Origin of the sequence: Rhizobium sp. Root274 (assembly GCF_001429245.1) — a bacterium.
Lineage (GTDB): Bacteria > Pseudomonadota > Alphaproteobacteria > Rhizobiales > Rhizobiaceae > Allorhizobium.
Genome location: NZ_LMJE01000013.1, coordinates 1 through 57,671, shown reverse-complemented (window position 1 = coordinate 57,671; position 57,671 = coordinate 1). Strand labels below are relative to the sequence as shown.

39 protein-coding genes and 2 pseudogenes (1 of these 41 running past the window's edge) are annotated in these 57,671 nt (G+C 60.0%); 18 read left to right on the top strand and 23 right to left on the bottom strand.

The features are described from left to right. The 6 genes from hisD to ASE36_RS21875 all read right to left on the bottom strand — a co-directional run. A protein-coding gene (hisD, locus tag ASE36_RS21900) for a histidinol dehydrogenase (protein ID WP_062285230.1) crosses the window boundary here: on the bottom strand, positions 1-297 show its 5' end (the start). Its footprint begins 1,032 nt before the window's first position; only the first 297 of its 1,329 coding nucleotides appear in the window; its start codon is at positions 295-297; its stop codon lies off the left edge, out of view. A 35-nt stretch (positions 298-332) separates the two neighbouring features. Beyond that, positions 333-1,133, bottom strand: coding sequence for an ABC transporter permease (locus ASE36_RS21895; protein ID WP_062285210.1), 801 nt, complete (start codon positions 1,131-1,133; stop codon positions 333-335). Further along, positions 1,130-2,074, bottom strand: coding sequence for an ABC transporter permease (locus tag ASE36_RS21890; RefSeq protein WP_062285208.1), 945 nt, complete (start codon positions 2,072-2,074; stop codon positions 1,130-1,132). Before ASE36_RS21890 ends, ASE36_RS21895 begins: the two co-directional genes overlap by 4 nt. Before the next feature lie 124 nt (positions 2,075-2,198). Next, on the bottom strand, positions 2,199-3,314 hold the full coding sequence (locus ASE36_RS21885; RefSeq protein WP_062285206.1) for an ABC transporter substrate-binding protein: 1,116 nt from the start codon (positions 3,312-3,314) through the stop codon (positions 2,199-2,201). Positions 3,315-3,347: 33 nt separating this feature from the next. Beyond that, positions 3,348-4,484, bottom strand: a complete 1,137-nt coding sequence (locus tag ASE36_RS21880) for an ABC transporter ATP-binding protein (RefSeq protein ID WP_062285203.1) — start codon at positions 4,482-4,484, stop codon at positions 3,348-3,350. 293 nt (positions 4,485-4,777) lie between these two features. Next, a complete protein-coding gene (locus tag ASE36_RS21875; RefSeq protein ID WP_062285201.1) occupies positions 4,778-5,545 on the bottom strand; it encodes an SDR family NAD(P)-dependent oxidoreductase in 768 nt (255 codons plus the stop codon). 128 nt (positions 5,546-5,673) lie between these two features. On the opposite strand from ASE36_RS21875, the gene ASE36_RS21870 reads away from it, so the two are divergent. Next, positions 5,674-6,783: a histidinol-phosphate transaminase gene (locus ASE36_RS21870; protein ID WP_062285198.1), complete on the top strand. Its 1,110-nt coding sequence runs from the start codon at positions 5,674-5,676 to the stop codon at positions 6,781-6,783. Positions 6,784-6,792: 9 nt separating this feature from the next. Here ASE36_RS21870 and hutC read toward each other — a convergent pair whose 3' ends face one another. Together hutC and ASE36_RS21860 are read right to left on the bottom strand one after the other, a co-directional pair. After that, a complete protein-coding gene (hutC, locus tag ASE36_RS21865) occupies positions 6,793-7,518 on the bottom strand; it encodes a histidine utilization repressor (RefSeq protein ID WP_062285196.1) in 726 nt (241 codons plus the stop codon). Positions 7,519-7,592: 74 nt separating this feature from the next. Then, a complete protein-coding gene (locus ASE36_RS21860; protein WP_062285229.1) occupies positions 7,593-8,939 on the bottom strand; it encodes a formimidoylglutamate deiminase in 1,347 nt (448 codons plus the stop codon). A gap of 121 nt (positions 8,940-9,060) precedes the next feature. Between ASE36_RS21860 and hutI the strand changes: the two genes are divergently transcribed. From hutI to ASE36_RS21825, 7 genes are all read left to right on the top strand, one after another. After that, positions 9,061-10,299, top strand: a complete 1,239-nt coding sequence (hutI, locus tag ASE36_RS21855; protein WP_062285194.1) for an imidazolonepropionase — start codon at positions 9,061-9,063, stop codon at positions 10,297-10,299. After that, positions 10,296-11,831 carry a histidine ammonia-lyase gene (gene hutH / locus ASE36_RS21850; RefSeq protein WP_062285192.1) on the top strand — a complete coding sequence of 512 codons (1,536 nt, stop codon included), beginning with the start codon at positions 10,296-10,298 and terminating at the stop codon, positions 11,829-11,831. The genes hutI and hutH overlap by 4 nt, the downstream gene beginning before the upstream one ends. A 1-nt stretch (position 11,832) precedes the next feature. Beyond that, positions 11,833-12,633: an N-formylglutamate deformylase gene (hutG, locus tag ASE36_RS21845; RefSeq protein WP_062285190.1), complete on the top strand. Its 801-nt coding sequence runs from the start codon at positions 11,833-11,835 to the stop codon at positions 12,631-12,633. Between the two features lie 12 nt (positions 12,634-12,645). Continuing rightward, the gene (gene hutU / locus ASE36_RS21840; RefSeq protein WP_062285188.1) at positions 12,646-14,319 is read left to right on the top strand and encodes a urocanate hydratase; all 1,674 of its coding nucleotides are present in this window, start codon (positions 12,646-12,648) and stop codon (positions 14,317-14,319) included. Positions 14,320-14,371: 52 nt separating this feature from the next. Continuing rightward, the gene (locus tag ASE36_RS21835) at positions 14,372-14,956 is read left to right on the top strand and encodes a HutD family protein (protein ID WP_162244237.1); all 585 of its coding nucleotides are present in this window, start codon (positions 14,372-14,374) and stop codon (positions 14,954-14,956) included. Between the two features lie 618 nt (positions 14,957-15,574). After that, on the top strand, positions 15,575-16,555 hold the full coding sequence (locus ASE36_RS21830) for a sugar-binding transcriptional regulator (RefSeq protein WP_062285184.1): 981 nt from the start codon (positions 15,575-15,577) through the stop codon (positions 16,553-16,555). 60 nt (positions 16,556-16,615) lie between these two features. Next, on the top strand, positions 16,616-18,670 hold the full coding sequence (locus ASE36_RS21825; RefSeq protein ID WP_062285183.1) for a bifunctional aldolase/short-chain dehydrogenase: 2,055 nt from the start codon (positions 16,616-16,618) through the stop codon (positions 18,668-18,670). Between the two features lie 99 nt (positions 18,671-18,769). On the opposite strand, the gene ASE36_RS21820 is transcribed toward ASE36_RS21825, so the two are convergent. Genes ASE36_RS21820 through ASE36_RS21810 form a run of 3 tightly spaced genes read right to left on the bottom strand, consistent with a single transcriptional unit; the run spans position 18,770 to position 22,426 of the window. Beyond that, positions 18,770-19,813: a substrate-binding domain-containing protein gene (locus tag ASE36_RS21820; protein ID WP_062285180.1), complete on the bottom strand. Its 1,044-nt coding sequence runs from the start codon at positions 19,811-19,813 to the stop codon at positions 18,770-18,772. 49 nt (positions 19,814-19,862) lie between these two features. Continuing rightward, the gene (locus tag ASE36_RS21815) at positions 19,863-20,912 is read right to left on the bottom strand and encodes an ABC transporter permease (protein WP_062285178.1); all 1,050 of its coding nucleotides are present in this window, start codon (positions 20,910-20,912) and stop codon (positions 19,863-19,865) included. After that, the gene (locus tag ASE36_RS21810) at positions 20,909-22,426 is read right to left on the bottom strand and encodes a sugar ABC transporter ATP-binding protein (protein WP_062285176.1); all 1,518 of its coding nucleotides are present in this window, start codon (positions 22,424-22,426) and stop codon (positions 20,909-20,911) included. The genes ASE36_RS21815 and ASE36_RS21810 overlap by 4 nt, the downstream gene beginning before the upstream one ends. A gap of 146 nt (positions 22,427-22,572) precedes the next feature. Between ASE36_RS21810 and mtnK the strand changes: the two genes are divergently transcribed. From mtnK to ASE36_RS21770, 8 genes are all read left to right on the top strand, one after another. After that, the gene (mtnK, locus tag ASE36_RS21805; RefSeq protein WP_062285173.1) at positions 22,573-23,844 is read left to right on the top strand and encodes an S-methyl-5-thioribose kinase; all 1,272 of its coding nucleotides are present in this window, start codon (positions 22,573-22,575) and stop codon (positions 23,842-23,844) included. Then, positions 23,841-24,935: an S-methyl-5-thioribose-1-phosphate isomerase gene (gene mtnA / locus ASE36_RS21800; RefSeq protein WP_062285171.1), complete on the top strand. Its 1,095-nt coding sequence runs from the start codon at positions 23,841-23,843 to the stop codon at positions 24,933-24,935. Before mtnK ends, mtnA begins: the two co-directional genes overlap by 4 nt. A gap of 4 nt (positions 24,936-24,939) precedes the next feature. Then, the gene (locus tag ASE36_RS21795; protein ID WP_062285169.1) at positions 24,940-25,875 is read left to right on the top strand and encodes a transketolase; all 936 of its coding nucleotides are present in this window, start codon (positions 24,940-24,942) and stop codon (positions 25,873-25,875) included. Between the two features lie 2 nt (positions 25,876-25,877). Then, complete coding sequence (locus tag ASE36_RS21790; RefSeq protein ID WP_062285166.1) at positions 25,878-26,879, top strand: transketolase family protein; 1,002 nt, start codon at positions 25,878-25,880, stop codon at positions 26,877-26,879. Further along, positions 26,879-27,997: a RuBisCO large subunit C-terminal-like domain-containing protein gene (locus tag ASE36_RS21785; protein WP_062285164.1), complete on the top strand. Its 1,119-nt coding sequence runs from the start codon at positions 26,879-26,881 to the stop codon at positions 27,995-27,997. The genes ASE36_RS21790 and ASE36_RS21785 overlap by 1 nt, the downstream gene beginning before the upstream one ends. 552 nt (positions 27,998-28,549) lie before the next feature. Continuing rightward, entirely contained in the window at positions 28,550-29,539 is a 990-nt protein-coding gene (locus ASE36_RS21780; RefSeq protein WP_156378751.1) for a helix-turn-helix domain-containing protein, read from the top strand. A gap of 138 nt (positions 29,540-29,677) precedes the next feature. After that, the gene (locus ASE36_RS21775; RefSeq protein ID WP_062611416.1) at positions 29,678-29,884 is read left to right on the top strand and encodes a hypothetical protein; all 207 of its coding nucleotides are present in this window, start codon (positions 29,678-29,680) and stop codon (positions 29,882-29,884) included. Between the two features lie 755 nt (positions 29,885-30,639). Continuing rightward, positions 30,640-31,635 (top strand): helix-turn-helix domain-containing protein, encoded by a 996-nt coding sequence (locus ASE36_RS21770; RefSeq protein WP_062611414.1) that lies wholly within the window; start codon positions 30,640-30,642, stop codon positions 31,633-31,635. 21 nt (positions 31,636-31,656) lie between these two features. On the opposite strand, the gene ASE36_RS23215 is transcribed toward ASE36_RS21770, so the two are convergent. From ASE36_RS23215 to ASE36_RS21750, 4 genes are read right to left on the bottom strand one after another with little or no spacing between them, the layout of a single operon-like run. Then, positions 31,657-32,274 (bottom strand): L,D-transpeptidase, encoded by a 618-nt coding sequence (locus ASE36_RS23215; protein WP_062285156.1) that lies wholly within the window; start codon positions 32,272-32,274, stop codon positions 31,657-31,659. A 56-nt stretch (positions 32,275-32,330) separates the two neighbouring features. Continuing rightward, entirely contained in the window at positions 32,331-33,959 is a 1,629-nt protein-coding gene (locus ASE36_RS21760; protein WP_062611412.1) for a PAS domain-containing protein, read from the bottom strand. Between the two features lie 18 nt (positions 33,960-33,977). After that, the gene (locus ASE36_RS21755; protein WP_062285151.1) at positions 33,978-37,700 is read right to left on the bottom strand and encodes a hypothetical protein; all 3,723 of its coding nucleotides are present in this window, start codon (positions 37,698-37,700) and stop codon (positions 33,978-33,980) included. After that, positions 37,697-47,230 (bottom strand): DUF6923 family protein, encoded by a 9,534-nt coding sequence (locus ASE36_RS21750; RefSeq protein WP_413813678.1) that lies wholly within the window; start codon positions 47,228-47,230, stop codon positions 37,697-37,699. The genes ASE36_RS21755 and ASE36_RS21750 overlap by 4 nt, the downstream gene beginning before the upstream one ends. Here ASE36_RS21750 and ASE36_RS22810 point away from each other — a divergent pair. Then, a complete protein-coding gene (locus ASE36_RS22810) occupies positions 47,136-47,525 on the top strand; it encodes a hypothetical protein (RefSeq protein ID WP_062285148.1) in 390 nt (129 codons plus the stop codon). The genes ASE36_RS21750 and ASE36_RS22810 overlap by 95 nt on opposite strands. A gap of 161 nt (positions 47,526-47,686) precedes the next feature. Here the strand turns inward: ASE36_RS22810 and ASE36_RS21740 are convergent, their stop codons facing one another. The 3 genes from ASE36_RS21740 to ASE36_RS21730 form a co-directional block, all read right to left on the bottom strand. Continuing rightward, positions 47,687-48,796, bottom strand: a complete 1,110-nt coding sequence (locus ASE36_RS21740) for a helix-turn-helix domain-containing protein (RefSeq protein ID WP_156378749.1) — start codon at positions 48,794-48,796, stop codon at positions 47,687-47,689. Between the two features lie 226 nt (positions 48,797-49,022). Further along, positions 49,023-50,753, bottom strand: coding sequence for an amidase (locus ASE36_RS21735; RefSeq protein ID WP_062285144.1), 1,731 nt, complete (start codon positions 50,751-50,753; stop codon positions 49,023-49,025). A 2-nt stretch (positions 50,754-50,755) separates the two neighbouring features. Beyond that, the gene (locus ASE36_RS21730) at positions 50,756-51,796 is read right to left on the bottom strand and encodes an agmatine/peptidylarginine deiminase (protein ID WP_062285141.1); all 1,041 of its coding nucleotides are present in this window, start codon (positions 51,794-51,796) and stop codon (positions 50,756-50,758) included. 309 nt (positions 51,797-52,105) lie between these two features. Between ASE36_RS21730 and ASE36_RS21725 the strand changes: the two genes are divergently transcribed. Beyond that, positions 52,106-52,831: a ParA family protein gene (locus ASE36_RS21725; protein ID WP_062285139.1), complete on the top strand. Its 726-nt coding sequence runs from the start codon at positions 52,106-52,108 to the stop codon at positions 52,829-52,831. 29 nt (positions 52,832-52,860) lie between these two features. On the opposite strand, the gene ASE36_RS21720 is transcribed toward ASE36_RS21725, so the two are convergent. From ASE36_RS21720 to ASE36_RS21700, 5 genes and pseudogenes are all read right to left on the bottom strand, one after another. Next, the gene (locus tag ASE36_RS21720; protein ID WP_062285136.1) at positions 52,861-54,615 is read right to left on the bottom strand and encodes a hypothetical protein; all 1,755 of its coding nucleotides are present in this window, start codon (positions 54,613-54,615) and stop codon (positions 52,861-52,863) included. A 61-nt stretch (positions 54,616-54,676) separates the two neighbouring features. After that, positions 54,677-55,765 (bottom strand): annotated as a pseudogene (locus ASE36_RS21715) (protein-glutamate methylesterase/protein-glutamine glutaminase). Positions 55,766-55,772: 7 nt separating this feature from the next. Further along, a complete protein-coding gene (locus tag ASE36_RS21710) occupies positions 55,773-56,663 on the bottom strand; it encodes a CheR family methyltransferase (RefSeq protein ID WP_062285134.1) in 891 nt (296 codons plus the stop codon). Further along, positions 56,660-57,157: a chemotaxis protein CheW gene (locus tag ASE36_RS21705; protein WP_062285132.1), complete on the bottom strand. Its 498-nt coding sequence runs from the start codon at positions 57,155-57,157 to the stop codon at positions 56,660-56,662. Before ASE36_RS21705 ends, ASE36_RS21710 begins: the two co-directional genes overlap by 4 nt. A 135-nt stretch (positions 57,158-57,292) precedes the next feature. Beyond that, a pseudogene (locus ASE36_RS21700) lies at positions 57,293-57,671 on the bottom strand (methyl-accepting chemotaxis protein); the annotation flags it as partial.

Below are 57,671 nucleotides of genomic sequence, written 5' to 3'. Positions count from 1 at the left end.
GAAGTGGCGAATATTGTCGATGCCGAACTGGATGGATTCGATCACGCTTGCATCGACCAGCTTAAAAGCCGTGTCGAATTCGGCCTCGGTCACCTTCAGGTTCGCTTCCGTCACATCTGCCTTGTCGAGTTCGCGGCCAAAGCGGGCGAGCGCCCTGTCGCCCTCGGTGCGCACAGCCTCCAGGATCGGCGCGACCTTCTCCATGAAGCTGGAGATGTCGCTTTCCGAGCGGCGTAGCAGGGCGGCCTTCTCTTCGTCGCTGAGCTTGGAGTATTCGTAGAAAGACACTGATGTCATCGTCTTGTCCTTGATGCCCGGCCAAAAGCCATGGGTCATTTCGATTTGAGGAAGATGTCCAGACCGACGAGGCGGTCGAGCAGCGCGATTGCGATGCCGGCGCAGGCGATGAAAACCACGGAAATGGCAGCCAGATCCGGCGTAATGATCGAGCGGATGGAGTTGTAGATCTGCACAGGCAGCGTGACGCTTCGCGCATCGACAAGCAGCAGGCTGACCAGGAACTCGTTGAGCGCGAGAATGAACATCAGAAGCGAACCGGTGATCACACCCGGCAGCACGGCCGGCAACGTGATGTAGAGAAAGCGCTGCAGCGGCGGAGCACCGCAATTGGCAGCTGCCAGTTCCAGGTCGGGCGAAAGATTGCTGGCGCTCGCTGTCACTGCCCAGATCATGAAGGGCAGGTTGATGACTGAGCAGGCGATGCCAACCGGCCAGAGATTGCCGATTACGCCCATCTGGCCGAACACGAGCATCATGCCGATGCCAGAACCGATGAGAGGGATCGTGAAAGGCAGCAGCAGGTAGATCTGGATGGAACGGGCAAAGCGAACACGGTACTTGGCGAGCGCGATGCCGGCCAGCGTGCCGACGGGAATAGACACCAGCGTGCAGATCGTGGCCACGATCAGCGAGCGTACGAAGGCCTGCCTAAGGTCGGTGGCCTGGGCGATCTTGCTGTACCATTGCAGCGAGAAACCATCCGGTGGGAAGGTAATGATGTTACCCGAGGTGAACGAGGCGCCAAGAACCACGATCGTCGGTGCCGAGAGCATCAGAAGGGCGGTCGCGACGAAGGTCCAAATAACGATTGATTTGCTGCGGCTACCGGTCATTTGCGATCACCTCCGATGGCAAGCGTGCCGGCCCCGAACAGCATGAACACCACGCCGACGAGGATGGAGCCGACAGCGACGAGCAGCAGCGATAGTGTCGCACCTAGACCCTGGTCGGAGGTGCGGAAGAACTGGTCGTAAATGGCGTTCGCTATGAAGTCTTGCGTGCCGCCACCCAGAATGGCAGGGATGGCGAAATCGGTCATGGAAAGAGTGATAACGACGAGCCCAGCGCCGACCAGGCCTGGGCGCGAGAGCGGCAGGACGACATGTCGGAATGTGCGAACCCAGCCTGCGCCGAGCGAAGCGGCGGCGGCCTCAAGCTCGCTTGGAATGGCAGTCAGCGCAGGCGCAAGCATGAGTACGGCAAAGGGCAGCATGTATTGCACTAGCCCGAACAGAACAGCCGGGTAGTTATAGAGCAGCCGCATCGGCGGGACGCCAACTAAGCCAAGCGCTTCGTTCACCATTCCCTGGTTGCCGAGGATGATGAGCCAGCCATAGGCGCGCACCACCTGGCCGATGAAGAATGGCAGGAACAGCGCCACCAGCAGGAACTTGCGCAGTGCGGAAGAGGGCGTGCGCACCATCAGATAAGCATAGGGGAAGGCGAAGATGAGGGTAATCACCGTCACGATCACCGAGCCCATGAGGCTTCGCCCGGCGACCGTCGCGAAGAAATTCTCGGTCAGGGCTCGCTGATAATTAGCCAGCGTGTAGTTCTCAGACATCAGGAAGGTATTGGTATCCAGTGTCCTCAGGCTCACATCGCCGATCTGGATGAGGCCAAGAACCAGAAGGCCGACGAGAACGATTGCCGGCAGCAGCATCAGATATGGCAGGCCCTTCTGGAAGCTGGATGGCCACAAAGTGGCCGCGAGGCGTTCGAGCATATCCATGACGCGCCACGTCAGGGGATATGCGACACGGGAAGCGCGCATGATACTGATCCTCGGGCGGTTCCCGCAAAGTCACGAAGCTCGTTTGCCAAGGGGACCGCGTAAATTCTGAGTCACGAACAGTGCTGCCCGCCGCGAGAGGGGGTGCGGCGGGCGAGACAGGGCCTTAGCCCTGCATGATTTCCTTGAACTTGGCGAACCACTGGCTCTCGTTCTCGACCTGGATTTTGGAAGAGATGCGGATCAGGTGTTTGAATTCTTCCTCCGTGGTCGGGTAGGACGGATCGCCCACGAGGTCTGCCGGCGGAGTTACGCCCGGGATGACGCCGGGAAGGCCGAGACCGTCGAGCCAAATCTGCTGGGCATCCTTGGTCAGTGCATGGTTGATGTACTGCTTTGCCCAGTAGAGTTCGTTTTCCGGCAGACCCTTCGGAATCCAGAGCCCGTCAGTATCGAACTTGGCGCCTTCTTCCGGAACCACCCAGGCGATATCGATGCCGTTCTTCTTGGCTTCGCGGGCGTTGGTTGAAATGGTGCAAGCGGCGTCGATTTCGCCCTTCTGGAACCAGGTTGTGAAGTCCGGATCTTCACCGAGCAGCGGTTGCTGTTCCTTGATCTTCGAGATGAAGTCCCAAGCCGGCTGCATGTTGCCGGGGATGTCCTCCAGCTTGCCGCCACCTGCAACCTGTGCCGGGAAGTGGAAGCCAATGCCGTCATTGTAGAGCGCAATGCGACCCTTCAGCTTCGGGTCGAGAAGGTCTTTCCAGGACTTCGGTGCGCCGTTCGGGAATGCCGTCGGGCGATAGGCCAAAACATAGACATAGCCGTAGGTGTTGACGATCGGATAGCCGTCGAGGCCGACCGGCTTTGCGAGGTCGGTGGCATTCTTGAGGTTCGGTAGGTCCGAGAGGTCTTCGGTCACACCGCGCAGTGCCGACTTCGTGGCGTTGGTGGTGGTGTCCCAGTTGATGTGGATCGGCGGAACGCGCTTCTGCGCGACGGCGGCCCAGACCTTGGGCTGGATTTCGTTGTCTTCTGTCAGATCATGGCGAACCGCGATACCAGTTGCCTTGGTGAAACTGTCGGAAACGCCGGCCTTCAGCGCGTCGACCCAGCTACCGCCCCAGGCGCGGACAATGATTTCTGCCGGCTTTTCCGGTTCCTGAGCAAAAGCGCGTCTCACGCCAAGCGTCGACAGCCCGGCGGAGGCGCCGACTGCGGCAAACGATGCCAACAGCGTACGGCGGCGAAGCTCGGATGTCAGGAATTTATCATGCGACATTACACATTCTCCTCTGGCTCGACCTTCTGAGGGTCATTTTTTAAAGACATGCATATCCCGTGCATTCCAGCCGAGACGAACGTCATCGCCCGGGCCGAACTGCAAGTGTGCTTCAGGATCATGGTCGAACACACGCATCATCGCGCCGCCCAAGGTCTGAAGCCGGATTTCGTAAACCACCCGTTCGCCTTCGAAGATGCAGTCTTCAACCTTGCCTTCGACCACGGTCGAAAGACCCGTGAGACTGCCGTCCTTCGGCGCGATGCGGATTTGTTCCGCGCGTATGGCGCCGGCGCAGGCCGAGCCGAGGGCGAGCATGTCGTCGGACACGATCCCGACGAGCCGCTCGCCTTCGGCCTCGATCGTGACATTCGGCGAGGCAATGTCGACAACCTTGCCTTCGATAAAATTCGTGACGCCAATAAAGTTGGCGACGAAAGCATTTGACGGTGTGCGATAAGCGTCCACCGGTCGTGCCTTCTGCTGAATCTCGCCGCCGTTCATCACGATCACCTCGTCAGACACGACGAGAGCTTCTCGTTGATCATGAGTAACATTGATGGTGGTGACGCCGAGTTCCTTCTGGATGCGACGGAACTCAAGCTGCATCTCTTCGCGCAGCTTGCGGTCAAGCGCAGCGAGCGGCTCGTCAAGGAGCAGAAGATCGGGTTCGAATACGAGGGCGCGGGCAATTGCGACGCGCTGCTGCTGGCCGCCTGAAAGCTCGTTGATGCGACGATTTCCGTAGCCGCCGAGGCGGACAAGATCGAGGTAACGCTCGACTTTTTCCGGAATGCTGCGCGCGTCATGGCGGCGCATCTTCAGCGGAAAGGCTACGTTCTCGGCGGCCGTCATGTGGGGGAAGAGCGCGAGTTTCTGGAACACCATGCCGATGGCGCGCTGGTGCGGCGGCACGGCACTGACCGGCCGGCTGCTGATGAAGATCTCACCGCTGGTCGGGCGATCGAAACCGGCGATCATGCGCAGCAGTGTCGTCTTGCCCGAGCCGGAGGGGCCGAGAATAGTAAGGAAGCGGCCTTTCGGAAGGTCGAAGGAGGCATTCTTTACGGCATGCACATTGCCGAATGACATGCCGACCTCTCTAACGGATACGGCAATCTGGCTGGTGGAAGGATCCGCCTGTCGGAGTTCGGCTGCAGCAGCGCCCATGGCATTTCCCTTGTCTTGCCCATCAGCGGCAGGCCGCTGCAGGCTTCCTCCAATGATCCCGACGGCAGGCGACCGCTCGAGCTTGCGTTGACTTGTCTATACATATTCCTACAGGTACCGTCAACCTGTATGCGTAAATTTTGCGCCGCAACGCAGATTGAGCAATATTTGTGCAAATGCAAAAAGGCAGCCTTTCCGCGGTGCTAGTTTTGTCCGCCAAGGATGGTAAAGGCAAGCGCTTAGGTCGGGTGTACGGTACTGTTCTGCACACGTGTGTCGGAGGGCTGGCGGCCTCAGATCGAGGCCAGATAGCCGCCATCAACGGGGATGCAGTGGCCAGTGATGTAAGCCGCTGCGTCGCTGCACAGAAACACGGCAACGCCGCCGATATCGCTTTCCCTGCCGAACCGGCGCTGCGGGATCTTGTCCAGCATGCGCGACTGCCATTCATCGTTTTCGTAGAAGACCTCGGTCATGGCTGTTCGGAAATAGCCGGGAGCGATTGCGTTAACCCGAATTCCATGCGGTGCCCATTCAGTGGCTAGTGCGTGGGTCACGCCAAGCAGGCCGGATTTCGATGCCCCGTAAGGTACGGCTGTGGGAATGCCGACATAGGAGGTCAGCGAGCAAAGGTTGACGATCGCGCCGCCACCCGTCTCGGCCATGATGCGTCCGGCAGCCTGGGCGCAGAAGAATGCGCCCTTAAGATTTGTCGAGATGATCGATTCCCATAAAGCTTCGTCGACATCGAAAGAGGCCCGCACGTTTTCAAAGCCGGCATTATTGATGAGGATATCGAGACCGCCAAGTTCTTCCGCTGCCGCCTTCGTGACGCTGCCACAAGCATCTACATCGCGCACATCTTGCGCCAGTGCCACGCAGCGGCGTCCGGCTTTCTCAATAAGGGGCCGCGTTTCTGTAAGCGCCTCAACAGTTCGTGCGGTTATGGCCACATCGGCGCCGGCTTCTGCAAGTGCAGCGGCGATAGCCTGCCCGATACCGCGGCTCGCGCCAGTTACAAGGGCCCGACGGCCTGAAAGATCGAAATTCGGGCGGGTCATGATGGCTCCCTGTACCTAGTCCCATGCGATGACAGCATCTTCATGGAAAAATGTCTATACATATTTACGAGACTGATTTCTGGTCGTATGACGGTGTGATCGTAGCTGCGCCTCATGGAGACTGCAAAATGGCCGACCCGACAAGCCCCATCCGTGACGAAATCCGCGCCATCGCGCCTTACAATGCAGGGCTGACACTCGACGAGGTGCGTACAAAATACACCGTGGACACGATTGCCAAGCTCGGCTCGAATGAAAATCCGCTCGGGCCCTCTCCTACATTGCGCAATCTCTTTCCTGATATCGGTGAGCTTGCTCGCCTCTATCCTGACCCGCAGGGGCGGGCGCTCCGTCGCCGGCTGGCGACGGGCTTCGCTGTCGACGATCGGCAGGTCATCTTGGGTAACGGATCCGAAGATCTGATCGCAGTAATATGCCGTTCGGTTGTCCGCCAAGGTGATGTGGTGACGACGCTTTACCCGTCCTTCCCGCTGCACGAGGACTACACCACGCTGATGGGCGGCAAGGTTGAGCGTGTCACGGTGAAGCCGGATCTGACAATCGATATGGATGCGCTTCTGGCGGCAATCGAGCGCAAGCCGCGAATGCTGATGTTCTCCAATCCGATGAACCCGGTCGGTTCCTGGCTGACACCGACTGAGTTCGCCAAGGTCGTAAATGCGCTGGATAAGGATACGCTGGTGGTCGTAGACGAGGCCTATGCCGAATATGCGGCGGGTGAGGATTATCCGTCCGCCGTCACCATGCTGCGCGAGAGCGTGATAAACTGGGTGGTGTTGCGCACTTTCTCCAAGGCTTTTGGCCTTGCCGGACTGCGTATCGGCTACGGCATCGCGAGCAGCTGCGAGCTTTGCGATTTTCTCCATCGCGCCCGTACGCCCTTCAACACGAATGCCATCGCGCAGGCTTCCGCAATCGCGGCGCTGGATGACGAAGAGCATCTGAAGGCTTCGATCGCACTTGCGCTTTCGGAGCGTGCGCGCATGGCCGTGGAATTGGACGCGCTCGGGTATCGCACGGCCCCGTCGAAGTGCAACTTCCTGTTTGTCGATGTGCGGACTGCTGCGACATCGGTCGCGGAGGGGTTACTGAAGCTTGGTGTCATCGTGAAGCCGTGGCAGCAGCCCGGTTTCGATACCTTTATTCGCGTCAGCATCGGTTCTCACGAGGAAAACGACCAATTTCTTGGCGCATTCAAGGCGATTACATCGGCCTGATCGCTCTTGCTACGAGGCAGGGGTAAATCGGGCGACAAGTTCGTGAGTGTCGCCTGGATAGGTGAAGCGCACCTGAGTAATCGGTCCGGTGCCGCTCCAGGTGCGGCGTGCGATCATCAGGCAGGCCGCGCTCTTGGCAATTCCAAGCATCGCGGCCATGCCGGCCGACGCGGCAACCGCGCGTATCCTGTGTTCAGCGGTGCTCCAAGGCACCTGTCCGAGCAGCCATTGGCCAGGGGGAGTCACGGTGAAGTCGGCTTTCTCGGCCTCGGGTACGTTCCCGAGATTGATCAACCGCTCCTCCACGCAGAACTGCCGCTTACCCGCGTAGTGAATGCAGGTGAGGTCCATCACCTTCGAACCGGGTTCCACCTCGAGTGCCTGTGCATCCGATGTGCTCGCCTTACGCACATCGCGGCGCTTCAAAACGAAGGAATAGTCAAGGTTGAGCGAGCGAACCTCGGCCTCGATGTCATTGATTTCGAGAACCGCTGACTGGGCCTGAGGCTGGGTCACGAAGCTGCCGGATCTCTTGCGCCGCTCGATGAGCCCGGCCTTTGCGAGCTGGGTCATCACCTTGTTGACGGTCATGCGGGAGCAGTCGTATTGGGTGGCAATGTCGACCTCGAATGGCAGCCTATGCCCCGGCGGCCATTCGCCGGAGACGATCTTGCCCTCGATGTCGCCCAGAATACGCTGGTGAAGGGTCTGGTCCCTGCCGGTGGATTCCGTCACGCTTTTGTGTTTCCTGTTCAGGCCTTTACGCTGATGTAGCCCAGCAATCGCCTCGGCCCAAGGAAATAATGCGACTATTGCTGCTGCAGGTCGGCCATGGCTTTGCGGAAGCGCGCCGCAATCGCCGCCCGCTTGATGTGGCGTCCGCCGTCGACCTGCTTCTTGCCACCCGCCCAGACCGCATCGACGGTGATACCGCCGGCAAAAATCCAGTGATCGAGTACCTTGTTATCGGCAAGATGCGGCAAGGCCGACCGATTGAGCGCGACGATATCGGCGTCGCCGCCGATGCGAAGCCCGCTGTTGGATTGCAGCGCAGCGTTGCCACCAATCCGGGCCTGTTCGAACAGCTTCTGCCCGGTTGAGCCGCCGGGATCAGCGATGACGTTGCGGGCGCGCAGCGTCAGGCGCTGGGAGTATTCAAGCACGCGCAGCTCTTCCGGCACGGAGATCAGGATGTTGGAGTCCGACCCGACGCCGTAACGCCCGCCCTCGGACAGGAACAGCGGCGCGTTGAAGACGCCGTCGCCGAGATTGGCCTCGGTGATAGGGCAGAGACCGGCAATCGCACCGCTGCGGGCCATATTACGCGTCTCGTCCTTTGTCATGTGTGTCGCGTGGATCAGGCACCAGCGGCCGTCGACGGGCATGTTGGCGAGCAGCCACTCCACAGGGCGTGCGCCGGAAAAGGAGACGCTATCCACTACTTCCTTCACCTGTTCGGCGACGTGGATGTGCACAGGGCCGGATTTCGCCAGCGGCATGATTTCGCGCAGTTCTTTGGCAGTTGCCGCGCGCAGGCTGTGAGGCGCGATGCCGATCACGGCGCGAGGAATGGAGGCGACGATTGTGGTGCAGGCATCTATCAGGCGCGCATAGCTGTCCAGGGAATGGATGAAGCGGCGCTGGTCATCGTTCGGAGCCTGGCCGCCGAATCCTGAATGGGCGTAAAACACCGGAAGCAGGGTGAGGTTGATCCCGGTTTCGACGGATGCCGCGCCGATGCGGCCGGCCATTTCGGCGATGTCGCCGTAGTGCGCGCCGTCCTTGTCGTTGTGCAGGTAATGGAACTCACCAACACGGGAATATCCTGCTTCGAGCATCTCCATATAGAGCTGGGCCGCCGCCGCCTCGACGTGGTCAGGCGTCATTGAGAGCGCGAATTGATACATCGTCGTGCGCCAACTCCAGAAGCTGTCGTCGGCAGGGCCGCGCGTCTCGGCAAGGCCGGCCATTGCGCGCTGGAATGCATGGCTATGAAGGTTTGATAAGGCTGGCACCGCGATGTCGCGAACATCGTCGCCCGGCTGTGCGTCAGCGCCTACGGTGACGTCTGAGATCTTTCCATCTGCCAGCGTGAGCCTGACGTTACGGGCCCAGCCATCTGCCAAAAGCGCGGATTTCGCGTGGATTGTCGTCACAGCCATTCTCTCCATTCATAAGGGTCCAATATGTCGAGTTTATCCGGCAGGGCAAATTGGGTCTTGCCAATCAATCTATTATGTATATACATGTTTCCAGCAAATGAAAGGGTCACGAGAAATGGCCGGGAACGAAAGATCAAGCCGCAAGACGCTCTGGACGAATGCGCGCATCGCCACGCTCGACGCTGCTAAAGGTGGTCTCGGCGTGGTAGAAAACGGCGCGATCCTGGTTGTTGATGATCGGATCGTCTGGGTCGGAGAAGCGAATGCCATGCCCTCTGATGCCGAGAGCGACATAGTCGAGGATTTGGGTGGACGCTGGGTCACGCCCGGCCTGATCGATTGCCACACACATCTCGTTTACGGCGGAAACCGCGCTCGTGAATTCGAGATGCGGCTCGAAGGCGCGACTTATGAAGAGGTCGCGCGCGCCGGTGGTGGTATAGTTTCCTCTGTCCGCGCGACCAATGCGCTGGACGTTGAGGGGATGGTGGAAACTGCCCTGCCGCGGCTCGATACGCTGCTGGCGGAGGGCGTGACGACGGTCGAGATCAAATCCGGCTACGGTCTGAATATAGAGGCCGAATTGCGAATGCTGCGCGCCGCTCGCGCGTTGGAGAAGAAGCGCCCCGTCCGCGTTGTGACCAGCTATCTGGCAGCCCATGCAACGCCGGTGGAGTATAGGAGGCGCAATGGCGACTACATAGACGACGTCGTGCTTCCGGGTCTGGAGCAGGCCTATGCGGAAGGGCTCGTCGATGCAGTCGATGGCTTCTGCGAAAGCATTGCCTTTTCCGTGGAGGAAATGCGCCGGGTGTTCGACCGGGCGAAGGCCCTGGGGCTTCCAGTGAAACTTCACGCCGAGCAGTTATCTGATCTCGGCGGTGCCAAACTCGCCGCATCGTTTGGCGCTCTCTCTGCGGATCACCTCGAATACCTCGACGAGGAGGGTGCCGAGGCCATGGCCGCTGCCGGTACAGTGGCCGTGCTGCTGCCGGGTGCGTTCTATGCGATCCGCGAAACGAAGAAGCCGCCGGTGGCCGCACTCCGCAAGGCCGGTGCTAGGATTGCGGTCGCCACCGACAGCAATCCCGGGACCTCGCCGCTCACGTCGCTGCTGCTCGCCATGAATATGTCTGCGACCTTATTCAATCTCACGGTGGAAGAGTGCCTTGCCGGTGCGACGCGCGAGGCGGCGCATGCGCTGGGCCTGGGCAATGCGGTTGGCACTATCGAGGTCGGCAAATCAGCCGACTTCGCCATTTGGAGTATCGATAGCCCTGCGGAGCTCGTCTACCGCATTGGCTTCAATCCGCTGCACGCACATGTTTTCAAGGGAAAGAGAATAGAGCGATGACCGAGATGCTGCGCCCTGGCGAAGTTTTGCTGAAGCAACTCGAAACCATCTACTGGGACGGCGCCAATGCGCGCCTTGATCCCGCCTTCGACGCCGGGATCGAGAAAGCGGCCGCACGAATTGCGGAAATCGCCGCCGGCAACGAGCCGGTCTATGGCATCAATACCGGCTTCGGCAAACTCGCCTCGATTAAGATTGATGCGGCCGACACGGAAACTCTGCAGCGCAATCTGATCCTGTCGCACTGCTGCGGCGTGGGTCAGCCGCTGGCAGAAAGTATCGTGCGCCTGATCATGGCACTGAAGCTGATCTCGCTCGGCCGCGGCGCCTCTGGTGTGCGCCTGGACCTGGTGCGGTTGATCGAGGGCATGCTGGACAAGGGCGTCACCCCGCTCATTCCGGAAAAGGGCTCCGTCGGCGCGTCTGGGGACCTCGCACCGCTTGCGCATATGGCGGCCGTCATGATGGGCGAGGCGGAGGCTTTTTATCAGGGCGAACGGCTTTCCGGTGCCGAGGCGTTGAAGCGCGCGGGGCTCACGCCCGTCGTGCTTGCGGCCAAGGAAGGTCTGGCGTTGATCAACGGCACGCAGGCCTCAACGGCGCTGGCGCTGGCCGGCCTCTTCCGCGCCCATCGGGCAGCACAGGCGGCACTGATTACCGGTGCGCTCTCGACCGATGCTGCGATGGGTTCGTCGGCCCCGTTCACCGCTGACATCCACACGCTGCGTGGCCACAAGGGGCAGATCGATACGGCAGCCGCCTTGCGAGGTCTGCTCGCCGGTTCTGTTATCCGGGAAAGCCATCTGGAAGGTGACGAGCGGGTGCAGGATCCCTATTGCATCCGCTGCCAGCCGCAGGTCGATGGCGCTTGCCTCGACCTGTTGCGCATGGCAGGCCGCACGCTGGAAATCGAAGCAAATGCTGTCACCGACAATCCGCTCGTGCTTTCCGATATGAGCGTCGTCTCGGGTGGCAACTTCCATGCCGAGCCCGTTGCTTTTGCCGCCGACCAGATCGCGATCGCCGTCTGCGAAATTGGCGCCATCGCACAACGTCGGATCGCGCTGCTGGTCGATCCGGCGCTTTCCTACGGGCTGCCAGCTTTTCTCGCAAAGAAACCCGGTCTGAACTCCGGCCTAATGATCGCGGAAGTCACCTCCGCCGCGCTGATGAGCGAAAACAAACAGATGGCGCATCCGGCCTCGGTCGATTCCACACCGACCTCGGCCAATCAGGAAGACCATGTCTCGATGGCCTGCCATGGGGCGCGGCGTCTCCTGCAGATGAACGACAATCTCTTCTCGATCATTGGCATCGAGGCATTGACGGCCGCACAAGGCGTGGAATTCCGCAGCCCCCTGACGACAAGCCCGGAACTACAGAAGGTTATTTCCACCTTGCGTGCCCATGTCGCCACCCTGGAGGAGGATCGCTACATGGCGCCCGATCTTGAGGCTGCTGGCCGTCTGGTCGCAGACGGGACGCTGATTTCGGCCGTGTCCGCCGGGTTGTTGCCGGGTCTGGAGGGCTGACATGGCCGTCTTCGAAATCACGCAAGGCACCTCCCCCGTTATTCTCGCCTTCCCGCATACTGGCACGGATGTCCCGCCCGCGGTCTGGGATCGTCTCAATGCCAACGGGAAGCTGCTTGCTGACACAGACTGGCATATCCATGAGCTCTATGCCGGCCTGCTGCCACATGCGACGACAGTCAGAGCCACCTTCCATCGGTATGTGATTGATGCGAACCGCAATCCTGAAGGCGTGAGCCTCTATCCAGGGCAGAATACCACAGGTCTCGTACCAGAGACGGATTTTGACGGGGTTGCCATCTGGAAAAGCGGCGAAGAACCAACAAGCGACGACATTGCCGAGCGGCTGGCAGACTTTCACGCACCCTATCATGCGGCGCTTAGCGCCGAAATTGAGCGCGTGAAGGCTATCCATGGGGTGGCGGTTCTCTACGACTGCCATTCGATCCGCTCGCTCATCCCCTTCCTGTTCGACGGGGCTCTGCCGGACTTCAACATCGGCACGGACATGGGCCGCACCTGCGATCCCAGCATCGAGAACGCTGCGGCCGAGATCGCCGGTCGGGCCAAGGGATTCACCTCCGTGGTCAACGGCCGCTTCAAGGGCGGCTGGACAACACGGCATTACGGGCAACCGGAGACCGGCGTGCACGCCATCCAGATGGAACTGGCGCAGATCACGCATCTGGCCACCGAAGCACCACCCTTCACCTATGACGCCGGGAAGGCCGAGGCGCTGCGACGCCATCTCCAGGATATTTTGACATCAATCGAAGCCATTGCGCTCGAACTGAGACGCTGAGGAGCGAGGATCATGAGCAATCCAAGACACAATATCCGCGACGTCCGCGCCGCAACCGGAACCGAACTCTCCGCCAAGACCTGGATGACGGAAGCGCCGTTGCGCATGCTGATGAACAATCTCGACCCCGATGTTGCTGAGCGGCCGCATGAACTGGTCGTCTATGGCGGCATAGGCCGCGCCGCACGCACTTGGGAGGATTTTGACCGGATCGTCGAGACGCTGAAGACGCTCACCGAGGAAGAGACGCTCATCGTGCAGTCAGGAAAGCCGGTCGGCGTGTTCCGTACTCACAAGGACGCGCCGCGCGTGCTGATCGCCAATTCCAATCTTGTGCCGCATTGGGCGACCTGGGACCATTTCAACGAGCTGGATAAAAAGGGCCTGGCCATGTATGGCCAGATGACCGCCGGCTCGTGGATCTATATCGGTACGCAGGGCATCGTGCAGGGTACCTATGAGACCTTCGCGGAGGCCGGGCGTCAGCACTACAACGGCAATCTCAAGGGTAAGTGGATACTGACCGGTGGTCTCGGCGGCATGGGTGGCGCCCAGCCGCTCGCTGCCGTCATGGCCGGCGCCTGCTGCCTTGCCGTCGAATGCGACGAAACCCGCATCGATTTCCGCCTGCGCACCCGTTATGTCGATGCCAAAGCGCATACGCTGGACGAGGCACTTGCGTTGATCGACCAGTGGACCAAGGCGGGCGAAGCGAAATCCGTTGGTCTAATCGGCAATGCCGCCGAGATCTTCCCGGAACTCGTTCGCCGCGGCGTCCGCCCCGACATCGTGACCGACCAGACCTCGGCTCATGACCCGATCCACGGCTATTTGCCACTCGGCTGGACGGTTGCCGAATGGCGGGCAAAACAAGAAACCGATCCGAAGGCGGTGGAAGTTGCCGCCCGTGCCTCGATGAAGACCCATGTGCAGGCCATGGTCGACTTCTGGAACATGGGCGTTCCCACGCTCGACTACGGCAACAACATTCGCCAGGTCGCCAAGGAGGAAGGCTTCGAGAATGCCTTTGCCTTCCCCGGCTTCGTGCCGGCCTATATCCGTCCGCTGTTTTGCCGCGGCATCGGCCCCTTCCGCTGGGCCGCACTCTCGGGCGATCCGGAGGATATCTACAAGACCGATGCCAAGGTGAAGGAGCTACTGCCCGACAACGAACATCTGCACAACTGGCTGGACATGGCCCGCGAGCGCATCGCTTTCCAGGGCCTGCCAGCGCGCATCTGCTGGGTGGGCCTCGGCGACCGTCACAAGCTCGGCCTTGCCTTCAACGAGATGGTACGGAGCGGGGAGTTGAAGGCGCCCGTCGTCATCGGCCGCGACCATCTCGATTCCGGCTCGGTCGCCTCGCCGAACCGCGAGACGGAAGCGATGAAGGATGGCTCCGACGCGGTCTCCGACTGGCCGCTTCTGAACGCGCTGCTCAACTGCGCCTCGGGTGCGACCTGGGTTTCGCTGCATCACGGCGGCGGTGTCGGCATGGGCTTTTCGCAGCATTCCGGCATGGTCATCTGCGCCGATGGTACTGACGATGCTGCACGCCGGCTGGAGCGCGTGCTTTGGAACGACCCGGCGACCGGGGTCATGCGCCATGCCGATGCGGGCTATGACATCGCGCTTGATTGCGCCAAGGAAAAGGGCCTGCGCCTGCCCGGTATCCTCGGCAATTGAACCGTCAATGGGGCGCCGCTCGATGGTGCGCCGACAATCTTCGGAGGGCGTCTTGAATTTTCTGCGAGCCGAGGACCAGCGCCTCGTTCCCTGGAAGAATGGCTGCGGCGTTACCAGAGAAGTCGCAGTGTATTCCGATAAAGGGATGGGTCCCGAATTCCTGTGGCGCGTCAGTATCGCCATCGTCAACAAGGATGGCCCTTTTTCGATATTCGAAGGGGTCGACAGAACGATCGCGGTGATGCATGGCGACGGAATCATCCTGCACAGCGGCGGTAATAGTGTTTCATTGACCCCCACTAGCGAACCGCACGCCTTCAAGGGCGAGCTTCCGGTTGAGGCTTCCGTCATGGAAAGCCAGACGACGGACCTCAATGTCATGTCGCGTCGAGAATGCTTCGATCATTCAATGGAACGGCTGGTTCTCAAGAACACCGTCGCTATTGACGGGGAAGCCGACGAGACACTTATCGTCTTCAACGGACCGATGAGCGCGAAGCTTCCGGCGGGTTTATTCTCAGCACGTCAATTCGACGCGATCACGGGCATTGGTAGGGGAAGCCGTGTTTACCTTTTCCCCGAAGGCGAGAGCGAAGTTTTCGTGATCCGCGTGTCAGCCAAGCCGTTAAGTCGCTAGTGGACGAAAAAATGCCGATCGGGCGAGGGGCCGGAGGTGATGCAACTCTGCATTCTCGTGCATCTCGCCATCACCCGAAATCGCCGCTGGCGCCTTGCTGAGGCAAAAAGGGTAACTGGAGCGATTGGATCGGGAGACCGCATCTCGCCGGCCCTTCCTGCCCTTAAGGTTTAGGGGCGCGTTGTCGCGAGCCTCGAGCAAGTCTTCATGTCATGAGGCTCCCGCAACCAGTTCAAACACAATTGTTGACCGTTTCCATCTGAGGGGAGCGGTTTTTTGCGTTTCGGGGACACAGCTTCCACGTGTGAAGCTGTCTAAGGGTCTCCCTGCAATCCCCGTTCTCAACGGGGTAACACAATGCCTTTACAGCGCCGGATAGGCCGAACCCGCTTCTAGTCGAAGGGCGTCATGGCTTTTGCCAAGGGAAATCTGTGGGCGAATTCATTTCAATGATCCGATCCCCGTTTGTCGCGTCGAGGCTTTCGGGCATCCCAGGTGCTGGAAGGGACGTGGTCCGCCGAAGGCGCGGATGCCTTGTCCATGATGACGAGCAAGTGCGCCATTGACTTTTGTCAGCAGTGATGAATTATGTCAGAAGCCGATCAACTAGGGACAATCATGCCAATTCGTACCGCGGACCAGATCATTCATAAAGCTGCCTGGCTCTACTATACACACGGCTTGCGTCAGGACGAAGTGGCTCAGCGGCTTGAGATCTCACGCGCCTCTGTGGCGATGTATCTGCGCCGGGCGCGGGAGATGGGGATCGTCACGATCACCACGTCGACGGAGCTTTTTTCGGACGATGTGCTTGCCCGGGAACTGGAGGATGCAACGGGGTTGACGACAGTCTGGATCGTGCCGGAGGACCGTCAGGCGATGGATCCGGCTGCCGAAATGCCCGTCGTCGCCGCCTCCGTCTTTCTTGAACTGATCAACAAGGGTGACCGGGTGGGCGTGGCCTGGGGCCGTACCGTCTATCACATCGCGGACGTCATGCCTTTCGCGGACCTCCGCGGCGTGACCGTGGTGCAGCTTTGCGGCAATCTCGGTGCGCCTTACTCCTATCGCCCTGATCAATGCACGACGGAAATCGCCCGCCGCCTCAATGCGGAAGGCATCAACTTCTATGCCCCGCTCGTTCTGTCCTCCGAGCGCCTCGCCGAGGAATTACGCGGGGAGCCAGTGATCCGGGAGCAGCTCGCGGCCATCTCCGACTGCCAGTTGGCGCTCTATTCTGTCGGCGGCATCGAAGAGGACAGCCATCTCGTCAAATGCGGAGCTCTCTCGGCTCAAGACATGCATGAGATGGGGGAGCAAGGTGCCGTCGGCGTCATTGCCGGGCAGCTCATCGATCATAACGGTCAGTGGATGGATTGCGCGCATAATCGGCGCTGCATTTCCGCGGATCTGGATTCCATCCGAGCGATCAAGAAGCGCATGCTGGTCGTGCAGGAAGACAACAAGTTCGCGCCCCTGATCGCGGCCCTCAAGGGTGGCTTCGCGTCGCATCTGGTGATTACCAGTTCGATGGCGCGACGGGTGCTGCAACACTGGAGCCGCGAGGGGCTCGGCAGGGTCGGTTCGGGCGAGGCCTGAACCCCTACAGCTTTGGTCCACCGATGCCGGTCGGACCGGTATATCGGGAGGCTGAATACTATGAAAAATCTCTGGCGCGACGACGAGGCGGAACGGTTCGTCGAAAGCTATGCCGAAAAGGGCATCAACCGCGATCTGGCGCTGCGTACCTATACGACACGTCTTCTGGGCGGAGAGCCGCGGCTGGTGCTGCATGGCGGCGGCAACACGTCCGTCAAGACCGAAATCACCGACCTTGTCGGTGATACGCATGCTGTCCTCTGCGTTAAAGGCAGTGGCTGGGACATGGGCACCATCGAACCTGCGGGCCTGCCTGCCGTGAAGCTTGCGTCGCTGTTGAAGAGCCGCAAGCTCGCGACACTGTCCGATGAAGACATGGTGACATTGTTGCGCGCCAATCTGATCGATCCGGGCGCCCCCAATCCATCGGTAGAGGCGCTCCTGCACGCCTTCCTCCCCCACAAATTCATCGACCATACCCACTCGACAGCCATCCTCGCGATCGCCGACCAGGCGGAGAGCCGCGAGATGAGCCGCGAATTGTTCGGCAAAAAGATGGGTTTTGTGCCCTATATCATGCCCGGTTTCGCGCTGGCGAAGGCGGCAGTTGAGGTGTTCGAGCAGGATCCGACGGTCGAGGGGCTGATCCTCGACAAACACGGAATCTTCACGTTCGGCGATACGGCCAGAGAAGCCTATGACCGGATGATACGCTACGTCACGGTTGCGGAGGATCACGTCAAGAATAATGGCCGCAATCCGTTCACGCCTGCGAAGCTGCCGAGTGATCTCGCAAGCGTCAACGAGGTCGCTCCGCTGCTGCGGGGCGCAGTCTCCGTCGCCAAGGGTGAAGGCCGCTATGACCGCATGGTCAGCGTGTTCCGCACCTCGCCGGACATCTTGGACTTCGTCAATGCTGCGGAAGTCGGCGATATGGCGGCGCGAGGCGTTTCGACGCCTGATCTCTCCATCCGCATCAAGACCGGCCCGATGGTGCTACCGGCACCGGCTAAGGACGAGCTCGCCGGCTATCGCGCGGTGATCGATGAACGGGTCGCCGCTTTCGCCGCAGACTACACCGAGTATTTCCGCAGCAACGACGCCCGAGACGAGGTCACGCGCGTCATGCTCGACCCCATGCCCCGCCTAACGCTGGTGCCGGGCCTTGGCATGTTCGGCCATGGCCGCACCTTCAAGGATGCAACGATTGCCGTTGATGTTGGCGAAATGTGGATTGAGGCGGCACGGGATGCGGAGTCCGTCGGCCGCTTCGAGCCGGTGAGCCGTCCCGATCTCTTCGATCTCGAATATTGGTCGCTGGAACAGGCCAAACTCGCAAGTGCCAAGCCGAAGCCATTTACGGGCCAGATCGTAATTGTGACCGGTGGCGCCGGCGCCATCGGCGCTGCGATTGTCAAGGCGTTCGCTGCCGAGGGCGCGCATGTCGTGGCGCTCGATCTCGACGGTGACAAGGCGGCGGCCATCGCAAAGTCTGCCGGTAACAACTCGATTGGCATCGCCTGCGACATCACAGATCCGGTCTCGGTGCGCGCTGCCTTTGACAAGGCGATTGCCACTTTCGGCGGCGTCGATATCGTCGTGTCAAACGCGGGTGCGGCCTGGGAAAGCCCGATCGCCACCATGGACGATGTGCTGCTACGCAAGAGCTTCGAACTGAACTTCTTCGCCCACCAGACCGTGGCGCAGAATGCGGTCCGGATCATGAAGGCGCAGGGGACGGGAGGCGTGCTGTTGTTCAATGCCTCCAAGCAGGCGGTTAATCCGGGGGCGAAATTCGGCGCCTATGGTTTGCCGAAGGCGGCAACGCTCTTCCTGTCGCGCCAGTACGCGCTAGAGCATGGCGCAGACAACATCCGGGTGAATGCGGTGAATGCGGATCGTATCCGCTCCGGTCTGCTCAACGACGAGATGATTGCCAACCGCGCGGCTGCCCGGGGCCTTTCCGTCAGGGAGTATATGGGCGGCAACTTGCTCGGCTTCGAAGTGACGGCCGAGGATGTGGCGCGCGCTTTCGTGCACCATGCGCTCGCCGAACGCACCACCGCTGATGTCACCACGGTCGACGGTGGCAATATCGCCGCCGCGATGCGCTGATCTTCGCAAACGGGGCAACCAATTGCCCCGTTTGTTTCACCAGCAAGAAAAAGGGGCGGCCCGCTGGACCGCTCCTTTTTCATGAAAGTCGATGGGAAATCAGGGCTTGGGCATCCATGCCGGCATGGCGACATCGGCATGGGCGAATTGCGGCAGTTTCGCGCCGAGTTCTTCCATGTTCTTGATGTCCTGATCGTTGAGGTCCTTCTGCGTGATCAGCGTCGGGGGCACGATGACCTGCTTGCCCGGGTCTTCGCCGGCGAGCAACATGGCAAGTGTGCGCACGGAGACCTGACCGACAACGGCGGGGTTCGTCGCGGCAGTCGCGACCCAGGCGGAATCGGGTTCGCGCATGGCGGCGATGTCGGAGGTCGAGATGTCGGCCGAATAAATCTTCACGCTGGTGGACAGACCCGCTTCATCGACGGCGATCTTAACACCCTTGGCGAACTCGTCATAAGGCGCGAACATCACGGTGATGTCGGAATTGGCGGAGATCACGGACCGTGCCTGATTGGCGACCGAATTGGCGATCGGATTGTCCATCGTGCCGAACTGGGCGGCTTCGTTGATGCCGGAATACTTTGTCTTGAACTCTTTCCAGGTTTCGTCGCGGCGGTCGAGGGGCGCAATCCCGGCGACGTAAACATAACCGGCCTTGAAGCTCTCGCCATTGTCCTTGACAGCCTGCTCGAGCGCCAGGCGAGCCAGGTCTCGGTCGGACTGTTCAACCTGCGGGATCTTGTCGTTTTCGACGTTGACGTCGAAGGCGACGACCTTGATGCCGGCGTCGACCGCACGCTGGGCCGCTTCCTTCATCGATTCCGTCAGGCCGTGCTGGATGATGATGCCCTGCACACCAAGCGCGATCGCCTGGTCGACCATGTCGGCCTGAAGCGCTGCATCCTGACGGCTGTCGAAGACCTGAAGCTGAACGCCGAGCGCCTTGGCCTGCGCCTCAACGCCGGCGAGATAAGACTGGAAGAAGTCGCCCGTCGACAGGTAACGCACGAGCGCGATCTTGACGTCGCCGGGTTTATCGAACGGCTTGGGCATATCGGCCGCGAAGGCCGGCGCGACGAAGGTTGTTGCCGCCATCAGCCCCAGCGTCATCCTGCCGAGGGTTCTCCGTGTAAATTGCATGTCAGTCTCCTCCACTTTTGAACATTGTTATTCGCCGAGACCTCCCGTCTCAGCGTTTGCCTCTTTTCGAGAGCGCAAAGGTGAAAATCAGGGCGATGACGAGCACGGCGCCCTTGACGAAATCCTGTGTGTAGTAGGGCGCGTTCATCATCGTCAGGCCCTGCAACAGGATGCCGACGAAGAGGGCGCCGATGGCCGTGCCGAATGCATTCGGCTTGGCGGCGCCGAGCACGGCAAAGCCGATGAGGGCGGCCGCTACCGCGTCCAGAAGAAGATTGTTGCCCGAGGCGATGTCCCCGCGCCCGAGACGGGCGGCAAGCAGGATGCCACCGATCGAGGCGAACACACCTGAAATGATATAGGCCGCGATCTTGTAGGCATTGACCGGTGCCCCTGCCAGACTGGCGGCGCGCTCGTTGGAGCCGACCGCATACATCATGCGACCGAAACGGGTGTATTCGAGGAAGAACCAGATAACGATCGCCAGCACGATCAACACGACCACCGATACCGGAACCAGATTCGGCAGGATCAGATCGAACCGATGGCGGCCGAGCGCCAGAAAGGCCGGGCTGAAGGTGCCGGTTGCGGTCGAGCCATCGGGGAGCGTCATGCCGGCTGCAATCGACCGGCCTTCGGTCGGAATGCGCTGGAGTCCGAGAAGCAGGAACATCATCCCGAGCGTTGCCAACAGATCCGGTACGCGCATGTAGACGATGATCAGGCCATTGATCAGACCGACCAGAACACCGACGGCAAGGCAGACGAGCGTTGCTGTCAATGCGTCGCCGCCCATCACCACCATCACATAAGACGAGGCCATCATGGCCGTCGTGGCGACTGAGCCGATCGACAGGTCAAAACCGCCGACGACCAGCGTGGCTGTCACGCCGAGCGCTAGGATCCCGGTGATCGAGACGGATTGCAGGATGAAGACGGCGCTCTGCGGCGAGGCGAAGCCTCCTGTCACCAGCGAAAAGTAGAGGACCATGCCTGCGAGCAGGACAAGGAATCCATATTTAATCGCGGTTTCGCGCATGTTCAGCGTGGCCGGTGGAACGACGCCCGTGGCGGCGAATTTGCTCTGTTCATTCATCATCTTACGCTGACCTGTTGGTAGGGTTTCCCGGCGATCTCGGAGAGCAGCCGCTCAACATCGATCTCTGCATTGCGATGCTCGCCGACGATGGTCTGTTCCGACATGACGAGGATGCGATCGGCGACCTCGAAGGCTTCGTCGAGTTCCGTCAAGAAAAGAATGGTGGATCGACCTGCGGCGGACGCGCGAAGCTTGCCGCCGATGTCCCGGCGGGCGGCAATGTCGACCCCTTGGAATGGCTCGTCGAGGATCAGCAGGCGCGACGGCTCGGACAGCCAACGGCCGACCATGACCTTCTGCTGATTGCCGCCAGACAGTGTCTGCATCTCGTCGCGTTCGCTTCGGCAGACTACACCGAGGTCGGATATCTGCTGTCGCGCCTTCGCCCTCTCTGCACGCCGGCTGGCAATGCCGACGGATGACAGGCGTTTGAGGAAGGGCAGACTGATGTTCTCGTAGATGTTGAAATCCGGGACGATGCCGCTGATTGCGCGGTCCTTGGCGACGAGAAAGACGCCGCGGGCGATCGCCTGCCTTGTCGACTTCGGTGCATAAGGCGAACCGTCGAGGGTCATCTCGCCGGCTGCCGGCGCGCGGGCCCCGAACAAGGTCTCCGCAAGTGCACTTTTTCCGACGCCGACCAGACCCGTAACGGCGACAATCTCGCCGTCGCCGAGATCAAAGTCGAAGGGTCGTGTCTGCTGCGACAGCTTCAGGCCACGGACACTGAAGACAGGTCGCCCGGCCGCACGCACCGCAACCTCGCCAGCGGCGACCTTTCGTCCGAGCATCGCATTGACTGCGCCCTCATAGTCCAGGTCGGGGCCTTCGAAACGCCCGGTAACACGGCCATCGCGCAGGGCCAGAATGCTGTCGGCAAGGCGCCGGATGTCCGACATGCGATGGGAAATGTAGAGAATGGCGACGCCTCGCGCCTTCAGCCGGTCGACCAACTCGAAGAGGCGATCAGCCTCGGCGCTCGACAGCGAGGAGGTCGGTTCGTCGAGGATCAGGACCCGGGGTTCATGCGCCATCGCCCGCGCGATGGCGACCATCTGCCGGTCGGCGAGGGTGAGGTCGTTGATGCTGGCTGAGAGGTCGATTGCAAGGCCCATGCGCGCGGCAACCGCAGCCGCTTCGCGACGCACCCGGCGCGGGTTGAAGAGGAGCCTGGCGCCCCGTCCATTCAGCCGGTCGAGGGTGAGATTGGTCGCGACATCAAGATCGGCAACAACGCCGTCATTGATGTTCTGGTGGACGGTGACAACGCCCGCTCGGATCGCCTCGGCCGGCGTTGCCGGTTCAAAGGCATCTCCTGCCAGCGTGATCGTGCCCGCATCCCGCGTGTAGACGCCGGAAAGAATGCGCACGAGCGTGGATTTGCCGGCGCCGTTCGCACCCATCAAAACCGTTACTGCGCCAGCCTTGAGCTCAAGATCCAATCCCTGCAGCACCGGAACGATGCCAAAGGATTTGCGCACGCCCTCAACGCGAAACACCGCCATTTCACTCATGCCGTCCTCCCAATGACTTCAAGTTAGGATGGCAATTCATCAAATGTCAAGGCCGTTGACATTTGACAGAATCTCGCCTTAGCTTCGGGAAAAGACAGCATGGGGACGTGCGGTGGAGGCCGCCCCATGCACAGGAGGAGATTGCTATGGACAGCCAGGTCTTCGAGGCGCTGAGCGCAGAGACATTGCCGGTTCGACTGGGCCAAAACGCCGCCGTGACGGAACGGATCGGAGATGATTCGTCCCGCTGGACGATCAAGGAAGTCGGCGACGGCAACCTCAATCTCGTGTTCATCGTGACAGGCGAGAAGGGTGCGGTCATCGTCAAACAGGCGCTGCCCTATGTGCGTCTGGTGGGTGAGAGCTGGCCGTTGCCGCTCAAGCGTTCGTTCTTCGAATATCATGCGCTGAAGCGCCAGGCGGTGCGCGATCCGGGCATGGTGCCGGAGGTATTTTTCTTCGACGAGGCGCAGGCGATCATCGTCATGGAGTTTCTGACGCCGCATGTCATCCTGCGGCGCGCGTTGATCGACGGAAAGATGCTGCCGAAGGCCGGTCGTGATCTCGGGCAGTTTGTTGCCCGCACGCTGTTTCGCGGCTCGGACCTGTCGATGATCACGCGTGAGAAGAAGGCGGATGTCGCGCTGTTCAGCGACAATGTCGAGCTTTGCGACATTACGGAAAACCTCGTCTTCTCCGATCCCTATTTCGAAGCGACGCTGAACCGCCACACGACGCCGCAGCTGGATCCGCTGGTGGCTGAGCTGCGCTCTGACCGCGAGCTCAAGGTCGAGGCCCAGCGTTTGAAGCACATCTTTTCCGCCAAGGCAGAAACACTCTGCCATGGCGACCTGCACACGGGCTCCGTCATGGTCACGCAAGACGAGACGCGGGTGATCGACCCAGAATTCGCCTTCTACGGGCCAATCAGCTTCGACGTCGGCATGCTGATCGCCAATTTCTGGATGAGTTATTTCTCGCAGGCCGGTCATGAAACCACACCCGGTGGCCGCGACGAGATGCGTGTCTACCTGCTCGATACGATCGAGACGCTGTGGGAGACCTTCCGCAGCGAATTTGCCCAACTCTGGCGCACCGAGCGCCGGGGCATTCTCTATCAGGCAAGTGTTTTCGAGGATCGCCAGGATCCACTCGCTGCCGAGCAGGCTCTGAACATCGTCCTCGACGAGATCTGGTCCGAGATGCTGGGCTTTGCCGGCATCGAGATCCACCGCCGTATCCTCGGCCTTGCCCACAATGCCGATTTCGAAACCATCGCCGACCCCGACCGCCGCGCATCGTGCGAAAGCAAGGCGCTGAAGCTCGGGCGTCACCTCGCCGTCAATCGGCAGCGCATCCATAGTCTCCGGGACATCCGAGCGACCGTGGAGCGACTTGAAAAGGAGATTCTCGCGTGAAAGTCGGAGAACGCCACTACCATACCATCTGGGTGAACGAAGACGGCCGCTCGGTCGACATCATCGACCAGCGCTGGCTGCCGCATGAATTCCGTATCGTCACCTTGAAGACCGTCAGTGACGTTGCTGTCGCGATCCGCGACATGTGGGTGCGCGGGGCGCCGCTGATCGGTGTGACGGCCGCTTATGGCGTTGCGATCGCCATGGCAAAGGATCCGTCTGGTGCGCATCTTGATGCCGTATGGGAAGAACTGAACGAGACCCGTCCGACAGCGATTAATCTGCGCTGGGCACTGAACGCCATGCGTGCGCATCTTGCCGATCTGCCGGAGCAAGATCGTGCAGAAGCGGCCTACAAGCGCGCCGCCGAGATCGCGGAGGAGGATGTTGAACTCAACCGCTCCATTGGCGCGAATGGTCTTGAGGTCATCAGGGAAATTGCCGCGAAGAAAAAGCCGGGCGAACCCGTCCGCATTCTCACGCACTGCAATGCCGGCTGGCTCGCAACCGTCGATTACGGCACCGCCACCGCGCCCATTTATATGGCCGTCGAGGCCGGCATTCCTGTCCATGTCTATGTCGATGAAACGCGGCCGCGCAACCAGGGCGCCTATCTCACGGCCTGGGAGATGAACGGTCACGGCGTGCCCCATACGCTGATCGTCGACAATGCCGGCGGGCACTTGATGCAGCACGGCGACATCGACATGGTGATCGTCGGAACCGACCGGACCACTGCGAACGGCGACGTCTGCAACAAGATCGGCACCTATCTCAAGGCGCTCGCCGCTCGCGACAACGACATCCCGTTCTACGTCGCGCTTCCTTCGCCGACCATCGACTGGACGGTGCATGACGGGGTAAAGGAAATCCCGATCGAGGAACGTGCCGCCGATGAGGTGAGCTTCGTGCAGGGACGCGCTGCCGACGGCTCGATTGCAACCGTGCGGATTTCGCCGGAAGGCAGTCCCGCCGCCAACCCCGCTTTCGACGTTACGCCTGCGCGCCTGATCACTGGTCTCATTACCGAGCGCGGTATTGCCGCACCCTCGCCTGAGGGCCTGAAGGCGCTTTTCCCGGAACGGAGCTGAGACGATGAGCCTGCCCAACGAAAAGTCTACCGAAGAGATCGCGCTCGGTATCCGGCGCCGCGTCTTCTTTCACACCATGAAGCACAATGGCGGCTATCTCAGTCAGGCCTGCTCGGCTGCGGAAAGCCTCGCGCTCCTCTACAACGAATTGCTGGCGCTTGGTGAACCGACGCTGCCAAAGGTGCCATTGCCGTTTCGTGGTGTTCCGTCGGCCAACAATCCAGATGCGTTTACAGGCGCCGGCTATCACGGGCCTGTTGGTGCCGGATACGACCGTTTCTTCATCTCGCCCGCCCATTACGCACTCGTCATCTACTCGGCGCTGATCGAGACGGGCCGTATGGATGAACATGCGCTCGACCACTTCAACAAAGACGGCGGCTCGGTCGAAATGATTGGCGCCGAGCACAGCCCCGGCATGGAAGTGACGACCGGATCTCTCGCCCAGGGATTGTCGATGGCTTCGGGCGTCGCCTGGGCGCGGCTGCGGAAAAAAGAGCCCGGCAAAGTCTGGGTCTACATGTCCGACGGTGAGTTCCAGGAGGGGCAGACTTGGGAATGCCTCGCGGCCATGAGCTACCATCAGATCGACAACATCCGGGTGGTCGTCGACGTAAACCGTCAGCAATGCGACGGCGCCATGTCGTCGGTTCTTGATCTCGGCGATCTCGCGCAGCGGGTCACGTCCTTCGGCGTGACATGCCGCTCGGTCGACGGCCATGACCTTGATGCGCTGCGCAACGCGGCCGGTAGTTCAGAGCCTGGGAAGCCGCTCGTTATCCTTGCAAATACCTCGCCGTATAGGGGCATGGATTTTCTTAAAAAACGTTTCCCGCGCCTGCACTATGTCCGCTTCAAGAGCGCCGAGGAACGACAGGAAATGCAGGTCGCACTGGCCGCTGAACTCGGCATCGATCTCACCGCGATGGAAAGGGCCTGATCATGGTCGAAATCGTCAACCGACCCTATGCCAAGGCTTTTGAGGCATTCGCCGCAGCGCGCCCCGAAGTGCTCTGCCTTTCTGCCGATCTGACCTCGTCCTGCGAGGTCGATGGCTTCCGGGATCGCCACCCCGAGCAGTTCCTGTCCCTGGGGATGGCCGAGCAGAACATGCTCTCCTTTGCCGGTGGTCTCGCCATGCAGGGATATCGCCCGTTCATCCACACGTTCTCGGTGTTCCTCTATCGCCGGCCCTACGATCAGCTGATCAATTCCATTGCCTATTCCAACCGCAAGGTTCGTCTGATCGGCTTCCTGCCCGGTATCACCACGCCGGGCGGTATCACGCACCAAGCCATCGAGGACATAGCCGTCCTGCGCGCCGTGCCAAACATGACGATCCTCGAAACGGGTGATGCGACGGAAGTGGAGACGGTTCTCGAGGTTGCCGACAGCATCGACGGGCCGGTCTATGTGCGCATCCTGCGCGGCGAAGTTCCGCGGCTGTTTTCGACGCCGTTCGAGTTCAACAAGCTGCGCACCCTTTCGAAGGGCGACGACATTCTGGTCGTCTCCTCCGGCGTTTGCACCGAAGAAGCCTTGCGCGCCACGGGGCCGCTGATGGCGCGAGGTTTCGGCATTCACCATCTGCACGCTTCCACATTGAAGCCCTTCGATCGTGAAAGGCTGATGGATGCAGCGCGCGGCAAGAAGGGGATCATCACCCTCGAAAATCACACGATCATCGGCGGGCTCGGCTCGCTGGTCGCCGAGATTCTCGCCGAAGAAGGCGTCGGTATCCGTCTGAAGCGTCTAGGCCTCAAGGATACCTTCGCCCATGGCGCCTCCAAGCCCTATCTCATGAAAAAATATGGGCTGGATGCCGGTGCACTCGTTGCGGCGGTCGGTGAGCTTACCGGCAGCTCGCTCGATATCGGTGATGATGAGCTGGCAGAAGTTCGTCTTGATCGTGTGCATTCTGCCCAAAAGGCGGAGGCGCTCTGATGGCTGCGCGCTTCAGCGTCACCTATTTCATTCGTGCGCATGATTTTGAGGAGGCGAAAACGCGCGCGCTCGATATCGCGCTTGAACAGACGGTCGAGATCCCCCGCGACTGCGTTCCCACGGGATATGTCGAGGATGAAATCCTTGGCAGGCTGGAGGCCTTGGAAAAGGATCCGGCCGGCAGACCCGGATATGTCGCAGCCATCTCCTATTCGGAGGACGATGTCGGCGGTGATTTCCTGCAATTCCTCAACATCGTTTTCGGCAACAGTTCGATCAAGCCGGGCCTCAAGGTTGAAAACATCACCCTTTCGCCGGGCATTCTGGCGCTGTGCAAGGGACCTCGCCACGGCATTGCCGGACTTCGCGCGAAGGCAGGTATCGGTGATACGCCCCTTCTCATGTCAGCCATCAAGCCTGTGGGTCTGTCGACCGCCGACCTCGCTCGTCTCGCTCATGACTTCGCGCGGGGTGGCATGCATTTCGTCAAGGACGACCACGGACTCGTCGACCAGAAGACGTCGCCGTTTGAGGAGCGGCTGCGGGCCTGCGTCGAGGCTGTCGGTGAGGCAAATGCAAAAACGGGCGGACGTACGAGCTTTGTCCCGAATGTTACCGGTCCGGCGACATTGATTATCGAGCGCGCCAAGCTTGCGCAGGACGCTGGCGCCGGCGCGGTCATGATCGCTCCGGCATTGGCCGGTTACGACATCATTCGAACGCTGGCTGCAGATCCGGGTTTTGCACTCCCCATCGTCTCCCACCCCGCCTTTTCCGGCGCAAATGTCGTCTCGCCCGATTGCGGTTTTTCCCATCGCAGTTTTTTCGGCACCTTGCATCGGTTGATGGGTGCGGACGCCGTCATTTATCCGAACTTTGGCGGTCGGTTCGGCTTTACCCGCGAAGAGTGCCTGTCAATCGCAAAAGCATGCGCCGAGGACATGGGAGGCCCAAGACCGATCGTTGCCGCACCGGGGGGCGGCATGACATTCAGCCGGGTGCCGGAGATGCGCGAGGCCTATGGCAATGACGTCATGTATCTGATCGGCGGGGCGCTGTTGCAGGAGCCGAACCTGACCGATGCTTGCCGCCGCCTTGTCGCAGCGGTTTATGCCTGATGCCCCGATTGCCGGATCTCAAGGCTCAGTTGATCATTCGGTAACGGCTCAAGTCAGCTCGGCCTTGTTATAGCGAAGCTGTTGCGATTCGGGTCGTACCCAGGTGTGACCTGATGCGATACGGGCCAGCGCCTGAAACTTTCGTTGAAGCCTGCCGCGGGCGGTTGCAGCGAAGCATCTTTTTCGCGATGAGCCCGGTCATCGTCCCCTGCCTAACAAGACGACTAGCTGAGATTGATATATTTCTCACATCGTTGGTCGATTTGAATGACTGCCGCCATGAGGAAATGTTATTATATGTAAAAAGATATTCTCTACAAATGATACGAAACGATCGGGAATATATAATTATCCACATTAAATTCTACTAGTAATATTACTGTTATTTATTAGGTGGCAGTCCTAAATGCCCATGGCTTCTATCATATTCGACCAGCCTTTGATTCTAATGCAGCTTTCAGTAATTTCGACAACTTGTGCTCAATTTTAAGTTGGTGGGTATATCAATGATTAACCGTGAGGTTGGTCTTCTTTCAGCAATTGGGGGAGATCATGACACAGCAAGAAATATACAACGACTTCACACGCATGCCGCTCGCCGAGCAAATGAGTGTGTTTAACCGAAGTGCGCTTGAGATTGGCTATAGCTGTCATGTCCCCGGGCGAGCGGCTGACCAAGGCTTCGACATCAAAATTACTGGGCGGGGCTTTGGCGAGGTGCGCACCGTCCAAACGGAAGCCGAGGCGCATGTGCTCTCGCGAGAGCCGCGCAGTCGTGCGCCTGAAGCGCGCGACGAATGGCTGATCAGCCTCTGGCTCAAGGGCTATGCCGATGTCGATGTAGATGGTCGACATGTTCGTTTCGCGGGCGATAATCTTGAATTGCGCACTATGGCAGAGGCGCGCAATGTCTCGCAGTCGCGCGCGGTCTCGGTCTATTTCTTCTTGCCTCGAGAGGCCGTCCGAGGGATCAACTGGACCATGGAGCGCATCTCGAAGATGAAAAGTTCCGCCCGTTTCCACCCCTTGCTCGCGCGATATCTACGCACACTGCACCTTGCTTCCCGCGGGTCTGCGATCGACAACGGCGCCGGCGTTTCCGAGGCTACCATTGCCATGGTGCGCGCCTGTGCATTGCAGACGAGGGACAGTATCGAGGAAGCGATGGCCCCCATCCTGGCGACGCAGTTCGAGATTGCCCGGCAATATATCGAGACGCATCTGTGGTCCCCAAGTCTGACGACCGACCAACTGATGGAGAAGCTGCATCTCTCCAAGCGTCATCTCTACAAGCTTTTCGAAGTTCACGGGGGAGTCGAGCGCTACATCAGGCAGAAGCGGTTGACGGCCTGCTTCGACAGGATCAGCCGGTCCGACCGCGACGTCCCTATTCTTGACATTGCGGAGAAGGCCGGCTTCTCGGACCCGACCAATTTTAGTCGGCAATTCAGGTCATTTTTCGGCTGCCGGCCGAGCGAGGCTCGCGAGGCCCTTGCAGGCAGAAGGGATGAGGTGCGTTTCGTGCAATGGCTGGCAAGCTGAGCCACTCTGCCCCGCAACTCCGGCCAGCCCCGGATGCATTCTGAGGCAAGCAATGGGCACCCTCAGCCATTCAAGTCTCTGAGGTTCAGTGGCAATAATGATTCCATCAGGGCCTTGGTTGGTCCCGGAGGGCAGCATTTGGAGCAGCGAGATCTGGTCGACGACGAGGTGCTTGAGTGTGCGGATCAGCACCTTGCGGTTGCCGGAATGGGCGTTTCTGCAGTCTCTGGAGCATTAGTTGCATCTTTGGCGCGCGGGGAACTGGTTGAGGTCATGGCCCTTCTCGGTGTCGCCCTTTTCTTTACTGCGCTCGGCTGGTGGGCTCGCGGTATCGTGGTCAAATGACCACAAGTGCTCGTTGTGACCGCCAAGGGCTTTCCTTGCCGGCTTCATGCCCAAGAGAGTTCAAGGCCCGCGTCTGCGGCCAGCACGAGGCGCCCCACACCTCGGACACGGCTTTCTGATACGGTTTCGTTCAGAACCCTCTGCGGCGGACCTGGGCGGCGGAGGCGAGGGAAACCTCGCTTTCGCCGCCCAGAGCATATAGGGAACCTCCTTTCGAGCGAGGATGGTTGTTTCCCTACTCGCGCTTCTCAAGTGTCCGCCGGACTGTTTGTCTACCCGTTCATCCGACACGTCGGAGGCAGAGTTAGGTCAACGAGACGCCATGAGGGCGGGGCTTAAGATTTCCCCTCCGCAAGACAAGCAAAGACCCACGTTTCGTCCTCAGAGCTAGTCGTGGTCGAGGCGAGCTCTTTCCCGCTCGATGTGGTTCTGTGTCTGAACCCAGTATCGGGCTGCTCTTCGCTGCTGCAAGATCAGTCACCCTTCGTCAGCGCACCTTTGCACATTTCAGCAAAAAATCTGCATCCCTGACTATTCTTTCGTCTGCACCGCTAAAATAGAAAAATGATCTAGCCAGTTTAAGTTTGGCTGATCGGATAGATTCTGAATGGTGCAAATGAATTACATCGGCATATATCCAGATATATAAACAAAAAATCTAGCTAGTATCAAAATATATCGTCTTATTACCGCGCTTATTTCGAGCGTGACTGGATATCTGCGTCTCATTTCGCCATTCGTTCAGGAAGTGAACGATGGTTCTCCCAATATATACTTTTAGTTCTGACAAATTTGAACCTGCTGCCCAATTTGAGAGTTATCGTCGCGAATTTGGATGTCTCGAAGATTTGCATCTTCCGGCCGTTGCCCTACGAGGAGCAGGCTTTGTCGGAACGGCTAAGGGCTATTCTCTGGGCACGATCAAGATCGTCATTGGACAGTCGGATGCATTTGTTTTCGAGCCGCGCTCGAAAAAGGGTGCCGATGAAGACTTCTGGAAGGTCACACTCCGATTGACTGGTTTTGCCGAGATCGAAGTCGATGGAAAGACCGTTCGCCAAGAGGCCAATGCGCTCGATGTGCGTCGACTGGGTCAGCCGCTGCGCGGCTACGTTTCGGCCAACCACTCTCTGTCTCTCTATTTGCCTCGACTGCAGTTTGTTGGACTGGCGAGGACGCTCGATCAGCTAGCTAACTCCTCCCATGGAGGTCCAGGTTTTCATCCGCTTCTGGCACATTATCTGTCAGCCATGGTCAGTGTGCTGCCATCAGCCAGTCCGCAAGAGGTCGATCTCATGGCGGAAACGACCCAATCCATGATCCGCGCCTGTGTCACGACCTCTGGATCCATGGGCCTCATGGAGGAGGCGCCGCTGATGGCTGCGCGGCTGGAGATCGCGCGGCAATATGTGTCGTCAAACCTTAATTCTCCAGACCTTTCGTCCAAAGCGCTGGGGGCGAAGCTCAATGTCTCAAGACGACAGCTCTACAAGATCTTCGAAGCCGAAGGCGGGGTGGAAAAATATGTCCTCTCTAGCCGGCTGAAGGCGAGCTATGACGCAATCTTGAAAAGCGGCCACCGGCGGACGATCGCGGCAATTGCGGAGGAGTTCGGCTTTGCGGACAGCGCCACATTCAGCCGGCAATTCCGCGCGAGGTTCGGTTGCTGTCCTAGCGACGTGCGCATGCAGGCAAAATCCGTTGAAACCGACAGCGATTTTGCCACCTGGCTGTTCGCGACGTCCAGTTGAAAGAGAGCAGGTTCGGGTTCATCACCGCGCATCGATAATCGCACCCGTTGCCACCCTGGTGCTGAGATCGATCACGTCCTGATTCAACATCCGAATGCAGCCGGATGACATGTCGCGCCCGATGCTCCACCATTCCGGGGTCCCATGCACTCGATACAATGTGTCGCGACCATTCTCGAAGATATAGAGGGCTCTTGCGCCAAGGGGGTTCTGCAAGCCTCCCGGCACACCTTCTCCATAGGCCTCCAGTTCGGGCCAACGGTCCCGCATCTCTCTGGTCGGCGTCCAGCTCGGCCAGGTGCGTATCGTCTCCACGACCCCTTTTCCTGTCCAGCGGACGCCCTGGCGTCCAATGCCAATTCCATAGCGGATCGCCTGACCGGATGTCGTGGAGACATAGAGGTTGTGTCGGGACATGTCGGTCCAGATGAGACCTGACGGAAGTCCAGGCTCAACCGTAACGACATGCCTCAGAAGTCTTTTCTCCAGCTTGGCATAGGGGACGGCTGGCAGATCGACTCCGTGATCTGATCCCTTTCCGTAGATTGCAGAATAATCAAATTCGGCTGCCGAGCCGGCCGAAGGAGAGCCGAAGGGTCGGGCGGTCAGGGTTCCGTTTGCGGCGAGAGCAAAGAACACAGTCAGGAAAGTTCTTCGGGGGAAGGGCGTTGCGCTTCCGTATTGGCTGATCTTGCTCACAGGCTTGATCCACCAACACGAAAGGGGAAGTGGCGCGCCAGGATGCCTCGGATATCCTCTTTTGTGACCGGGGTCGTAATTGCGTCATCCATGCCCATGTCGAGGAACTGGTTCCGGATGGTCTCAAGCTCCGCCGGAACAAGACCAATCAAGGGGATCCCCTGTCTATGACGATAGCGTGCCATGACCCAGGAGGTGATCATGACCGGCGAGAGCGCGTTCGCAAGGCTGAAAAAGATGATCTGAGGCTCAATGATCGAGCGATTGCGTGTGGCGAAAGTCGAGAGTTCAACAACTTCCGTATGGCAACCGAGTTCATGCAGCATCGCGGCAAATTCGACACCCTTCTCCAGGTCGTCCTCTACCAGAAGAGCATCGATGAACCAGTTGCGCACCAGGGGCTTCATGAAATCCTGGCGGACTTCCTTCTTGCCGGAGCCCCGAGCAATCGAGACAGAGCCCATCCGTCGGTCCGGCATCTCCAGAAAATGGGTGAGTTCTTCGACGACCTGCTCCTCGTGCACGATCAAGACAGGCGCGAAGGTTTCCTTGAGTATCGCCTCTCTTGCCCAGTGTGACTTCGCATCGGCAACGACTATCAACGAGTCTGCATGGGTTGACCAACCGGAGCGCAACATGGTTTCCATGGCGCCCCGATTGCGCGTCACGCTGCGCTCGACATGATAGTGGGACAGAACGGACGATGCCTTTTGTTCAAAGCCGTTGCTTTCGGTGACCATGATTGCCTTGGGCCGGTGAATCCTCATCAAGGATGGAGAACGATGCTGACGCGCCAAACGCTCGCGCTTTTCGGGAAAATCGATGATCTTGCCGGAGGACGACGGCGCCAGTTGAGGCTGCCGTCCGACCGATACCTTGCTTGGCGGCGAAATTTCCAAGAAATCATTGAGCAAAAGATATTCGCCTGCAGAGAAGAGGCGCTGTGTGCGAACATCAAACTGGCGGGTAAGGTCATCCTTTCGGAGGTTTCTGTGGGTTGTGATGGCGTTGCCTGTCTCCAGAACCCGATTGCAGACCTCCCTATGGTCATGGGTCTCGACCAGGGGCACAATCGATTCAGTTTTTCGACCCGATGCTGTGTAGTGATCGACCACAAGTAGGTCTGCGAGTGCGTGGTTGATCAACACGATCCGAGAATCGCGGTCCTCGATGAGAACTGGTCGCGGAACGTTCATGAACGCGCTGATGTCGATGGCCTGCCTGTTCGATAAGCCCAGACCAAACGCCGACGAGTTGGAGCGGCTTTCCGGGTCGATCGTCAGCATTTTGAAGCCGAATGGCAGGCGCCGGAAGTGAAGTCGCACCGCAGAGTTTGACGTGACCTCATTTTCCAGTTGCCCTCTGGTATGGGCTCCATCGAGCTGGAGTTTGACCCAGTCGCTTCGTGCCTTTCCGGGCGCTAGCGCGCTCTCATAGGTTCGGCCCTCGAAGAACTGGTCCCATATCAGGCCCAGAGCCTCTTCCATACGAGAGCCGATCCTCAAGAAGACATGCAGCTCAGGCATCGCGCGCCGCACCGCGCTACTCAGGTAAGCGATCTTGTTGTCGCTATCGAAAATCACATAGTTGCCGTCGAACATGGCGCCTGCTTTCAATTCTGGCATAGGGGGCGATCCAGTTTGTCAGTAGGTTCCGACGAGGTTCAAAAAGACGCCCCGATCATCAAGCGTCATGTCTCGCAAATCGTCCGTGAACCGACCGAAATTGTAGCCCGCACCCACCTTGAAATTGTCCCCGACGTGGCGGTAGACGGCCGTTAGGAACCCGTAGTCGGTTGTGCCGGCGTAAGGCAGATTGAGCATGCGCGCTTCCACAAGGGCATCCCAGTTCTTGACGACGTGGAGGTCGCCTTTGAGGGTGCCGAGGTAGGCGAGTGACGAAGACCAGTCCGAACCCAGCGAATCTTCGCTCACCTCGCCAAACCTCAAGGCCTGCTTCGTGCCCACCGTGATCCAAGGCAGGAGATCGTAAGATAGATCGGCCGAGACAATGTGGCTCCGTTGCTTCAGCGCTTCCTCCGACGAGGTGACTGAGGTTGTCTGCTCAAGACCCGGCAAATCATAGAGATAGGTGTAGCGGAAGAGGGCGTTGAAACGGTCGTTGTCGATGGGGCGATAAGCAAAGCCCAGCGAGGTTTCGATGTAGTCTCCGGAGGAGAGGGCCTCTGAAGTTCCGTTAGATACGACCATATCCATATCGGCCAGGACGCGCCAACTCTCGGAGGTCTCTACCGCGAAGTTTGAAGCCAGCACGTAGGTGTTGGAGTCACGGGTATCGTCGGCGGAGTCGTCATGCCGGATTTCACCCTTGATGCGGCCTCGCCATCCGTTTTCAGTGTCCTTGTAGCTGACAGCACTGGAAATGGCCTGCCGGTCGAAATCCGACCTTTGGAGGTTCGTGCTCGCATCAATTGTCTCGTCATTGATGGAGCCGGTGGTGAGAGCCGTATCGACGGTCCAAAGCTCATCGGGCGTGTAGTTGACGCCATAAGTCTGGGCGAGCGATTTGCGGCGACCATAGAGGTCGTAGCTGCTCTCGGCAAAAGCTGAGGCTTCTTCCGTCAGTTTCTTGCGAGATCCTGCCGTAAAGACACCACGGTCTTTGCCGGAGAGGACGTTGGCGGTCTCGAGCGCAGTCGCCCTGTCGGGGTCGAGTCGGTAGCCGACGTAGTATTTATCGTCGGCCGTGGGACTATAATCGAGGCCTGCGGCGCCGCCGAGACCGGTAGTCCCTTCGGAGATTTCTGCGGTCGCCCCGACCTTTTCCGTCAGTTGGGTACGCCCACCGACACCGATGCGGTCGTTGCGGCGTATGTCGCCCGAGGTGCGTAGCGTTCCCTGACCGAAGGCATAGACCGAGCGGTCGTCGTCGATCTCATAGTCTGCGCGCAGGCCGCCATCGATACGGGAGCCGTCATATCCCGATTTTCCAGCCGCAATCGCGCTGGGAGAGCGGAGGTCCGTCAGAGTGGCGCCGGTGGTGATCTTCAGCTGCTTATTGACCTGCCAGGCGACCTCTGCAGATGTCTCCAGACTTTTCTTACCTTCGCTATTTTTGAGTTCCTCATGCGTGCCCGAAAGCTTCACCGCTTCCGACACGTCGATCTCACTGCGCAGATCCCAGCGCTCAATGCCCAGTGACGTGCTGTCGCTGGCCTCCGCAAATCCCTCGGCGCGGTTTTCATAGGCGCCAGAGAGTTTGCCCGTGACCGATTTCACGCCGACGTCTGCGAGGTCAAGTTCTCCACGCATGGACCAGGCGCCGGCTCGGTTGAAGGTTCCAACCTTCTGGGTGACAGAGGAACTCAGGCCACCATCTGTGGACGTCGTCGTCGCCATGCCCTTGCCCTTGGAGCCGGCGATCTCGGCGTCCAGGAAGGTCTTTTCCGAGTGACGCAACCGGATGCCAGCGCCGACGATCGTGTGATTGATGCTGCCAGATTTGTCGGTGGATTCAGAAAGACCAAGACGTACCTTGTCATTCACCCAGCGCTGGACCCGCGCGCCGTGGGCGTAGCCATCGATGTCGGTCATCAGGGGCGTGTACTCGTACTGGACAATCAGATAGGCCTGAGTTCCGAGGGCGGATGAGCGGACGGCACCGGTCGGCAACGAGGACTGTGACAGTGCCTTGCGCAGTAAAAGCAGGCCCTGGAAGTATTCGAGCGAATAATCCTGATCTGCTACCAGTGCTTCTTCGCTGACGACCGCACCTGTGACACTGTTGCGGTACTCGATGGTGACCGTTTCGGAGCCCGTCGTGATGTCCTGGCGATTCAGGAAGTAGGCTGAACCGCCCGTGGCCAGGAACTCGTCCCGTTGTGCCACGCTTTCCGGCTGAGCCCCGTACACTGTGGCGCCGGTGCGTTTCTCGCCAAACGAGGTCACATCCGGCGATACATAGGTGGCTTCGGCGCCGTAGAGGGCACGGTCGGACTGTACGAAACCCGAACCTTCGATGTCTGTCTTGAAGTTGCCCCAGGTTACGTGGCTGTTGCCCTTCGACAAGCGGACATAGAACTTGCCATTGGTCGGAGCGTCCTCGACTGAGGTCGAAGAGTCGCCGTAAACAGGATAATACTCTTCGGGATCGATACGCCGGAGAATCTCTTCATTCGACTTGGAATCCATCCCCTTAAAGAGGTTTCGGACATCGTCTTCGCCGGTATCAGCAGAGGCGGTCAGCAGGTATTCGCCTTTGATCTTGCCCTTGAGGTAGAAGGCTAGGCGACCGTGCGTATAAACGCGGTCGTACTCGCCGTCCCGCGCCATCTTGATATGCGGGTCGCCGGTTTTGCGTCCGACGGTCAAGTCAGCCAAGGCGACATAGAACCATTCGTTTTGCGGGATGTGGACGTCGCGGCTGAAGTTGAGGCGCCCTGACTTCGATATCCCACCGAGCGAGACGTCAACTGCGTGGTCTCCGGGCGGAAGGATCCGCTGGATCACGAAGGCATGGTCCTTGTCCGTTGGAACTTGCGTTCCCAGGGCGGATACGGCGTAGCCTTCCGGCACGTTGCGTCCATAGACCGTGACAGCTCCACCATGGACGGGGATATTGCGCACTGCAGTCCGGTCTTCAAACATGCCGGGCGCAGGTGCTTCCTCCTTCGCTGCGGGTTCGAAACGGCTATCGCTGCGCGACAGCATCAGTGCCTCGGTTTCGTCGAACCGTCCCTGTCCATCATAGACCCTCAGAACATAATCGAAATCTTTGACATCTCCTTCCGGCATCGCCCAGGTTGCGCGACCGTTGGGGTCGATGGGCAGCACCGCAACGGGGCCGGAAGGGCTCGATGTATACGAGTCTGTTATCCGAATTTCCGCCTTCTGGACGAAAGCGGGGTAGTTCGATGAGGCTTGGAAAACGATGGCCTCGTTCGCCTGGTAGGTCTTGCGAATAGGCACAGTCGAGACGTTAAGCATGGTCTTTGTGTCCAGGCCATCGAATTTGACCTGGATGTCGACGGCGCTGAGGTCGACGTCGGTTTTGCGCTGTTTTCCAGCCTTGTTGTTTGCCGTGTTTTCGCCGATCCCGGCGGGCCGGGGCTCACCGCCCTCGTCGACGACCTGACCATCGACGCTGATCGAGAAGGGGACTGCCGTTGCAGCGGCAGGTGCCCCCCTTTCGGTGTTTTCCCCTACGGGCAGCGTGCCGGTTGCTCCGTTGTCCAGCATTTTGCCGCGGATCACCGACGAGCATTGTCCGCTGGCGCAGCTTGCGCTGCTGCCTTCAGCGAAAGCTGCAGTCGAGGTTTCGAACACGACCGCCAAGGCCGTGCCGGCGAGCAATACCCGCGCAAGCGTGGCGGGTCCTGCACCGTCTTTCTTACAAAACGTAGTCATTGGGCTTCCTCCACGCGTTTCTCAATTTCCAGACGGTAGGCACCGGCCTGTTCCTTCCAGAGGTCTGCGATAAGTTCCTGGATCTTGCTCAGCCGTTTCTCAGCCAAAGCTGGATCCGTTGCCGCATCGAGATAGGAGAGCCGGACGAGGGAGTAGTCCTGCTTCAGGATCTCGATCAGCTGGGTGATCTGGGCGAGCCACTCCCTCTTCAAGTCGACGCTGCCGGGTTCGAAGGCATCGTCCGTCAGGTCGACCCGAACGAGACGGCCGATCGACGCGCCAAAGTTCATCTTCGACATGGTGCCTGCCGTCAGTCGCATGACACGTGGGTTTTCGGTGGTCAGGCGATAGCCGGTGGGCAGGGTCCGGGTGTCGAGTTTGAGGACGAAGTTGGAGCCGATGCGTTGATCGGGCAGCGAAGCGCAGGGAACCGAGTAACGGCCGTGCTCATCTGTGGTGATCAGGAGACCGTTGACCGTTGCCAAGCGCACGCCTGGGAGCCCCGGTTCTCCTTCATCAGGATAGCCGTTCCGATCGATGTCGTCGAAGACCCGTCCGATCACGACCGAGCAGTCGAACATCGGATCGGCGACAACGAGCACTTCTGCCGTGGCTGGCGGATCCGTGGGAATGTCGACCAAGGCATAGTTCTTATACCTGCCGGGGCTCACGGAGCTCAGGACGAGCAGTTTCAGCCGGATTTCGCGGCTCTCGCCCGCAGGAATGACCAGATTAGCAAAGATCAACGACTGACCTTCAATCTCGGGTTCCATGAGAACGTCATCCACTGTCGCGGACTTCGCCACGTATCGGAACCCCGACGGCATCTTGTCGGTGACCGTTACCGTTGCCGGCAAAGTGGTTGAATTGTTGGTCACGCGGATTCGGTAAGGGACGACCTCGCCTCGGTGAACTTCACGCAGTTCAGCGATCTTTGTGATGGTGATGTCGGGATCCCCTGTTAGGGGGATGATCGGGGTGACCACGCAATAAGCCGGCGGGTTGAGCGGATCGCACGGCGGCGGGGTGGTGGGAGTGTCCGGCGTCTGGAATGCCAGGTTCGTGACACGGACGAGGTTCTCGGGCAGTGGATTTGTCAGGGTGATTGCAACGCGACGGGTCGCGGAGCCGCCAACCGGGATTTCATCGATCGTCCAGGTTGTCGATCCGGTCGCGTCGTCGGAGACGCCTCCGTCTTCCGGCTGGATCGACTGAATGGCCGGCAGATCGACAAACAGGTCGGTCAACCGGAAGTTTTCTAACTCCACCTCGCCATCATTGGCGACCGTGAGTTCATAAACGAGGGTTTCTCCCGCTTCCGCAACGCCTGCCTGGGTGCCGCCGATTTCCTGAACCAGTTTCTTCGTGACGACGCTCTGACGAGGGTAAACAATCGGGTTGCATTTCAGAATGAGCGTTTCCTGGCAGTTGAGGACTGCGTTCGTTATGCTTTTCAGCCCACTCGGGAAGGTCTGCTTCAGGGTGATGTCGAGGGTCACGGTCACCGTTTCACCCGGGGCGATGGTCGGTATGGTCCAGACCGTCCGACCCGTTGAGGCGGTGTAAACACCGTCGTCGGAAGGCACAGCGGCGGCGACCACCTGCGGTGCGTCAAAGACATCAACGACTTCGACATTGTTCGCGATCTGACCGCCATGGTTGGTCAGGGTGATCTCGTAGCTCAGGGTTTCGCCCGGCTGCGCGATCTGATCGTTCTCGATGCTTTCGTTCACCAGCGCCTTGGAGCGGACGATGTTGGACGGTGTCGGCAAGGTCACCTTGCATGGCGCACCGGTTGCGGCATTGGTGATGTCGCAGTCCAACACTTCGTTCACGACTTGGGTAATCCCGTCCGGAATAGGGTCCTTCATCGTAATCTTGACGAGGAGGCTGAGCGGGGCCGCGCGGCGTACTGTCAGGCCTGTCCAGGTAATCTCTCCCGTTGGCGGATTGTACGTGCCGCCGTTGTCGACTTCGACGGTTGCTGCGGCATTCGTCGGGGTAAATACATCGCGCACGGTGTAGTTGGTCGCATCGACCCCGCCAGTATTCTCGACGGTTATGCGATAAACCAGCAGCTCACCCGGCTCCGCGACCTTGTTCTGCGGAATGAAGCTTTCCGACAGAAGCGATTTGACCTGGTGCACATCGGCCTGCGTTGGCGTGGTGACCGTGCAGGTGCCTGGTTCGTAAAGCACGCAGTCGACAACCGCGTTTTCCACTTCACCCAGTCCTTGGGGCAGGGGATCGGTCAGCGTAATCTCGACCGTCCGGGTGACTTCGCCGCCTTTTTCCGCGATTGTCGGGATCGTCCAGCTGGTGACGCCGGTGCTGGCATTGTAGGTGCCGCCATCAGATGCATCGACACTGGCCACCGCTGAGAAGGGCGTGAACAGGTCGCGCAGGACATAATCCTCTGCAACGCTGCCACCGGAGTTCTGAACGGTGACCTCGTAGGTCAGCGTTTCACCGGGCTCGGCCACGCCAGGGATCGAGCCATCCTCGGCGATGAGCTTCTTGCGATGCTTGAGGAGTGGTTCGGTGTAATTGATAGGATCGCATTCGCCGCCCGGGATCACTGCGCAATCGAGGACTATATTTTGGACCTCGGTCACGCCATCGGGGATGGACGATGTCAGCCGCACGGCTACCGTCAACTTCAACGTGCCTCGTGCCGGGATGGTCAGGCCATTCCACGTTGTCCGTCCAGTTGTGCCGTTGTAGGTGCCGCCGTTTGAGGCGGTGACGCTGGCGGCAGCTTCCTTCGGGGTGAACTCATCGATGATGGTCGTGTTGACCGCATCCGTGGCGCCGTTGTTTTGGACCGTGATCTCGTAGGTCAGCGTCTCGCCGGGCTCCGCTATGCCGGGCTTGGTGCCGCTTTCTTGCACCAGCGCCTTTGCCTTCCGGAGCTGCGATTCCGTCGGGGTGTCCACGTCGCAGACGAGGCCGGTGATGGGCACGCAGTCGAGCACGGTGTTGGTCACTTCCTGCAGGCCGTCCGGTAATGGATTGGCGAACTGGAAGGTGATCGGCAGTGTGACGGTCTGCCCGACTGCCAGAGACGGGATGGTTTGCGTCGCGATGTTCTGGACTGCATCCCACGTCCAGGCGCCGGGTGTTGGTGCCCCAGTGACAAGGGTCGGGATTCCGGCCGGTGTCAGTTGATCCGAGATGACGACGTCGGTGGCCGGCGAGCCGCCTATATTGGTGACGGTGATCTCATAGGTCAGCGCTTCGCCGGCTTGGAGAATGCCGTTGCTGGTGATGCTTTCCCCAACGAGACGCTTGGCCTTTCTGATGTCCGGAGGCGTCGGATCGACTGTTCCGCAACTTTCACCTGGGATCGGGATGCAATCCAGCACGGCATTGGTAACGGTCTTCAGACCGAGAGGCAGCGGGTTCGTCAGCGTGATATCCACCGTGCGGGTCACCGAGCCGCCGGCCGGGATCGTAACGCCGGACCATGTCGTCAGGCCGGTGGTTAGATTGACGACGCCGCCGGAACTCGCGGTTGCCGATTGCATGGCGGCGACGGGGACGAACTCGTCGACGATAGTTTCGATCGCATCGGAGCCGCCATGATTCTCGACCGTGATTTCGTAGGTCAGCGTCTCGCCCGGTTCGGCCATGGTGTCGTCGGCGCCGTTCTGGGCGATCAGTTCCTTTGCCTTGTAGAGTTCAGGGGCGGTCGGCGTGGTGACGATGCAGCTCTCCCCGGGGATGGGGTTGCAGTCGAGAACCTCGTTTACGACATTGACCGTTCCCGCCGGGAAAGTTGGGGCAAGTGTGATCGCCACGTCGCGGGTGACTTCGACACCTGTTTTTGGAACGAGGGGCAGCGTCCAGGTCACTGTGCCGGTGGAGACCGCTGCGGTTCCTCCGTTCGAGGCGGAGATCGAAGCGATTGTGTTGGTGGGTTTGAAGACGTCCGTGAGAAGGTGGTTTATCGCATCCACGCCGCCGACGTTCTGAACATGCAATCGATAGGTCAGTGTCTCGCCGGGCTCGGCAATGCCGTCGAGGACACCACTCTCGGCTATCAGCTCCTTCGATTTCTGGATTTTTGGCTCTGATGGCGTTGTGATTCTACATGGCTCCTCCGTCACCGGGTCGATAATCACGCAATTGTCTCGGACGATGTTACGGATGACACGAACACCGTCCGGTATGGTGGAGGTGAGGGTTACCGCGACGTTGTAGACTACACTGCTGAGGCCCGGAATGGTCTGGTTCGACCAGGTCGTTTCGCCCGTCACCGAGTTGAAGACGCCGCCGGAGGAGGCCGCGACCGAGGCTGCTACAGAGGCCGGCTCGAAGAAGTCCCGGACGGTGTAGTTCGTCGCGTCGGTGCCGCCACTATTGGTCACGGTCACCTGATAGGTGATCGTCTCTCCGGCCTCGGCGACGTTTGGGATCACACCGCTTTCGGCAATCTTCGCCTTGGCTTGCGTCACATTCGACGGTGTCGAGATGGTGACGATGCAGGGTTCGCCGGTGGCCGTGTTCGTCTGGGTGCAGTCATTGACGACGGTGTTCGTGACTTCTGCCACGCCAGCGGGCAGGGGATTGGTCAGGATAACCCTGACCTGCCGGATAACTGAACCTCCCGCGGGCACGGATACGCCGGTCCAGGTGGTCTCTCCCGTCGTCGCGTTGTAGGTGCCGCCATTGGAGGCCGTCACGCTGGCGACAGCGCTGATCGGCTCGAAGCGATCCACCACCACCGGTGTGGCGGTGCTCCCTCCGGTGTTGACGATGGTGAGCTCATAGACCAGTTCTTCGCCGGGTTCAGCAATGTTGGCTTGCGTCCCGGCGATCTCGTTGATCAGCTTTTTCGACTGCGCAATGCTGGGCGGCGTTGGAAATGTCGGGCCGCAGGGCTCGCCGGTGGTGGCGTTGGTGATGGTGCAGTCGGTGATGACGGTGTTGCGAACGAAGGTGAGGCCGGCGGGCAGAGGCGTCGTCAAGGTAAAGGCGACGGTGCGCGTGATGCTGCTGTTGGCGGGGATTGTCAGGTTGGTCCACGTCGTTCTGCCATTGGCAGAGTTGTAGACGCCACCGGATTGCGGTGTGGCGCTAAACACGGCCCCACGAGGCGTGAACTCATCGATCAGGGTGTATCCAGTCTTCGCCGTGCCGCCGGTATTGGTGACGGTCAAGGTGTAGGTGAGGGTCTCGCCGGGTTCTGCCACGCCAGTTTTGCCGGTCGGTGCAACCAGGCTTTCGCTGGTCAGGGTCTTCTGCGTGGAAATGATCGGCGGTGTCGGGGTTGTGACCACGCAAGTCGCCGGACTGGTGGTTGCGCAGACCGGAAGTGCGTTGGTAACGAGCTGCAGCCCGACTGGGAGAGGTGAGGTCAAGGTTACGGCCACCGTTCGGGTGATGGTTCCACCCGCCGGGATGCTGATCCCGGTCCAGGTCGTCCGCACCAGGCCGCCAGTCGTCACTGAAGTGCCGCCGTTTGATCCGACCACATTGGCCGCTGCCGTTGCCGGGGTGAATTCATCGACAATCTGGAGGTTGGTGGCTTGAGAGCCACCGACGTTTTTCACAGTAACCGTGTAAGTGAGAGTTTCGCCCGGATCTGCCAGACCGTTGGCCGGCGAAAAGCTCTCGCTCGTCAGGGCCTTGGACTGGGTGATAAGCGGAGCGGTTGGCGGCTCCGAAATGCAGGAGAGGCCGGCGATCGCGGTGCAATTCAGAATTGCGTTCTTGACGGTGGCAAGCCCCTCAGGCAGCGGATTGACGAGTGTCACCTGAACGGTCCGCGTGATTGTCGCGCCGGCAGGAATGGAGAGACCTGACCAAGTCACCTGCCCGGTGGCGGCGTTGTAGGTTCCGCCGTCGGTTGAGGACATGGTTGCAATGGCGTTCAGCGGTGTAAACGCGTCAACCAGGTTGTAGCCGGTGATACCGGTGCCGCCCTCGTTGCGCACGGTCAGCGTATAGGTGAGCGTCTCACCGGGTTCTGCGATCCCATTTGCAGTCAGGCTCTCACCCGTCAGGGCCTTGGCCTCCTTCAGCAAAGCCGGCGTTGGGGTCTCGACGCTGCAGGACATGCCTGTGATCGGGGTGCAGGCGAGTACGGTGTTGGTGACTTTATCGAGTGACGTCGGCAGGGTCGTGGGTAGTGTCACGGCTACCGTTCTGGTTATCGCGCCGCTCGTCGGCACCGTCAGGTTGGTCCAGGTCACCTGGCCGAGCGCGGCATTATAGGTGCCGCCATCGGAGGGAACCATGTTTGCAGCAGCACTCACCGGGGTAAAGGCGTCGGTCAGGGTGTAGCCGGTTGCATCAACCCCGCCGGTGTTTTCAACGCGGATCTCGTAAGTGAGGGTCTCACCCGGTTCGGCGATGCCATTGGCAGGGCTGATGCTTTCGGCGATCAGTCTCTTGCCCTGCTTCAACTTGGCTTCAGTATGACTGATGACGCGGCAGGGTATGCCGGTGACAGTGTCGGTCGGTACGCAGTCGTTGGTAACCTCGTTGACGATGTTGGCGACATCGTCCGGCAGCGGATTGGTCAAGGTGACGGTGAGGGTTCTGCTTACCGTCTGGCCGGGTGCAATGGTCAGACCGGACCACGTTGTGATGCCAGTGGAAAGATTGTAAGTGCCGCCATCGGAAGGCACGGCAGACGCAATGGCACTTATTGGCTCAATCTCGTCCGTTAGGACGTAGTCTGTTTCGGTGGTCCCACCCACATTGCTGACGTTCACCTGATAGGTCAGTACTTCGCCGGCTTCGGCCACGCCCGTTTTGCCTGTTGGTGCGACCGAGCTTTCACTCAGCAGTGATTTGAAGGTGACAAGGCGCGAGGCGGTCGGGGTATAGACGCACTGGAAGGTATTGGTGGGGGCGGGAAGGCAGGTCGGCATCGTCGTGCCGGTTTTATAGACCCTGTTCAGGACATGGGTAATGCCGGAAGGAATGGTGGAATTCACCTTGGCCTGCAGTGTGATCAGAAGCTCTCCAGGCGCGCCTATGGACGTGGCCGGATAGCTGGCACCACTCGCCTGGGCGATGAGGCCGGCCGGCACGGTAAGACCGCTGATCGTGATCACCTTGCGGCTGCTGCTGTCGGTGGTGACGGCCACCTGGCTGGCGGACGGTGCGACGCCATCTACGCGGACGCTGCCCGCGACGAAGTCCATGTTGGCGTCGAGAACATCCGTCAGGCTGTAGCTGGTGTCTGCCAGACCGCCCCAATTGGTGAGCTTTATCTGGTAGGTCAGCACTTCGGTCGGTTGCGCAATATTGTTCGTCGTCAGGCTCTCGGCCGTCAGCGTCTTGACGAAGCTGATATCGGGCGGTGTGGGCAGGGGTGTCGGGCAACGGGCTGTCCCCGTTGTGCAGGGCAGGTCGCCGGTCAGATTTCCGACTAAGCCGACAGCCGTTTCCGGAGGGCCAGCAAAACGGAAGGACAGAACCATCGTGATCGAAATATCCCGAGTTACCGTTGCGCCAACAGCGATCGTCGGGATGGTCCAGATCGTTTCACCGGTAAAAGCGCCGCTGGTATCGGTCAGGTTTGTGCCGCCATCGGTCGCTGCAATCGAGGCGATCGCGCGCGGTGGATAGAAAAAATCGCGCAGGACGTAGTTGGTGATAGCGGAGCCGCCGGCATTGGTAACGGAGAGCCGGTAGGTCAGAATTTCTCCCGTCTCGGCCACACCGGCACGCGTGCCGCCTATCTCGCTGATCAGCGCCTTGCTGAGCGTTACCTGCTGAGTGGGCGTGACGACGCATAGCGGTCCATTGCGGGCAGCCTGTCCCAGAGAGCAATCCGGCGGCGTGTCGCCGGTTTTGTAGGTGGAGTTCACGACCTCGGTCACGCCGGTCAGGTCTGCCGCCACGCGGGCTGTCACATCAAGGGTCAGCTTGCCGGGATTTGTTGGATCCGTGGTTCCGGGGATCGTCAGATTGGTCCACGCAAGGCGTGTTTGTCCCGTCGCCGGCGTGTTAAGGCTGACGGTCGCCGGGGTTGGCGACGCTGTTGTGTAGGTCTGTTTCGTTCCCAGCACATCCGAGAGGCCATACCCTGTAACGGGAAGTGTTCCGGTATTGCTGAGCGTAATGCGGTAGGTGAGGTCTTCCCCGGCATCGGCAATCGCCGGCGTGTTGGCCGTCGTCTGGCTATACAACTGCTTGAGAATGGTGACGGGCGGCTGGTCCTGGTCTGTCGCCGTGTTATTGGCGAGGTTCGCATCCTGGAACTCGCCTGTAGGCGTGCTGGCAGTGACAGTGTTGATCAGGTCGCCAACATAGTCCGTCGGTACCGGAAGCTTTAGTGTGAATATCACCGACGTCGGAACGTAGGTCGTTCCCGATATGGTGACAGGCAGGTTGACAGTCGTGTTAATCGGACCTGTACCGCTGGCCGCAGTACAGGTGGGACGGTCCTGTTCGTTGGTGTTGCTTGCGCCGAGAGAGGGCGCGCACGTCCAGGTAGCGGCGCTTTTCTGGGCGGTCGTCAACCTGGCTGGCAACAGATCCTGGACATTGACGTCATTTGCACCGAACGGACCGCTGTTTTTGATCTCGATCGTATAGGTCCGGGTTTCTCCGGGCGTATAAGTATCAGTTGTGAGGTCGACATTGTTGTTCTGTCCAGGTGTGTTGGTCTTGGTGACGGAAACGTCGGTTGGGAAAACAACATTGCCGTCGAGGCAGGATGCGCCGTCGTTCACCTCCGTCGCAGCGGTCTCGCCGAGCTTAAATATCGTCCCAGAGGACGTGTTAAACTTGTAGAAACCGGTGCCCTCGTTGTCGGAGCCGTAGACGCCATAGCGGGTGCTGAGGATGGCGCCGAACACCCTGGAAGCAGCAGTGTTAACGAGTCCGCCTATTCGAATCTGCGGATGCCAAGAGACGGCAGGCCATGATGATACATCAAGGTAGCCAGACCTAGCGTAGCGGCTGGCTCCTGACGTAATGGCGGTATACAAATAGCCGTTAAAAAACGCGAAGTCGGCGATGTGTAGGCCTGTGCTATCGATGGTACTCGTGCTGCCATCTGTGCCGACCACCGTGAGCAAATTCGACGCCGTGGCGGTTATGCGAGTAGTCGCGCGTGCTGCCAATTGCGCTTTGAAGTTTTCGATACGGTAGATCCTGCGAGGGCCCTGTGCCTGCGCCAGATAATAATTGCCGGAACTGTCGAAAGCGCCGGAAATTGTGTTCTCGGCGTCATCGTTCGTATTCGGCAAGCCTCCGATGGTTGTAGTAGTGTCCGAATCCCCTGTGTAGGCGTCGATAGCGGTGGCTACGCCAGTCGTCTTGTTGATGTTCAGCAGTAAGCCGACATTTCCGTTGTTGTTGTCGGGGTCATCAGTTCGAATGCCGTATAATTCGCCGGTGCTGGGTTCATAGGCTGTGGCGTTGTATTCAATGCCTGAGGCGCCTACGGACTGGAATACGACCGGGTTCGTAATGGTCGTCGTTTTGTTCAGGCTCGTGTTGTTATTTTTGGTAAGAAACAGAGTGTCCGCAGAGGCTGAATCCAGGCAGACAGTGCTGGCCGCCATCGCCCTTTGCGACGGCAGCTCGAAAATCGGAGGGGCGGTGAAAACTGTTGCGGCCGTCGCGGCGCCGAGCGCGAGTTTCCGCGCCTGGTTCTTTACAGCGTTGGTCAAAGAAGTGGTCAGCCTGCGCGTGTTCATCCGTCAAATCCCTTCTGTCCGGGATCGCATCGGTGAGAATGGGCTGATCAGCTACGCATCGAAACTACTCGAAATCCAAAAGTTAATTTTGCGTAAAACTTTTGAAACTTCTTCCGAAAGCCGTTTCGTCCAGTATAATGCGATTCCACTGGGCAGTTAATCTTCGCTTTTGCTGATTCGCGGAATGGACGTGGGTGCACGAGGCCTGCCGTTTTGTGCACGGCGTCTCGGCAGGTTCGCTTTCTCTTACGAATGTGTTGAACCGAGCGCGGTCGACACCAGCCATTTCTGTGGCATGGGTCGGCGAATGTTACCGCTGTCTTAGCCGTCGTTTCGGACCTGTAGCAGCCACTCGGTGAAGGTGGCGGGCGCTTTTTCGATAGGACGATAGCCGCACAGATTGAATTCGCGGGCTTCCGTGGGGCTGTAGCCAAACTCTGCGAGAAAGTTTCGACTGAATTGGGCCGCGTTGGTGAAGCCGTATTCATAAGCGATCGTGCTGACGAACCGATGATCCGCTGCATCGACGATGGCATCGTGGCAGGCGAGCAGCCTTCTGCGGCGGATGTAGCGCGCCACGCCGCCGCGTCGCTCGAAGAGGTAATAAAGCTTGCGGCGGGACATCTGCATGGCCGCACCAATCGTGTCCGGGTCCAGATCCGGCGATTTCAGGTTGGCGTGAATGTAGCTGCGCGCCTTGTCCAGCAGGCTGGCTGCGATCACGTCCCTAGCTTCCTCTGTCTTTGACCTGCAGGGTTCGAGCGCTGCATTCAGCAAGGCCGTGATCGAATTGACAAGGACAGGTAGATCCGCAACCGTCATGTCGCCGATGACCTCGTCGAGGGACAGGATGAAGTCTCTGATAACGCCCTTCATGCTGCCCTCCAGCAGCCGATGATTGGCGCCGTCCAACAGAGGGGCCAGCGAAACGAAGTCGTCACGGCTCAGGAAGATGAAGACGCAGCCCGTCCGGCTCGTCTCGCCCGAGAAGGGACGAGCAAGCGACCGGATGTCGAGGGAGCCGGGCTGGCTATCGAGAACAGTGTCGCCGCATCGGCTCCTTTCGGTGCCGCTCCTGCGAAGGGTCAGTAGCCAATGGTCAATCCCCGACTGGCTAATCAACTCCTCCGAACGCTGGTGATACATGGCATCGTGGTGCGTGGACACGTAGTGCATGCGGCCGAGATCGTAGGCCCTTGCACAGGCTTTGAAGTCCCGTTGAGGGTTTTCAGCCAGGACGACTGGCGCCAGCAGCTGCGCCCAGGCATCAAATCTTTCACGGATCGGGTGGATTTGCGTGCTGAAGCGATCCTGCCGCAAAGGCTCCGTCAGCTTCAGGTTGAGTGATGTTTGGTCTTTCAGGACACGACTCATCAAAGGTTTAGTTTTGCAATCAGTAATAGAGCCGGTATTAATTTCACCTAAATCCAAATCTTAGAATGTACTGAGTTCACGACTTTGGTCGTAGATGGGTTAATGGTCGCTTCGAGAGTGCGTTTCCTCTTTAACTGATTGCTATAACGACAGCTTTCGCTCGATGCGTGGGCGATGGATGTCTCGTGCTGAGTGGCTATGGTTCTTCCCCCGCAACAGATCAGCCCGGCAGGGGTTATGCGTGACATGCAACAATATCTTTACGGGGAAAGGGGGGGCGCTTTTATCTTTGCAACGGCGGTGTCCGGGGTGGGGCGGTGCGGCGGGAACCTGTCGCCTCGAAGGCAGCGGCCAGGGTGAGCAGGGCCTCGTCGTCATAGGCGCGGCCAGCGAAGGTCAGGCCGACAGGCATGCCGATGTCGGTCATGGTTCCCATCGGTACGGTGACGGTCGGTATGCCGAGATGGCGGATGGCGAGATTGCCGTTGGCGACCCAGACCCCGTTTCGCCAGCCGAGGTCCGCTGATGCCGGGTTCACATCCATGTCGGCCGCGCCGATATCGGCAACTGCAGGGAAGATCACCGCATCTAGCCCAAGACGGTCCATCCACTGTTCGAGATCGATCCGGCGGGTTTCTTCCAGTCCGCGCAGACCCTCGGCCAGATGCGGTATCTCGGAAAACGATTGCCGGGGATGATCACGCACTTGCGCGGGGTAGTCTGGAAGAAAATCATCGAAACCTGTGTAGCGGTCCGGCAAGGCGCCTTCTGGATGCGGAAAGATCCGCCTGCCGTCCACATGGGCGAGTGTCGACAGCTTTGGATCGCCATTGGCTGCGAGAAAGTCGTCCCAGGCCCAGGCTGAAAGATCCAGGATCTCCCGGTGGAGGAATTCCGGGCTGACAAAGCCACGCGACAGGATCGACGGCGCGCCAGGGCGGTCGGCCTCGTATTGGCTGACGACCGGAAAGTCGACTGGCACCACCGTTGCACCTGCGGCCTCCAGATCCTGCCTGGCCTTTTGCCACAGGTCGATGATGGAGGCGCGGGTCTCAATCGGCTTGCCGGTGGAGCCGCCGATTCCGCCTTCAGGATTTGATCCGGCATCAGGGTCTTCGTTGATATACATACGCGGCACACCAAAGCGTTTGCCGGCAAGCTTCTGTTGCGCCCGCGAAAGGTCTCGCGATGCGAGCGCCTTGTATAACTGAGGCCTGACCGCTGATGCCGCGGGGATGGGAACCGATGGTTGGGCGCGCCAGAAATCGCCGCGGGTTTCCGCATCATCTGCCACGATGACGTCAAGCAGTTCCAGCATGTCGGCCATGTTGCGCGTATGCGGCACCACGACATCCATGGTCGGCACCAGTGGCCAGTTGCCGCGTACCGAGATGACGCCGCGCGAGGGTGTGTAGGCGCAAAGGGCATTGTTCGAGGCCGGCGCCCTGCCGCTCGACCAGGTTTCCTCGCCGAGACCGAACGCGCCGAAGGAGGCCGCTGTTGCGGTTCCCGAACCATTGGACGAGCCTGAGCCGAAGGCGCTGGTGAGCCACTTGGCATTATAGGGGCTTTCGGCGCGCCCGTAGACGCCGCGCTGCATGCCGCCATTGGCCATCGGGGGCATGTTGGTGAGCCCGAGGCAGATGGCACCGGCGGCGCGTAGGCGCTCGATCGTGAAGGCGTCTCTTTGCGCCACAAGATGTTCGAAGGCCGGACTGCCAGCGGCGGCCGTCAGTCCGCGCACAAGATAGCTGTCCTTGGCGGTGTAGGGGATGCCGTCGAGCGGCGAGAGTGGGGCGCCTTGGCCGCGTCTGCTATCGGATGCTTCCGCCTCGGCGACTGCTTCCGGGTTGAGCACGACCATGGCATTGAGGGCAGTCTTCGTGCCGGGCGCGTCGTAGTGCGCGATCCGGTCGAGATAAGCCTGGACCAGTTCGACACTGGTGACTTCGCCGGCTTCCAGTGCGGCCCGTAGCTCCGCAATCGATTTTTCGAAGACTTCGAAATTGGCCATGATCAGCTTCCCTGCTTTAGCGAAGGCTGCTGCTGGGTGATGCAGTGAATGCCGCCACCGCGCGCAAAGATCGGGCGTGAATCGATCGTTACCACGCGTCTGCCGGGATAGGCCTCCCCCAACACGTCACGCGCGGCGGCATCTGCCTTTTCATCACCAAATCCGCAGGCGACGACGCCGTCATTGACCACCAGATGATTGACATAGCTGTAGTCGACAAACCCGTCCTCGTCCCGGATCACCTCAGGCGCATCGAGGTCGAGGATCCTCCATGGGCGGCCCGCAGCATCGGTGGTGCCGGCGAGAAAGGCGCGCAGGTCCCGCATGACGGCATGATCGGGATGGTCCGGGTTGGGCTGGCGATGGAGGAGGAGCAAGCCGGGTGCCGCGATGGTTGCGACGATGTCGACGTGGCCGGAAGTCCCGAAGGCTTCATAATCGCGGGTCAGGCCGCGCGGCAGCCAGATGACCTTGGTCGCCCCGATCGTGCGGGACAATTCGGCCTCCACCCGATGTTTGTCGGCAAAGGGGTTGCGGCGCGGATCCAGTTGCACGGTTTCGGTCACGAGAACCGTGCCCTCGCCGTCGACGTGGATGCCGCCGCCTTCGTTGACCAGGAGGCTCGGTACCCGTTCAGCGCCGCAATGGGCGGCAATCAGCTGGGCGATCTCCGCTGAATGTTTCCATTCCGCCCAGCCGTGATCACCCCAACCGTTGAAGATCCAGTCGATCGCGCCCAGTACATTCGGCCGTTCGTCATCATGTACGAAGGTCGGACCGAAGTCACGCATCCAGAATTCATCGAGTGGCATTTCGATCTGTTCAATGTGACTGCCAAGCATGCGGCTCGCCCGTTGCCGCTCCGAAGGATCGACGATCATGGTCACCGGTTCGAATTCGGCGATGCCATGCGCGACAGACGTCCATGCCTCGTAACCGGTCTGCTGCCAGCTCTCGCCTTCGCCGAGTGTTGTGCCGGCACGCGGAAATGCCATCCAGGTGCGGTCATGGCGAGCGGTTTCAGAGGGCATGCGCCAGGTCATCGGGTTAATCTCCGGGTTGCGGCCCGTGGGCCGGCCGCAATGTCAGTCCACGATTGTTCATCGCGCGGCCGGTTCACCGACCGCACGCTTTGTTTGACTTATTTTCGAAGGAGGGTCCAGATCCTGGTGCCGAGGTCACAGGCACCGTTCAGGACCCTTTGCCGGCGCTACCGGCGCAGGCTTCAGTTGTAGAAATTGCTTGAATACTACCGCAGTTTACCGCCGGTTAAGCATGTTGGCCCCATTCTGGATGTCACTTCACCTGCTTGCGGCTGCTGCGACGATGCCAGCCGAGGAATGGACCTTGATATGCCTGTTTTGACTTTCGCCAACACGAAGGGTGGTGCCGGCAAGACGACAGCCGTGCTGCTGATCGCGACGGAATTGGCGCGGATGGGGCTGCGGATTGCGGTGCTCGATGCCGATCCACAGCATTGGATCTCGCGCTGGCACCAGCAACTCGGGGCCAACTGCCCGGAGCGGTTGCAGGTTGTTCCCTATGTTTCTCCGGCCAGTCTTGAGCGCGAGATCAAGCGGTGGCAGCCTGCCGTCGATCTCGTCATCCTTGACCTTCCCGGGCATCGCAGCCCGTTGATTGCCCAGGCAATGGGCCATTCCGATTATGTGTTGATCCCGGCACAGGGGTCGGCGATGGATGCGCAAGGGGCGGCAACCGTGATCGATCTCCTGACATATCTGGAAGACAAGGCGGGCATCCGGATCCCGCATTCCGTCGTGCTGACACGCATCAATCCGATCATCACCACACGGGCACTGCAGGGCGTGAAGCAGCTTCTAGCCGAGAAACGGGTGCATCTGATGGCAACGCCAATCGTCGAGCGTGCCGCCTTCCGAGATGTCTTTTCCTGTGGCGAGACGCTTTACACAATGGATCCCCGCCATGTCAGCAATCTCGAACGCGCCCAGGAAAACGCACAGATGCTCGGACGGGAAGTTCTCGAACGGCTGATGCGCTACTGCACCATCGGCAAGCTGAATGTTGAAGCGCCACCGGCCGTCCGGCTCGTCGCCTGAGCCTTGATCACATCGAGACTGGCAACCTCTCAGAACAGGGCGTCGTCGAACAGCTCGTCGTCTGTCATGTGCTGGGCCGGCGGGGCTTGCATCTCCTCCGTGTCTGCACCGGCTGCGCCGAAGATCGCGCAGTGGATGTCGCGTTCGGACTTCATGGTGTAGGTCCTGAAGATCTCGGCCGAGATCCCCGAGAGGATGGGTTCGAGACCGTCACATGTCGGCTCGGCCACGATCGCCTCGGCTGCCAAGGAGACGCAGTCGCCGAGGATCACCGTCAGTTCCTGATGGAAATCCAGCCCGGCCGTTGCTTTTGCGACCTTGATTGCAATCTCCTGGCCCTTGTCTTGGAGGTCGTGCAGCTTGCCATCCAGAGCGTCACCGGCTTGCGTGACATGGGCAAGTGCGATCTCGATGCGGGCGACGAGGTCGGGATCGCGTTCGCCGCTCTCGCCTGTTTCGGACTTGCTGAGGCCGGCCGCCTGCTCATCGAGAAGTCGCAGATGGCCGAGGGCGCGATCGGTGACGTCGTCGAGCCTGGCCGAAAAGGTGCGCAGTTCATTGGTGACGACATTGATTGCGCGGCTCTCTTCGCCAAGCTTGCTGCAGCGCAGGTTGGTGTTGAGCGCCATGTACTGGATATCCGTGCGAACGATCTGGATCGTCTCGACACTCTCGACAAGATCCTTCACCATGCCGCCGACCGTGGCGCTCAAGCGCTGCGCTTCGCCGGCAGACTGCTCGATCCCGCCCACCAAGCTTCGCGCTGTTTCCAGGCTTTCCCGCACAAGCCCCATGGCCGATCGGTTCGCAGCCTCACTGGTCGTCGGCAGCATGGAATTCTGCAGGTCCATAAGAACCGTCACATCGTTGGAGAAGGCGCCGATATTGCTGACAATGGTGGCACATTCGGCCCGGAATTCTTCCGACATGGCAATCAGTTGATCCCGCACCAACTGGGTGACCAAGAGGATCACGCGCTCACGGTCTTCAGCTGACAGGTCATGCGCTGCTGCGGTCGCCAGATGCCCCTCGGCAATATCGAAAGCGGTCTGGCAATGCTCCAGCCGCTGACGGGTGACGTCGCCGATCTGCAGCGACGACAGCGTGCTGGCGAGCCGACCCTGAACCTTCATCGCAAGTCCCGTCACCTGCGCCGCCAACTGAGCAAGCGAGTTGCGCTGGGTCTGGATGGCATTGGCGTTGCGACCCAGGTCTTCGACGATCGCGGGGATGGCGTGGTCGTGGCGGGTCAGCCCGTCGCTTCCGGTCCGGGCGCGATCGATCAGACCCTGAAGCGCGCTGATGCGCTCGCCGAAGGACTTCACCTCCTGGGTCGCGAACTGGATTCGCTCGACGATCTCTTCGGCAAAGCCGGCGAAATCGGCAATCCCTGCGCCGGTGATCTTGGCTGTGACGGCGAAGGTGCGCAGATAACGCAGCGTGTCCTCCATCGCCAGCACCTCGTTTGACAGGGCCTGGCCATAGTCGCCGATCAGGACGAAGCGCTCTCGCATATCCTGCTGCTGGGCGGGAAGGTCCGCGATCAGTGCTGCGGTGGACAGGAGCTCTTCCGTTGCTTCCGCCGCCTCGTCTTCGCGCAGGGCGTCAGAGATGCCGCCAAGCGACGTCAGCAGTCCGCCGAAAACGTCGAGGACCGCCACTAGCACGGTGCCGCCATCGAGAAAGCGTTGCTCGATCTGGGCCAATGCTTCGCCCAGTCTGGTGCGGATGGTGACCGTCGGGGAGACATGGCGCTCGGTCTGTTTCGCTCGCTGGGTGTTCATCTCGAACCCTCTTTGCTCATATTCATTCTGTCTGCTTGGCGGTGGCCATCCACGGGACAGGTCAACCAAGATGCCTTCGGTCTGCGGCCATTATTTCACGGGCGATCTGCTCGAGAGGCACGATGCGATCGACGCCACCCCGTGCAATCGCCTCCTTCGGCATGCCGAAGACGATCGATGTCGCTTCGTCTTGGGCCACGGTGAAGGCCCCGGCTTTGTGCATTTCGTCCATGCCGCGCGCACCGTCGTCGCCCATGCCGGTCATGATGACACCCATGGCATTCGAACCTGCCGCGCGGGCAGCGGAGCGGAAAAGGACGTCGACCGAGGGTCGGTGGCGCGAGACGAGCGGGCCTTCCTTGATACCCACCATGTAACGGGCACCCTAGCGCTCGAGCAGCATATGACGGCCGCCGGGCGCAATCAGCACGTGGCCGCGCAGGACCGGATCGCCGTGTACTGCCTCCTTCACTTCCACCTGGCACAGCGTGTTGAGCCGGGAGGCGAAGGCGGAGGTGAATTTTTCCGGCATGTGCTGGACAATGACGATACCCGGCGAATTGGCGGGCAGCGCGACGAGTAGTTCGCGCAACGCTTCCGTTCCGCCCGTCGAGGCGCCTATGCAAACGACCATCTCGGTTGTCTTGGCCATCGGGCGTCCGGTGGGTGGCGGCAGGACCGCATCGGCGGTGAGCTTGGCCTCGGTCGCACCCGGGAGTGGCAGGCGGCGGCGGTCCGATTTCACCCGGGCCGAAGCGGCGCCCTTGACCGTTTGGCGGATCATGGCGCCGGCTTCGGCCAGGTGATCTGCGGCGCCGATCTTCGGTTTCAGGATGATGTCGACAGCGCCTGCCTCCAGCGCCTGCATCAGGGTCTGTGATCCCGCTTCCGTAAGGGATGAACACATAACGACGGGGATCGGGTGCTGGGCCATCAGCTTGCGGAGGAAGGTTATGCCGTCCATCTTCGGCATCTCGACATCCAGCGTGACCACGTCGGGCACTTCCTCCTGAATACGCCGCGCCGCGACAAAGGGATCGGAGGCCACGCCCATGACCTCGATGTCGCCGTCGGCTTCCAGGACCTGCGTCAGCGCCTGACGGACGCTGGCTGAGTCATCGACGATCAACACGCGGATCTTTTTCGCCATCTTCAAATCAGACCTTCTGAAAGACTGTATTGGCCACCTGCCGGACGGGCAGGGCGAAGCCGGTGATGGTTTCCGAGTGGCCGACATAGAGGTAGCCGCCGGACACGAGCTTGTCGCAGAGGCGCGACAGCACCTTTTCCTGGGTCTTCTTGTCGAAATAGATCAAGACGTTGCGGCAGAAGATGACATGCATGGCATCGCCGACGCTGTAAGACGTATCCATCAGGTTAAGCCGGGCAAAACCCACCTTTGCTCTCAGTTTCGGGTGAATTCGCACCTCTCCACGAGCGGGGTCGCGTGGCTCCATCACGTAGCGCTTGCGGCGCTCGCGATCGACAGGCTCGATCATGGCTGTCGAGAAGATGCCGCGCTTGGCGACGCGCAGCACATCGGTGGAGAGATCGGTGGCGAGGATCGAGTAGTCAGGACCTCCATTTGCTTGACTGAAGTCTTCGATCACCATGGCAAGCGTATAGGGCTCGGCACCGATCGAGCAGGCCGAACTCCAGATGCGCAACCGTCTGTGACCTTTCGCGACGAGGTCGGGCAGGGCCTTATTGGTCAGGTGGTCGAAATGCGTCGGCTCGCGGAAGAAGTCGGTCTTGTTCGTGGTGACGACATCGATCAGATGGATCGCTTCACTCTCGATGCCACCGTCTTTGAACAGATAATCGCAATACTCGTTGAGCCCGTCGATGCCGACGAAGCGCAGGCGGCGACGCAGCCGCCCCTCCAGCATCGTCTTCTTGGTCACGGGCATCTTGATGCCGCTGTAGTCATAGATGTAGCGCGACAGCAGGTCGAAATTGCGGGCGCTCAGGCCGTCGCCGAGGGCAGATGCCATCGACGAACGTTCCGGGCCCGTCGTCGCGGATGTCTTCAATGCCAGAGCGATCATGCGTGTTCCAGGGAGCTGGTGGCGATGGTACCGAGCGAGCGCACGTCCGTGCCGGAAAAGAGTTTGGTCAGGTTGACGATCACGACGAAATCGCCGGCGCGGCGGACGACCCCTGCGATGTAGTCGGACTGCCAGCGGATCCCGATATCCGGGGCGGCCTCGATGGCGTCGCTGCGGAAAGACGTGACCTCGAAGACGCGGTCGGCAACGAGGCCGAGCGAAAGGGCGCGCCCGTCGATGGCCACATCGATGACGAGGATCCGCGTATGCGGAGTCTTTTGGGTCCGTAACATGCCCAGCCGCAAGCGGAGATCGATGACCGGAACCCCCTGGCCGCGCACATCGCGCAGACCGAGAAGATAATCGGGGCCATGGGGTATCCGGAAGGGGTCCTCATGATCGAGAATTTCCCTGACGACCTCGACGGGTACGGCGAAACATTCGTTTTCGAGGCTGAAAGTCACAAATTGCGATTCAGTTGCTGCATGGGCCATGAGGCTCACTCCTTTGGGTCACCGCCGTCGGATCCTGCACTGCACCAGAGGGACACGGTGTGCAGGATCGTGAAGTTCACCGGCCCGCCTCAGAAGAGCGAAGGGCCAGTGATGTGTTGTCGTTTTCTGGCCGGGTCAGGCCGTCTGGCGAAACTCGTCGTCGTCGCCATCCGGGCCACCCATGCTCATATCAAGGGCAAAACCTGGGCCCTTCGAAGCGGCAAGACCCGCTCTGGATGCCGTCCGCTTTGCCTGAACCGGGTTTGCCATTTTTGCCGCAACGGCCTTCAACTGCTTCGCCGGCTGAGAGCTGCTCTGCCGCGATGCTGCATCCACCTTGAAGAAGGCGATCGAGGCCTGGAGTTCTTCTGCCTGTGCTGCCAGTTCTTCAGATGTTGCCGACATTTCTTCGGACGCGCCGGCATTCTGCTGGGTCACCTTATCGAGCTGCTGGATCGCCTCGTTGATCTGGCTCGATCCGATGTCCTGCTCGCGGCAGGCGGCCGAGATTTCC

Coding starts and splice junctions, on each gene's coding strand:
- ASE36_RS21895 (WP_062285210.1), bottom strand. CDS start 1,133: ATGACCGGTAGCCGCAGCAAATCAATCGTTATTTGGACCTTCGTCGCG.
- ASE36_RS21890 (WP_062285208.1), bottom strand. CDS start 2,074: ATGCGCGCTTCCCGTGTCGCATATCCCCTGACGTGGCGCGTCATGGAT.
- ASE36_RS21885 (WP_062285206.1), bottom strand. CDS start 3,314: ATGTCGCATGATAAATTCCTGACATCCGAGCTTCGCCGCCGTACGCTG.
- ASE36_RS21880 (WP_062285203.1), bottom strand. CDS start 4,484: ATGGGCGCTGCTGCAGCCGAACTCCGACAGGCGGATCCTTCCACCAGC.
- ASE36_RS21875 (WP_062285201.1), bottom strand. CDS start 5,545: ATGACCCGCCCGAATTTCGATCTTTCAGGCCGTCGGGCCCTTGTAACT.
- ASE36_RS21870 (WP_062285198.1), top strand. CDS start 5,674: ATGGCCGACCCGACAAGCCCCATCCGTGACGAAATCCGCGCCATCGCG.
- hutI (WP_062285194.1), top strand. CDS start 9,061: ATGGCCGGGAACGAAAGATCAAGCCGCAAGACGCTCTGGACGAATGCG.
- hutH (WP_062285192.1), top strand. CDS start 10,296: ATGACCGAGATGCTGCGCCCTGGCGAAGTTTTGCTGAAGCAACTCGAA.
- hutG (WP_062285190.1), top strand. CDS start 11,833: ATGGCCGTCTTCGAAATCACGCAAGGCACCTCCCCCGTTATTCTCGCC.
- hutU (WP_062285188.1), top strand. CDS start 12,646: ATGAGCAATCCAAGACACAATATCCGCGACGTCCGCGCCGCAACCGGA.
- ASE36_RS21830 (WP_062285184.1), top strand. CDS start 15,575: ATGCCAATTCGTACCGCGGACCAGATCATTCATAAAGCTGCCTGGCTC.
- ASE36_RS21825 (WP_062285183.1), top strand. CDS start 16,616: ATGAAAAATCTCTGGCGCGACGACGAGGCGGAACGGTTCGTCGAAAGC.
- ASE36_RS21820 (WP_062285180.1), bottom strand. CDS start 19,813: ATGCAATTTACACGGAGAACCCTCGGCAGGATGACGCTGGGGCTGATG.
- ASE36_RS21815 (WP_062285178.1), bottom strand. CDS start 20,912: ATGATGAATGAACAGAGCAAATTCGCCGCCACGGGCGTCGTTCCACCG.
- ASE36_RS21810 (WP_062285176.1), bottom strand. CDS start 22,426: ATGAGTGAAATGGCGGTGTTTCGCGTTGAGGGCGTGCGCAAATCCTTT.
- mtnK (WP_062285173.1), top strand. CDS start 22,573: ATGGACAGCCAGGTCTTCGAGGCGCTGAGCGCAGAGACATTGCCGGTT.
- ASE36_RS21795 (WP_062285169.1), top strand. CDS start 24,940: ATGAGCCTGCCCAACGAAAAGTCTACCGAAGAGATCGCGCTCGGTATC.
- ASE36_RS21790 (WP_062285166.1), top strand. CDS start 25,878: ATGGTCGAAATCGTCAACCGACCCTATGCCAAGGCTTTTGAGGCATTC.
- ASE36_RS21785 (WP_062285164.1), top strand. CDS start 26,879: ATGGCTGCGCGCTTCAGCGTCACCTATTTCATTCGTGCGCATGATTTT.
- ASE36_RS21780 (WP_156378751.1), top strand. CDS start 28,550: ATGACACAGCAAGAAATATACAACGACTTCACACGCATGCCGCTCGCC.
- ASE36_RS21770 (WP_062611414.1), top strand. CDS start 30,640: ATGGTTCTCCCAATATATACTTTTAGTTCTGACAAATTTGAACCTGCT.
- ASE36_RS21760 (WP_062611412.1), bottom strand. CDS start 33,959: ATGCCAGAATTGAAAGCAGGCGCCATGTTCGACGGCAACTATGTGATT.
- ASE36_RS21755 (WP_062285151.1), bottom strand. CDS start 37,700: ATGACTACGTTTTGTAAGAAAGACGGTGCAGGACCCGCCACGCTTGCG.
- ASE36_RS22810 (WP_062285148.1), top strand. CDS start 47,136: ATGGTCGTCGTTTTGTTCAGGCTCGTGTTGTTATTTTTGGTAAGAAAC.
- ASE36_RS21750 (WP_413813678.1), bottom strand. CDS start 47,230: ATGGCGGCCAGCACTGTCTGCCTGGATTCAGCCTCTGCGGACACTCTG.
- ASE36_RS21735 (WP_062285144.1), bottom strand. CDS start 50,753: ATGGCCAATTTCGAAGTCTTCGAAAAATCGATTGCGGAGCTACGGGCC.
- ASE36_RS21730 (WP_062285141.1), bottom strand. CDS start 51,796: ATGACCTGGCGCATGCCCTCTGAAACCGCTCGCCATGACCGCACCTGG.
- ASE36_RS21725 (WP_062285139.1), top strand. CDS start 52,106: ATGCCTGTTTTGACTTTCGCCAACACGAAGGGTGGTGCCGGCAAGACG.
- ASE36_RS21720 (WP_062285136.1), bottom strand. CDS start 54,615: ATGAACACCCAGCGAGCGAAACAGACCGAGCGCCATGTCTCCCCGACG.
- ASE36_RS21710 (WP_062285134.1), bottom strand. CDS start 56,663: ATGATCGCTCTGGCATTGAAGACATCCGCGACGACGGGCCCGGAACGT.
- ASE36_RS21705 (WP_062285132.1), bottom strand. CDS start 57,157: ATGGCCCATGCAGCAACTGAATCGCAATTTGTGACTTTCAGCCTCGAA.